The 57,487-nt window shown below is 61.5% G+C and carries 49 protein-coding genes (1 of these 49 cut by a window edge); 32 read left to right on the plus strand and 17 right to left on the minus strand.

Translation table 11 applies throughout. The annotated features are described in order from the left end of the window. The first annotated feature begins 499 nt into the window (after positions 1-499). Complete coding sequence (locus EI291_RS21010) at positions 500-1,144, plus strand: cysteine hydrolase (protein ID WP_125424254.1); 645 nt, start codon at positions 500-502, stop codon at positions 1,142-1,144. A gap of 114 nt (positions 1,145-1,258) precedes the next feature. On the opposite strand, the gene EI291_RS21015 is transcribed toward EI291_RS21010, so the two are convergent. The 4 genes from EI291_RS21015 to EI291_RS21030 form a co-directional block, all read right to left on the minus strand. Next, a complete protein-coding gene (locus EI291_RS21015) occupies positions 1,259-3,703 on the minus strand; it encodes an outer membrane beta-barrel protein (protein ID WP_125424255.1) in 2,445 nt (814 codons plus the stop codon). A 172-nt stretch (positions 3,704-3,875) separates the two neighbouring features. After that, entirely contained in the window at positions 3,876-4,310 is a 435-nt protein-coding gene (locus EI291_RS21020) for a MarR family winged helix-turn-helix transcriptional regulator (protein WP_125424256.1), read from the minus strand. A 163-nt stretch (positions 4,311-4,473) separates the two neighbouring features. Next, positions 4,474-6,921: a TonB-dependent receptor gene (locus EI291_RS21025; RefSeq protein WP_125424257.1), complete on the minus strand. Its 2,448-nt coding sequence runs from the start codon at positions 6,919-6,921 to the stop codon at positions 4,474-4,476. A gap of 370 nt (positions 6,922-7,291) precedes the next feature. Beyond that, complete coding sequence (locus EI291_RS21030; RefSeq protein ID WP_125424258.1) at positions 7,292-8,548, minus strand: pyridoxal phosphate-dependent aminotransferase; 1,257 nt, start codon at positions 8,546-8,548, stop codon at positions 7,292-7,294. Positions 8,549-8,712: 164 nt separating this feature from the next. Between EI291_RS21030 and tsaE the strand changes: the two genes are divergently transcribed. After that, positions 8,713-9,138 carry a tRNA (adenosine(37)-N6)-threonylcarbamoyltransferase complex ATPase subunit type 1 TsaE gene (gene tsaE, locus EI291_RS21035; protein ID WP_125424259.1) on the plus strand — a complete coding sequence of 142 codons (426 nt, stop codon included), beginning with the start codon at positions 8,713-8,715 and terminating at the stop codon, positions 9,136-9,138. Between the two features lie 87 nt (positions 9,139-9,225). Continuing rightward, positions 9,226-10,455: an alanine dehydrogenase gene (locus EI291_RS21040; RefSeq protein WP_125424260.1), complete on the plus strand. Its 1,230-nt coding sequence runs from the start codon at positions 9,226-9,228 to the stop codon at positions 10,453-10,455. Positions 10,456-11,041: 586 nt separating this feature from the next. Here EI291_RS21040 and EI291_RS21045 read toward each other — a convergent pair. Continuing rightward, positions 11,042-11,656 (minus strand): DUF6134 family protein, encoded by a 615-nt coding sequence (locus EI291_RS21045; protein WP_240635624.1) that lies wholly within the window; start codon positions 11,654-11,656, stop codon positions 11,042-11,044. Between the two features lie 110 nt (positions 11,657-11,766). Then, entirely contained in the window at positions 11,767-12,561 is a 795-nt protein-coding gene (locus EI291_RS21050) for a DUF547 domain-containing protein (RefSeq protein WP_125424261.1), read from the minus strand. A 98-nt stretch (positions 12,562-12,659) separates the two neighbouring features. Between EI291_RS21050 and EI291_RS21055 the strand changes: the two genes are divergently transcribed. The 10 genes from EI291_RS21055 (at position 12,660) to EI291_RS21100 (ending at position 22,078) form a co-directional block, all read left to right on the plus strand. Then, positions 12,660-13,757 (plus strand): BamA/TamA family outer membrane protein, encoded by a 1,098-nt coding sequence (locus EI291_RS21055; RefSeq protein WP_125424262.1) that lies wholly within the window; start codon positions 12,660-12,662, stop codon positions 13,755-13,757. A 115-nt stretch (positions 13,758-13,872) separates the two neighbouring features. Then, a complete protein-coding gene (locus EI291_RS21060) occupies positions 13,873-14,562 on the plus strand; it encodes a TIGR04283 family arsenosugar biosynthesis glycosyltransferase (RefSeq protein WP_125424263.1) in 690 nt (229 codons plus the stop codon). After that, the gene (locus EI291_RS21065; protein WP_125424264.1) at positions 14,562-15,593 is read left to right on the plus strand and encodes an NAD-dependent epimerase/dehydratase family protein; all 1,032 of its coding nucleotides are present in this window, start codon (positions 14,562-14,564) and stop codon (positions 15,591-15,593) included. The genes EI291_RS21060 and EI291_RS21065 overlap by 1 nt, the downstream gene beginning before the upstream one ends. Beyond that, on the plus strand, positions 15,583-16,413 hold the full coding sequence (locus EI291_RS21070; RefSeq protein WP_240635625.1) for an SDR family oxidoreductase: 831 nt from the start codon (positions 15,583-15,585) through the stop codon (positions 16,411-16,413). Before EI291_RS21065 ends, EI291_RS21070 begins: the two co-directional genes overlap by 11 nt. Before the next feature lie 59 nt (positions 16,414-16,472). Then, a complete protein-coding gene (locus EI291_RS21075; protein WP_044001916.1) occupies positions 16,473-16,805 on the plus strand; it encodes an arsenosugar biosynthesis-associated peroxidase-like protein in 333 nt (110 codons plus the stop codon). A 146-nt stretch (positions 16,806-16,951) separates the two neighbouring features. Further along, the gene (gene arsS, locus EI291_RS21080) at positions 16,952-18,001 is read left to right on the plus strand and encodes an arsenosugar biosynthesis radical SAM (seleno)protein ArsS (RefSeq protein ID WP_125424266.1); all 1,050 of its coding nucleotides are present in this window, start codon (positions 16,952-16,954) and stop codon (positions 17,999-18,001) included. A gap of 224 nt (positions 18,002-18,225) precedes the next feature. Then, entirely contained in the window at positions 18,226-18,681 is a 456-nt protein-coding gene (locus EI291_RS21085) for a BLUF domain-containing protein (RefSeq protein WP_125424267.1), read from the plus strand. A 99-nt stretch (positions 18,682-18,780) separates the two neighbouring features. Beyond that, entirely contained in the window at positions 18,781-20,625 is a 1,845-nt protein-coding gene (locus EI291_RS21090) for a PAS domain-containing sensor histidine kinase (RefSeq protein ID WP_125424268.1), read from the plus strand. Between the two features lie 152 nt (positions 20,626-20,777). Then, positions 20,778-21,455, plus strand: a complete 678-nt coding sequence (locus EI291_RS21095; RefSeq protein WP_125424269.1) for an MIP/aquaporin family protein — start codon at positions 20,778-20,780, stop codon at positions 21,453-21,455. Positions 21,456-21,610: 155 nt separating this feature from the next. Continuing rightward, a complete protein-coding gene (locus EI291_RS21100; protein WP_125424270.1) occupies positions 21,611-22,078 on the plus strand; it encodes a hypothetical protein in 468 nt (155 codons plus the stop codon). Positions 22,079-22,094: 16 nt separating this feature from the next. Here the strand turns inward: EI291_RS21100 and EI291_RS21105 are convergent, their stop codons facing one another. Then, positions 22,095-23,009 (minus strand): flavin reductase family protein, encoded by a 915-nt coding sequence (locus EI291_RS21105; RefSeq protein WP_125424271.1) that lies wholly within the window; start codon positions 23,007-23,009, stop codon positions 22,095-22,097. A gap of 166 nt (positions 23,010-23,175) precedes the next feature. On the opposite strand from EI291_RS21105, the gene EI291_RS21110 reads away from it, so the two are divergent. The 3 genes from EI291_RS21110 to EI291_RS21120 all read left to right on the plus strand — a co-directional run bounded on the left by EI291_RS21110 (position 23,176) and on the right by EI291_RS21120 (position 25,483). Continuing rightward, positions 23,176-23,727, plus strand: a complete 552-nt coding sequence (locus tag EI291_RS21110) for an RNA 2'-phosphotransferase (RefSeq protein WP_125424272.1) — start codon at positions 23,176-23,178, stop codon at positions 23,725-23,727. Beyond that, positions 23,724-24,638: a M28 family peptidase gene (locus EI291_RS21115; protein WP_125424273.1), complete on the plus strand. Its 915-nt coding sequence runs from the start codon at positions 23,724-23,726 to the stop codon at positions 24,636-24,638. Before EI291_RS21110 ends, EI291_RS21115 begins: the two co-directional genes overlap by 4 nt. 77 nt (positions 24,639-24,715) lie before the next feature. Continuing rightward, positions 24,716-25,483, plus strand: coding sequence for a DUF2490 domain-containing protein (locus tag EI291_RS21120; protein ID WP_125424274.1), 768 nt, complete (start codon positions 24,716-24,718; stop codon positions 25,481-25,483). On the opposite strand, the gene EI291_RS21125 is transcribed toward EI291_RS21120, so the two are convergent. Then, positions 25,470-25,955: a hypothetical protein gene (locus EI291_RS21125; protein WP_125424275.1), complete on the minus strand. Its 486-nt coding sequence runs from the start codon at positions 25,953-25,955 to the stop codon at positions 25,470-25,472. The genes EI291_RS21120 and EI291_RS21125 overlap by 14 nt on opposite strands. Before the next feature lie 237 nt (positions 25,956-26,192). On the opposite strand from EI291_RS21125, the gene EI291_RS21130 reads away from it, so the two are divergent. From EI291_RS21130 to acs, 8 genes are all read left to right on the plus strand, one after another. Continuing rightward, positions 26,193-26,615, plus strand: a complete 423-nt coding sequence (locus EI291_RS21130; protein WP_125424276.1) for an IS1/IS1595 family N-terminal zinc-binding domain-containing protein — start codon at positions 26,193-26,195, stop codon at positions 26,613-26,615. A 130-nt stretch (positions 26,616-26,745) separates the two neighbouring features. Continuing rightward, positions 26,746-28,272 (plus strand): hypothetical protein, encoded by a 1,527-nt coding sequence (locus EI291_RS21135; RefSeq protein WP_125424277.1) that lies wholly within the window; start codon positions 26,746-26,748, stop codon positions 28,270-28,272. A 109-nt stretch (positions 28,273-28,381) separates the two neighbouring features. Then, positions 28,382-29,887, plus strand: a complete 1,506-nt coding sequence (locus EI291_RS21140) for an MFS transporter (protein ID WP_125424278.1) — start codon at positions 28,382-28,384, stop codon at positions 29,885-29,887. Between the two features lie 163 nt (positions 29,888-30,050). Beyond that, the gene (locus tag EI291_RS21145; RefSeq protein WP_125424279.1) at positions 30,051-30,266 is read left to right on the plus strand and encodes a hypothetical protein; all 216 of its coding nucleotides are present in this window, start codon (positions 30,051-30,053) and stop codon (positions 30,264-30,266) included. Positions 30,267-30,377: 111 nt separating this feature from the next. Further along, a complete protein-coding gene (locus tag EI291_RS21150; protein ID WP_125424280.1) occupies positions 30,378-33,140 on the plus strand; it encodes a sensor histidine kinase in 2,763 nt (920 codons plus the stop codon). Positions 33,141-33,242: 102 nt separating this feature from the next. After that, positions 33,243-33,623 carry a response regulator transcription factor gene (locus EI291_RS21155; RefSeq protein WP_125424281.1) on the plus strand — a complete coding sequence of 127 codons (381 nt, stop codon included), beginning with the start codon at positions 33,243-33,245 and terminating at the stop codon, positions 33,621-33,623. A gap of 39 nt (positions 33,624-33,662) precedes the next feature. Next, a complete protein-coding gene (locus tag EI291_RS21160) occupies positions 33,663-35,594 on the plus strand; it encodes an AMP-binding protein (protein ID WP_125424282.1) in 1,932 nt (643 codons plus the stop codon). 72 nt (positions 35,595-35,666) lie between these two features. After that, positions 35,667-37,595, plus strand: coding sequence for an acetate--CoA ligase (acs, locus tag EI291_RS21165; RefSeq protein ID WP_240635626.1), 1,929 nt, complete (start codon positions 35,667-35,669; stop codon positions 37,593-37,595). 121 nt (positions 37,596-37,716) lie between these two features. Here the strand turns inward: acs and EI291_RS21170 are convergent, their stop codons facing one another. The 3 genes from EI291_RS21170 to fahA form a co-directional block, all read right to left on the minus strand. Further along, positions 37,717-38,259 carry a hypothetical protein gene (locus EI291_RS21170; RefSeq protein WP_125424283.1) on the minus strand — a complete coding sequence of 181 codons (543 nt, stop codon included), beginning with the start codon at positions 38,257-38,259 and terminating at the stop codon, positions 37,717-37,719. A 12-nt stretch (positions 38,260-38,271) separates the two neighbouring features. After that, on the minus strand, positions 38,272-39,426 hold the full coding sequence (locus EI291_RS21175) for a zinc-dependent alcohol dehydrogenase (protein ID WP_125424284.1): 1,155 nt from the start codon (positions 39,424-39,426) through the stop codon (positions 38,272-38,274). Between the two features lie 291 nt (positions 39,427-39,717). Continuing rightward, positions 39,718-41,001, minus strand: a complete 1,284-nt coding sequence (gene fahA / locus EI291_RS21180) for a fumarylacetoacetase (RefSeq protein ID WP_125424285.1) — start codon at positions 40,999-41,001, stop codon at positions 39,718-39,720. A gap of 328 nt (positions 41,002-41,329) precedes the next feature. Between fahA and EI291_RS21185 the strand changes: the two genes are divergently transcribed. Next, positions 41,330-41,707, plus strand: a complete 378-nt coding sequence (locus EI291_RS21185; protein WP_240635627.1) for a glycosyl-4,4'-diaponeurosporenoate acyltransferase CrtO family protein — start codon at positions 41,330-41,332, stop codon at positions 41,705-41,707. Positions 41,708-41,931: 224 nt separating this feature from the next. Here the strand turns inward: EI291_RS21185 and EI291_RS21190 are convergent, their stop codons facing one another. The 5 genes from EI291_RS21190 to EI291_RS21210 all read right to left on the minus strand — a co-directional run bounded on the left by EI291_RS21190 (position 41,932) and on the right by EI291_RS21210 (position 46,941). Beyond that, positions 41,932-42,228: a NifU family protein gene (locus EI291_RS21190; protein ID WP_125424287.1), complete on the minus strand. Its 297-nt coding sequence runs from the start codon at positions 42,226-42,228 to the stop codon at positions 41,932-41,934. Positions 42,229-42,491: 263 nt separating this feature from the next. Further along, positions 42,492-43,595, minus strand: a complete 1,104-nt coding sequence (locus EI291_RS21195; RefSeq protein ID WP_044017834.1) for an Mrp/NBP35 family ATP-binding protein — start codon at positions 43,593-43,595, stop codon at positions 42,492-42,494. A 373-nt stretch (positions 43,596-43,968) separates the two neighbouring features. Next, complete coding sequence (locus EI291_RS21200) at positions 43,969-44,667, minus strand: LytR/AlgR family response regulator transcription factor (protein WP_125424288.1); 699 nt, start codon at positions 44,665-44,667, stop codon at positions 43,969-43,971. Next, positions 44,664-45,836 carry a sensor histidine kinase gene (locus EI291_RS21205; protein WP_125424289.1) on the minus strand — a complete coding sequence of 391 codons (1,173 nt, stop codon included), beginning with the start codon at positions 45,834-45,836 and terminating at the stop codon, positions 44,664-44,666. Before EI291_RS21205 ends, EI291_RS21200 begins: the two co-directional genes overlap by 4 nt. Next, positions 45,817-46,941 (minus strand): sensor histidine kinase, encoded by a 1,125-nt coding sequence (locus EI291_RS21210; protein WP_125424290.1) that lies wholly within the window; start codon positions 46,939-46,941, stop codon positions 45,817-45,819. Before EI291_RS21210 ends, EI291_RS21205 begins: the two co-directional genes overlap by 20 nt. 130 nt (positions 46,942-47,071) lie before the next feature. Between EI291_RS21210 and EI291_RS21215 the strand changes: the two genes are divergently transcribed. The 5 genes from EI291_RS21215 (at position 47,072) to EI291_RS21235 (ending at position 54,326) form a co-directional block, all read left to right on the plus strand. Beyond that, positions 47,072-48,346 carry a hypothetical protein gene (locus tag EI291_RS21215; protein WP_125424291.1) on the plus strand — a complete coding sequence of 425 codons (1,275 nt, stop codon included), beginning with the start codon at positions 47,072-47,074 and terminating at the stop codon, positions 48,344-48,346. Between the two features lie 156 nt (positions 48,347-48,502). After that, on the plus strand, positions 48,503-50,593 hold the full coding sequence (gene dnaG / locus EI291_RS21220) for a DNA primase (RefSeq protein ID WP_125424292.1): 2,091 nt from the start codon (positions 48,503-48,505) through the stop codon (positions 50,591-50,593). Positions 50,594-50,701: 108 nt separating this feature from the next. After that, positions 50,702-51,772, plus strand: coding sequence for a potassium channel family protein (locus tag EI291_RS21225; protein ID WP_240635628.1), 1,071 nt, complete (start codon positions 50,702-50,704; stop codon positions 51,770-51,772). A 111-nt stretch (positions 51,773-51,883) separates the two neighbouring features. After that, complete coding sequence (locus EI291_RS21230) at positions 51,884-53,137, plus strand: glycosyltransferase family 4 protein (RefSeq protein ID WP_125424293.1); 1,254 nt, start codon at positions 51,884-51,886, stop codon at positions 53,135-53,137. Next, positions 53,121-54,326 carry a glycosyltransferase gene (locus EI291_RS21235; RefSeq protein ID WP_125424294.1) on the plus strand — a complete coding sequence of 402 codons (1,206 nt, stop codon included), beginning with the start codon at positions 53,121-53,123 and terminating at the stop codon, positions 54,324-54,326. Before EI291_RS21230 ends, EI291_RS21235 begins: the two co-directional genes overlap by 17 nt. 165 nt (positions 54,327-54,491) lie before the next feature. On the opposite strand, the gene EI291_RS21240 is transcribed toward EI291_RS21235, so the two are convergent. Beyond that, positions 54,492-55,118 carry a hypothetical protein gene (locus tag EI291_RS21240; protein WP_125424295.1) on the minus strand — a complete coding sequence of 209 codons (627 nt, stop codon included), beginning with the start codon at positions 55,116-55,118 and terminating at the stop codon, positions 54,492-54,494. Positions 55,119-55,327: 209 nt separating this feature from the next. Between EI291_RS21240 and proC the strand changes: the two genes are divergently transcribed. Both proC and EI291_RS21250 read left to right on the plus strand, forming a co-directional pair. After that, complete coding sequence (proC, locus tag EI291_RS21245) at positions 55,328-56,131, plus strand: pyrroline-5-carboxylate reductase (RefSeq protein WP_125424305.1); 804 nt, start codon at positions 55,328-55,330, stop codon at positions 56,129-56,131. Between the two features lie 249 nt (positions 56,132-56,380). Beyond that, positions 56,381-57,487, plus strand: partial view of a bifunctional 3,4-dihydroxy-2-butanone-4-phosphate synthase/GTP cyclohydrolase II gene (locus EI291_RS21250; protein WP_125424296.1) — the 5' portion only. Its footprint extends 138 nt past the window's final position; 1,107 of the gene's 1,245 nt are visible here — the first part of the coding sequence; it begins with the start codon at positions 56,381-56,383; its stop codon lies off the right edge, out of view.

Raw genomic sequence — 57,487 nt, forward strand, 5'->3', positions numbered from 1 at the left:
GCCCGTACCCGTGAAGCAGTGGAGGCGGCTATCCAAACGGCCGTGGACTGGATTTCCAGCAAGGACGCCAAAGCCTGGTTCAACCATTGCGGCTATCATGTATACCGTTCATGAATCCGCTATATATATAGAGGGCCAATTTTTAGTGGAGGCGTACCCGGGGTGCTGAGTTGGCTAAGGATGCGAGAGACTGTTGTGTCAGAAAGCATCTGCAAGTGGGGTACGTGTGGCTGCAGTGTCTGTGCGTGTGCAGCGGTGAACGGCAGGAGCAGGGCACTCAATGCAACCAATCGGGAAAGAATCATCAGTAGCGTAGATCAGGTTATCGGCTAATTGATGCCAAGCGCGGCCACATTCCATAAAATCCTGCAGCAAATCAAGATTCAATCCGGTAGTTGAATTGTAATTTTTTCATAACATGGTAACAATCAGTGTGCTATTGCGGAAGCGACAGCTGTTCAGTAACTTGAAGTTCCCGCAACCCTAACGCCCCGCTACTATGAAACCAGCCTCCACTGCCGTTATACTCATTGAGTTTCAGAACGATTTCACTACCCCCGGCGGCTCCCTGCATGATGCGGTGAAAACGGTGATGAAAAAAACGGATATGCTGGCCAATACCGAGGAACTGGTGCGGCAGGCCCGCAATGCCGGAGCCCTGATCCTGCACGTGCCCATCAGTTTCACTGAGAATTATCGGGAGCTGGGCCCGCGCCCCTACGGCATCCTGAAAGGCGTAGTGGATAGCAACTCGTTCCGGCAGGGCTCCTGGGGGGCTGATATTGTGGACGTGCTGAAGCCTCAGCCCGATGACATCGTCATTGAAGGCAAGCGGGGCCTGGATGGCTTTGCGACTACCAACCTGGATTTTGTGCTGCGGCAGCGCGGCATCACGCACGTAGCCCTGGCCGGGTTCCTTACCAACTGCTGCGTTGAATCCACGATGCGCACGGCCTACGAACTGGGCTATCAGGTGTATACCCTTACTGACTGCACTGCCACCATGAGTGAGGAAGAACAGCGCATGGCCTGCGAGAAAAACTACCCCATGTTTTCTAGGCCCGTTACGCACCGGGAGTTTCTGGAACAACTCTCCGCCCTCGAGCAACCTGAACCAGTGGGTGAGGGGCGGGGCTATTATTAAGAATAGTTGTTGATGCACAACGTGTCATTCCGAACGAAGTGAGGAATCTGGGTTAAAGCTTCTTGAGGTCGACTCAGATTCCTCACTTCGTTCGGAATGACACGTTATAGCCGGTTACTGGCCACCGGCGCGGCGCTTTTCGTCCTCGGCCCCGCCACCCCTGCGCTTGGCGGGAGCCAGCTTGTCGTTGCCGAAGCGGTAGGTGAAGGCCAGCGTGCCCTGCCGGGAATCCTGGCGCTGGTAGAACCGCTCCACGTAGGTATCATACTCCGATATGGCGTGGATGGGGCTGGTGAAGAAGATATCGGCCATGTTCAGCTTGAGGGTGGCTTTGCGGTTCCAGAAGGTCTTCTGCACGCCGGCGTTTACTTCTCCGTTGGGCTGTACCCGCAGGAAACCGTACAAGTCGCGGGCCTGGTAGTTGCCGTTCAATTCGGCGCTCCAGCCTTTGCCCAGCGTGAAGGTGTGGTTGGAGGTAAAGTTGAAGGAGCCCCGGCCCCGGTTCAGGTTGGTGCCGGCCAGGCTGCCCTCGAAGCGGCTGTAGTAGAACACGGCGTTATTGTACATCGTCCACCACTTGGCCACTTCTACGGGCACCGTGAGAGTAAGGGCGTAGTAGTGCTGGCGGCTCAGGTTTTGGGTGGTAGATAGTACTGTGCTGTCCGTTTCGGGCTGCACCACGCTGATGAGCGGCAGGTTGGTGAGGCTGTAACTCAGGCCCAGGTTGTACTTCTGCCGGAAGGTGTGCGTGAGCTCCAGGTTGTAGCTGGTTTGAGGCCGCAAATTCGGGTTGCCCCCGCCGGAAGTTGTCTTATCGATAATCACCCGGAACGGGTTCAGCTGCCCGTACGAAGGCCGGTCGATGCGGCGACTCAGGGAGAGGCTGGTTTCGTGCTGCTCGGAAAACACACGCTTCAGGGCCGCACTCGGAAACAGCTGGAAATAGTGCCGGCTGAAGTTAGGCCGCTGGCCCCCCTGCACCATGTCCTGCCGGCCCTCGGCATTGGTTTGCTCCCCGCGTAGGCCCGCCTGCAGCGTGTACTTGGGCTGGGTATAGTTCAGGTTCACGTAGCCCGCGTTGATGTTTTCATCATACCGAAACCGGTTGGAGCGGTTCCGGTCCAGCTCCCCATCCGTAAGAAACTGCACGTCGTTATCGGCTGTGACTAAACTGGCTTTGGCCCCGGCATCCACGCGCAGCTGCTTGGTCAGGAACTGGGTGTAGTCCACCTTCGCCGACTGAATGGTGAGCGTGCCCTGCTGGTCGCCGGTGATGACCTCGCCTACCTGCTCGGCCCCGTTGAAGCGGGTTTCCAGGCGCTGGTCGCGGCTGGTGCGGTAGCGGGCGTAGTCGGCATCTGCCGTCAGCTCCCGTGTGCCCATCGTATCCTGAAAAGTGTGGCGCAGACTGAGGTTACCGGCCACGTTGGGCGTGCGGCCCACGCGGTAGTTGTCGGAGTTATACTGCTGGGTCTGGTTGCGCAGTACATCGTTGATGATGGTGCTGTTGCGGCCCTGCTGCACGTTGCGGTTGGTCAACCCGCTCACTGCCCCGCCCAGCACCGTGCGCTCCATCAGGTTATAATCAATACCCGCCTTCCAGGTATGGGCGCGCAGTTGGAAAGGCGAGCTGTTGGCCTGGTCCGTCACCTGTACTAGCTGACGGTTGGCCTCCCCGGTGGTGCCCAGCCGGTAAAAGTCCCGGTGAATGGTCAGGCGGGGCTCCCCGGACCGGTCAGTGTAGTTATACGAGCCGAAGAGGTTGTACTTCTGCTGGCGGTGGTTCAGGCTGAGGCCCGCATTGTACTTGTTGTACTGCGTGCGGCCGTAGCTGGTGTTCAGGCTCCCGTTGGTGCCCACCCGCTGGTCTTTCTTCAGGTTGATGGCAATAATACCGGCCCCACCCTGGGCATCGTACTTGGCGGGCGGATTGGTAATCAGCTCAATACTCTTGAGCTGCTCGGCTGGCAAGGCCCTGAGATAATCGGCCAGCTCAGTGCCCGTCATGGGCTGACGCTTGCCATCAATGAGCACCAGCAAGCCTTGTTTACCGCGCAGAGCCAGGTTGTCGTTGCCATCAATGGTAACGCCGGGGGAGCGGCGCAGCACATCCAAAGAGGTGTTGCCGGCGGCCAGCGCCGAGCCCTCCACGTTCACAATGGTGCGGTCGGCTTCCCGCTCGAAGGTGGGGCGCTGGCCGGTAATGGTTACTTCCTTCAGCGCCGTGGCGGCATTGGCCTGCAGCGTCAGCACTACCGGAGCCGCCGCGCCCTGTGCTTGCAGCGGAAACGGCCCCGCCCAGGCCCGGGTGTAGCCCACCTGCGCCGCCGATACCAGGTACTGCCCGCCGGCCGCCGACTCAAAGCGAAACTCGCCTTTCTCGTCGCTGAACTCGGTTTTAACCGCCACCGAATCGGTAGCGCGGTGCAGCACCACCGTGGCAAACTCAATGGGGGCTCCGGCCGCTGTTTTTACCTGTCCGGTCAGGCTTTGGGCCCAGGCACCGGAGCAGAGCAGCAGTGCTGGCAGTATCAACCAGCTACCATACGTTGATTTCATAGTGAGCAGAGGAGAAGTGGAAAGTGAGGGCAACGCTCCGCCAGCTACCACGGGCAAGCCTTTTTTTGCCGGGAGCGAGGAGCAGAAGAAGTAATACGAATGATTTCGTAGTAAACGTACGAAGTATTTCGTATATTAAAACAGTGCTATGCTGATTTTTTCCGGGCTCCGCTTATTCGGGCTGCTTTGAGCAGTTGGTGGCTATCTGCTCCAGCAGAAATCGGAGAGTGTTCAGATCATTCTCGCTCAGGCCCTGCAGGGCAACTGCCCGGTTATTGAGCACCACCGGCTCCACGGCCGCCAGCGTGCGGTGTCCTTCGGCCGATACCCGCAGCCGGGTCCGACGGCCATCCTGGGGGAGGGGCTCCGCCTGCAGCATCCCCCGGTCCAGCAACAGCCGGATCATGCGCGCCACCGATGCCTGGTCTTTAAAGACCCGCTCGGCAATGTCGCTTTGGGTTAGGTCGTCGGTTTCTTCAATCACGCGCAGTACCAGCCACTGGTCGATGGTGATGGCCACGCCGGCCTGATCGATGTTGGCCTGGGCCATGCGCCGATACTGCCGGATGGCCTTATCGAGCGAGTAAAAAAGAATGGATGACAGCATAAGTGTATGATATGTTATAAAGATTCATGATATATCATTAAGGTTGCCCGGCCGTCAAAAAATTTGTGCAATCAGCTTTGTAGTAACTTATACCACTAGGCTTTTGCCGCTCAAGCCGCCGTAGCTAGTAGTGCTGACTACGGCGGCCTGAGTGCCATGTGCTCTACTGAACGCCCGAAGCGCGCCGTTTTTCCTCTTCTGCACTACCGGTCCGGCGGCGGGCTGCCGTTACCTTATCGTTGCCAAACCGGTAGGTCACCGAGGCCGTGACTACCCGGGAATCCTGGGCCGAGCGGAACGACTCAGACAGGGGCTGGTAGCGGGACGTAGCCCGGAGCGGGAGGGTGTATAGCGCATCGGCCGCGTTGAGCTTCAGGGTGGCCCGCCCCAGGGTTTTCTGCACACCCATCCCGAGTTGCCCGTAGGAGCGCACCAACTGGTACCCGTAGCGCTCCAGTGAGTTGTAGCTGCCGCTCAGCTCAGCGCTCCAGCCCTTGGACAAAATGAACGTGGAGTTCAGGCTGAGGATGGCTCCCGGTTGGCTGGGCGGCAGCGGGGAGCCTTGCAACCGGCCCCGAAACCGGATGTAGAACAGCTCCGCGTTGGCATATAGCTTCCACCAGGCCGTAGGCGTAAAGGGCGAGGAAACCGTCAGGCCCCAATAGTCCTGGCTGGCCAGGTTCACGTCAGTAGCGGCAATCAGCCCGTCCGGGTCCAGCAAGTACACGCTCAGAATGGGCCGGCGGGTGTAGGTGTAGCGCAGCGCGGTGGTGGTTTGGTGCCGGTAGGTGTGGCTCACTTCGGCCTGGGTACTGATTTGGGGCCACAGGCCGGGGTTGCCCACGCGGTAAGAGGTGGGGTCAACGTAAGAGCGGAAGGGATTAAGCTGATTATACGTGGGTCGGTCGAGGCGGCGGCTGAGTGAGAAGGCCAGCTGATGCACCTCGCTGATGGGCCGCTGCAGGCTGAGTGAAGGAAAGAGCTGGAAATACCGGCGGCTGAACTCCTGATTTCCCACGGCCTGTTGGCCCAGCGTGTTGGTCTGCTCCGCCCGCAGCCCCGCCGATATACTCAGGCGGGGGCCACTACGGCTCAAGGTGAAATATCCCGCCCGAATGGTTTCCTCATACCGAAACTGGTTGCTGAGGTTGGTATCAGGCTGCCGGCTCCCGCCGTTTTGTTCCCGCTCAAACAGTACGTCGTTGCGGGAGGTAACGCGGCTGACTTTTAGGCCGGTTTCCAGCCGTAGGCCGTGCCGCAGGTTGCGCAGATAATCGGTTTTGGCACTGAGCAGCGTGAGGGTGCCCTGCTGGTCGCCCAGCAGCCGGTTGGGCAGCGCGCCGGGCCGCAGTGCGGAAGCCGAGGCCAGGTCCAGGGTGCGGGTGAGGCGGTACCGGCCCGCATCGGCGTCCATGGTCAGCTCCGGGGTACCCAGCGAGTCCTTCTGGAACAGGTGGCGCAGCAACACGTTGGCCGTGGTATTGGGCGTGAGCAGGTTGCGCTGGTTCTGGGCCAGCACCACATCCGTAAGCTGGTGCTGCGCATCATACAGGCGCGATTCGTTGGGCCCGATGGAAGGCAGCTGGCTTTCCAGTCCGCTTACGGCCAGGCCCAGGCTGGTGCGGGAACTGAGCGTAACATCGGCCCCGGCCCGCCACGTGTGCGACTGCAGGTGCCCGCGTGGAATATTCGTCTGCTCCAGAAACCGCGCGGGCTGGCCGTCCTGCAGATACATGCGGTCAATGGTCAGCTGCTGCCAGGTTTGGCGGTCGGCGTAGGCGTAGGAGCCGAACAGGTTGAGGTTTTTGCGGCGGTAGTTCAGCGTCAGGCCGCTGGTGAACTTACCGTACCGGCCCCGACCGTAAGCCGCATTGGTGCTGCCATTGAAGCCGAGCCGCTGGTCTTTCTTGAGGTTGATGACAATAACGCCGGCTCCGCCCTGGGCATCGTACTTGGCGGGCGGGTTGGTAATCAGCTCCATGGTGGCGACCTGCTCGGCCGGGAGGGCCCGGAGCATGGCGGCCAACTCGGAACCAGTGAGGGGAACCCGCTTGCCGTCCAGCACCACCAACAGCCCCTGGCGGCCCCGCAGACCCAGGTTGTCGTTGGCGTCCAGGGTTACGCCGGGAGCCCGGGCCAGCACGTCCAGGCTGGTGTTGCCGGCGCTCAGCACGCTGCCTTCCACGTTCACCACCGTGCGGTCTGGCAGGCGCTCAAACAGGGGGCGCTGGCCGGTTACAGTTACGTTCTGCAGTTGGGTGGCTATAGGTTTCAGCTGGCATTCCAGTGCCGCACATGGCTGACTACCAACCACCACCGGGCCATGCCAGTATCGGCCGTAGCCAAGCTGATTCACCGATACCAGATACCGCCCTTCGGTGGGTACCGCCAACGTAAAGTGACCAGCCTGGTCGCTGAATTCAGTTTTAATAACGGCCGAATCGGTGGCTTGGTGCAGGGTAACGGTGGCAAATTCCAACGGCCCGGCCGTACTCAGTACCGTGCCGGAAATCGGAATCAGCCGCGCCTGGGCCTTGGTTTCGGAGCAGGCCAGGATACTGCCCGCAGCAGCTAAACAACCGGCGGCAAGCCGGTTAGGGATAAAAAGCATAGATACACGTTCCGGTTGGTTGTGGAAATCGGAAAGTGCAATAGGGGAAGTAAGGTAGAATGGCAGGCAGGTACCATTCAATAAGGGCAGAAACCGTTCAGCACCGCTTTACAGCGCTGAACAATCAGCGAAATATAGTAAAGAATACCGGAGAGTTGGACAAAGCCAGCAGCACTAAAAAGCAGGGAAGCCCTAGGGACAGGTATGATTAGTAATAGAAAAGAACGTCATGCTTCGACTCCGCTTAGCATGACGCCTACGAGGTTTTCCAAAATTTCCAATCTGCTTCGGGTAGCCGCAAAAAAGACTGGCTGACCGGGACATTGCGCCCCGGCCAGCCAGTAATACTGCCACAATCAAGTATTAGGCGTTACCGCAACGCTTCCAGCGCAGCCTGCAACCGGGGCAGCGCGGCCTCAATGGATTCCAGCGAAGCACCGCCTACCGACATGCGGAACCAGGGGGCTGAGCCATCGGTGCCGAATGCGCTGAAGGGCACCAGCGCCAGCCGCGCCTCGCTGATGAGGTAGGAGGTCAGCTCCTTGGTTGACGTAAGCACCTGGCCGCCGGGGGTGGTGCGGCCCAGTACGTCCAGCTTGGCCGTGAGGTAGATAGCACCCATCGGTACCATGGAATCGACGGGCAGGCCGGCCGCTTTCATAGCCTGCAAGCCTTGGTGCAGGGCCTCCAGGCTGCGCTGCACTTTCTGTTTGAATGAACCCAGGAACCCATCCACGGCGGCGGTTTCGGGCAGGTACTTAGCCGTGGCCACCTGCTCGGCCTTGGGGGCCCAGGCACCTACGTGGCCCAGAATGGCCTTCATTTTATCAATTACCGTGGCCGGCCCGAAGGCGTAACCTACTCGCACGCCGGTAGCCGCCAGGCACTTGGAAATCCCGTCAATGTAAATGGTATAGTCGCGGAGCTCGGGGCGCAGGTTCACGGGGTCGTAGTGCTCGGTGTTGCCGAAGGTCAGCAGCCAGTAAATCTGGTCGTAGAGCAGGTAGAGCGGTTTTTCCTCGGGGCCGCGACGCTTGTTTTCGGCCAGCACCAGGTCGCAGATGGCTTCCAGATCCTCGCGGCTGAATACAGTGCCGGTGGGGTTGAGCGGGGAGCACAGGGCCAGCAAAGTGGCTCCGGCCAGGTGCGGAGCCAGTTCGGCGGCCGTGGGCATGAAGTTATTTTCGGGGCGCGTTTCTACCATCACGGCCTCGGCTGAGGAAAGGTGGCAGTAGTGGTTGTTGTTCCAGCTGGGCACCGGAAACACCACTTTGTCGCCGGGGTCTACCAAGGCCAGGTAGGTGGCGTAGATGAGCGGACGGGAGCCCCCGGCCACCAGAAAATCGTTGGGGGAGTAGGAGAGGCCCAGCCGGGTTTCGGTGAAAGCGGCGGCGGCTTCGCGCAGGGCGGCCATACCGTTGGCAGGCGGGTAGTTGGTGTGTCCGGCTTGGTAGGCCTTGGTAATTTCGGCCTCCAGTTCCGCCGGAATGGGGAAGATGGACGGGTCAAAGTCGCCGATGGTGAGGTTGCAGATTTGCTCCCCCTTGCGAATCATATCGTTTACTTCGTTCCCGATTTTGATGATTTCGGAGCCAATCAGGCTGCCGGCCATTCTCGAAACTTGCATGGGCTGTCGTGGTTTGGATCGGCCAAATATAGAAGGCTGCGGCTGCCGGGCCCGGTGTCGCCGGCAAAAACCACGAAAATCAGGCCTGGGCCCACAATTCTGAGGCAGATTAACCAAATTTGCGGGCTCAGGTTATTTAGGCGTACTCACCCGGCCTTTTTCAGATGACGACCCAGACCATCGACATTCCTTCCCTCGAAGCATTGCCCGCAGCGGCCGCGCAGGTAAGCGCCGCCCTGCAGGGACACACCATTATCTGCTTTGAAGGCGAAATGGGGGCCGGCAAAACCACGTTTATCAAAGCCTTGTGCCGCAGCCTGGGCGTGCAGGAAGACGTGAGCAGCCCCACTTTCTCGCTGGTGAACGAATACCGGACGGCCCAGGATGAGCCCATCTACCACTTCGATTTCTACCGCCTCGACCATCCCCGCGAAGCCGAGGGCATCGGGGCCCTTGAGTACTTTGATTCTGGCTATCTTTGCCTGATTGAGTGGCCCAGCCGTATTGAAGCGTTGCTGCCCCCGGATCGGCTACTCATTACCCTCACCGTCACCGGACCCTCCTCCAGGGAATTAAGAATTGAGAATTAAAAATTAAAAATGGTTGGTTCTGCTTTCTGCGACATTAGCCATGTGCTCAATTTTTAATTTTTAATTCATAATTTTTAATTCAAGAAAATGCCCGACGCAGTGCCCTCCGGATTCGAGTCGCTGGCCACCAGCCGCGCCTACTTCACCCAGGAATCCATGCTGGCCGTGGAAACCCGGAAGCGGAAGCTGTTCATCGGGCTGCCCCGGGAAACGTCCTTGCAGGAAAACCGCATCTGCCTTACGCCCGAGGCCGTGAAGCACCTGGTGGAGGCGGGCCACGAGATTCTGCTGGAAAGCGGGGCGGGGGAGCCCAGCAAATACTCCGACCACGAGTATTCCGAAGCCGGAGCCACGGTGGCGTATTCCCAAAAGGAGGTCTTCGAGGCCGACATCATTCTGAAAGTGGCCCCGCCCACTTACGACGAAATGGAGTACCTGCGGGCCGGCCAGACGCTGATTTCGGCCCTGCAGTTCGGCTCCCTCACCGGTGAGTACATCACGGCTCTGCTGCGCAAGAAGGTCAACGCCATCAGCTTCGAGCTGATCAAGGACCCCTCGGGGGCCCGACCAGTGGTGCGGGCCATGTCGGAAATTGCCGGCTCCACCGTCATGCTGATTGCCGCCGAGTACCTAGCCCGCTCCAACGAGGGCAAGGGGATTATTCTGGGTGGTATCACGGGCGTGCCGCCGTCGCAGGTAGTTATCCTGGGGGCCGGTACGGTAGCGGAATATGCTACGCGGGCGGCCATTGGACTGGGGGCTGAGGTAAAAGTATTTGATAATCACCTGTATAAGCTGCGTAGGCTGAAGCAGAACTTAGGACAGCCTCAGCTTTACACCAGCACCTTCGATACTTTCGCGCTAAACCAGCAGATCCGCCGCGCCGACGTGGTGATTGGGGCACTGAACGCCGAGGAAGGCCGCATTCCGTTTATGGTGTCGGAGGATGCCGTGTCGATGATGGCGCCGGGCTCCGTGATTATTGACGTGAGCATCGACCAGGGTGGCTGCTTCGTGACCAGCGAGATGACCAGCCACAGCAAGCCCGTCTTCCGCAAATACGACGTCATTCACTACTGTGTGCCCAACATTGCGTCCCGGGTGCCGCGCACCGCTACCAACGCCCTGAGCAACATCTTCACGCCCATTCTGCAGGAAATAAGCCAGCACGGCGGCATCAATGAGGTGCTGTTCACCAACGAGCATTTCCGCTCGGGTGTGTACGTGTACAAAGGCTCCCTCACCAACGCCAGCATTGCCCGCAAGTTCAACATGCGCTATAAGGAGCTGGCCCTGATGATTGCCGTCCGGAATTAGTAGATGGTTTAGTATGTACAGGTCGGCCATTATTACCGCTTCCCTGTTGTCATTTGTCTTACTATTACTACTCTGTGGAGTATTCAGTAAAATTGGTTTTGCAATCCTCCTCTTGCCAATATACCTGATTGGTTGGGCTGCAATGAGTTTGCTCGCCCTTCTGAACCGATACACCGTTTGGGTGAAATTCAGCAAGGGATTTATGGTATTTACGGCCGCCGCAATGCTCGTAATGCTCCGGGCGCATAGTTGGCTTCAGGACGACAGTATGGCGCTACTGTTCCAGGTGGGCTGGCCTGTATACGGCGTGTTTTTTGTTGCCCATGCCGGGGCGTACCTATTGGCCTTATATAAAAACCAGACACTGTAGCTTCATCAGCAGCAATACTCCGTTGTTGGTGACTTGCAGATGTTGATTTGCTCTATTAGCTAACTCGGTGTGATTATTTCGCGGATTTTAGATACGCTGATAACTTTTTCCCGCAATATCCCTACCATCCGACTTCTATTACCGCTGACGTTGAACTGGCCGCAGAGGGCAGTATAACGTTTTGGTTGCAACTGCTCTTACTAGCACTGCCTTAGCTCAGCTTTCCGGTGGCAGGAGGCGGATGATGAAGTTTTTGAGCGGGTTCTTTTTGATGAGAGTGACCAACTGGCCGTTGGTATACTGGTACTCATCCTCGCGGCCGTCGCGGGTGGCGAGCCAACGGCCGGGGCGGCCCGGGCGCAGCGTGAAGTAGTCGCCGAAGTATTCGGCAAAGGCCCGCGCCTGACCGGCGGGCGGCTCGGCAAAGAACAGGTTCGTGACGGCGTAGCGGATGGTCTGGGTTTCGGTGGCCTGGTAGTCGTGCTTGTACTGATGGGCCACAATGTCGTAATGGTCGCCCTTCCACTCGGTGCGGGTGCTGAAGTTGCCCTGGTTGGTGCGCGCCTCCACCGTGGACAGCACCAGCTGGCCGTTGCGGAAGCGGTTGACAACGTGGTAATAGATGATAACGTGGTAGAACAGAAAATTCACCCGTACGTCGCTTACCAGTGAGTACGTCACCTCGGGGCCCACCGGCGGCTGGCGGGTGGCCGTCATGGTGCCAACCCGCAGGCCTGCTACCTCAATGGCGTAACGCCGCACCTCTGCCACGGGCGGCGGGCCAGGGGGAGGCAGTGCCGGAACAAACAGAACGAATGCCGCTAAGAGCATATACCAACGAAAGGGAAGCGTGAGGTGATGAGCCACCCTGCTTGGGTAGCCGGGAGCTCAAAATAGCCCACCCAGGCCAGAAAGGGTCAGAAAACTGTGAGCAGAGCCGGCTACTGCTTGTTCAGATTCCAGTTATAGTCGAGGTAGTCAATCTTGGTGCTGCCGTCGATTTTGGTGGTGGCGTAGCGGTTCACCCACTTCACCACCGACTGCCCGTTCTGCTCCCAGTCGCCCTTGTACCAGTCGAAGTACTTGGAGAGTTGGGCCTGGTCCTTGGCCAGCTTGTTTTTGGCCGGGTTATTCAGGAAGTCGCGGCCCTGGTCGTCGAGCTGGGCGTTGAGCTTGTCGGCGGTGTAGGCTTCGTTGCGCAGGCGGGGGCAGGAAATGGACGCGCACACCAGCGCAAAGTGAATGCGCGGGTCGTTATACTGCTTGCGCAGAATGCCGTGCTCGATGTTGTCGAGGCTCATTTTCTCGCCTCCGATGCTGAAGAACTTGGCCGCCCAAGGCGTGGTCACGAACGGAATCTTGATTTTGGATCCGATGTCCTTGATGCTCTGCACGGGGTAGTGGTCCAGAATCAGGCGGATGGTGTAGGCGTTGTAGGCATTTATCCAGAAGGCCATCTGGTCGTTTTTGGGCCAGCTGCTGGTGGGACGGTTCTTGCTGAGCTGGGCCAGGTACTGGTTGAACGCCGCCTCATCGGCCTTGAAGCCTTTGTAATCGACGAGACCCTGAGCATTCACGTGCTTTTTGAGCAGCTTATCGAAGGCCGCGTGGTCAAGCGGAGTGGCAACGGGCCGGACGGCGGCTGCCGGGTGGGCAGGAGGGGTTCCGAGGGCAGGGGCGAGGCCGGCCAGCGCCAGTGCGCCGCCGAGGAAGGAAAAGGTCAGGAGCTGCTTCATTGAAAGCAGTATACGACAACTAGCCCCAAAAAAGATTGCCCTTCGGCAAACTCTGGGCCGGCGCAACTTCGTAGAATCTGCTACACCACCTTGCCCGTATGCTTTTGTCCCTTGTGCTGCTAGGCAGTTTTGTCCTGGCCCCGCCCGATACGCTACGGCCCAAACGCCTGGCTCTCATTCCGGTGCCGCTGGTGTACTACACGCCCGAAACCCGGCTGGCCGTGGGAGCCGCCGCCACCGCCACCCTGCGCTTCCGCCGCGACGACGGCTTTGCCGCCGCCCGGCCCTCGCAGGCCACCCTGGCCGTGGCCTACACCCAGAACCGCCAGCTGCTGCTGTACCTGCCGTTTCAGGTGTTCTACGACCACAACACCTACTATGCCTACGGTGAGGCCGGCTACTACCGCTACACCTATTACTTCTACGGGCTGGGCCGGCAGGAAGTCCCACGCGAGCTGTACAGCGTCAACTTTCCGCGGGTGCGGGTGAATGCCTTCCGGCGAGTGGGCCGCCTGCTGGGCGAGCGGGGCCAGCTCTACGCCGGCCTGCGCTACCAGTACGAGGACTACCAAGTGACGCGCGTGGCCCCCGGTGGGCTGTTGGCCGGTGGCACGGTGCCGGGTGGGCAAGGCAGCCGCCTCACGGGGGGCGGGCTGGGCCTGTTCTTCGACTCCCGCGACAACGTGTTCTACCCCCGCAAAGGCGTGGTGGCCGACGTGGGCGCCTTCCTGCGCAACCGGGCCGCCGGGGCCGGGCCGGCTGGTGAAACCACCCACTTCAGCCGCTACGTGGCCGACGTGGCCGAGTACCACGCGCTGGGCCGCCGCGCCGTGCTGGCCCTCAACTACGCCGGCAGCCTGATAGTGGGCACGGCCCCGTTCAACGCCCTGTCGCAGCTGGGCGGCTCGCGGCGGCTGCGGGGCTACTACGAAGCCCGCTACCGCGACCAAAACTCGGCCCTGGTGCAGTCGGAACTGCGCCTGGAAGTGTACAAGCGGCTGGGCGCAGTGGTGTTCGGGGGCGTGGGCGCGCTGGGCGACCAGCAGACGCTGCTGCGGCTCCGCGACCCGAAAGCGGCCTACGGGGCCGGCCTGCGCTTCATCGCCAACCGCCGGGACCACCTCAACGTCCGCCTCGACTACGGTCTGGGCCGGCAATCCACCGGCTTCTACCTAACCGTGGGTGAAGCATTCTGACCCCCGGCCGCTTGCTTATCCGAAAACTGTGCGGAAGTTGCCGCCGCTTTCCCGCTATTGTACCCCTACAACCGTTCTGTAGTTCGCGCCCTCTTTCCTTTCCTGCTTCTGCCCAATGATTAGCGTTATCATTCCTACTTATAACGAAGCCGACAACATTGCCCGGCTGGTGGCGGAGCTCTGCCGCTACGCCCCACCCGGAACCGTGGAGGTGCTGGTGGTGGATGCCCACAGCCCCGATGGCACCGCCGCCGCCGCCCGGGCGGCCGGGGCTACCGTGCTGCTAGCCCCGCGGGCCGGCCGCGCCGCCCAGATGAACCACGGGGCCCGCCACGCCCGCGGCTCGCTGCTCTACTTCGTGCACGCCGACGTGAGCATCCACCCCGACTACGTGGCCACGCTGCCGGCCGCCGTGGCGCAGGGCTACCCGGCGGGGTGCTACCGGTTCCGGTTCAACTCCCGCCACCCGCTGTTGCGCCTCAACAGCTACGGCACCCGCTTCAAGGGCATCATGAGCCGGGGCGGCGACCAGACGCTGTTCATCACCCGGGCTCTGTTTGAGGAGCTGGGCGGTTTCGATGAGCGGTTTGTGATTATGGAGGACTTCGAGCTGATCCAGCGCATCCGGCGGGTGGCGCGCTTCCATATTGTGCCTCAGGAAGTGGTGGTATCGGCCCGCAAGTACGAAACCAACAGCTGGCTGCGGGTGCAGCTGGCCAACCTCACGGCCTTCTCCCTGTTCTTCCTGCGCGTGTCGCCGCCCCGCATTGCGCGCACCTACAAGGCCCTGCTCAACTACCGCTGATGGAGGCTGCCAAGCTGCCGCGTGTACTCCTGACCGGGGCCAACGGATTTCTGGGCCGCCACGTGCTGGCCGAGCTGCTGCGGCGTGGCTACCCCGTGCGGGCCCTGGTGCGGCCCGGTCAGGCCGTTGGGGCGGCTCCCGGTCTGCCGCCGCTGGCCACCCTACCAATTGAAATAGCAGAGGCTGACCTGAGTCGGCCGCTGGAGCTGGCGGCCCTGGCCGAACTGGGGCGCGGGTGTGGTGCTATTGTGCACACGGCGGCGCAGGCCCAGGTGAACCCGGCCCGTAACCAGGCCGTGTGGGCCGCTAACGAGGGCGGTACCCGGCAGGTGCTGGCCCTGTCCCGCCTGCTAGGCTGGCCCCGATTGGTGTATGTGGGCACGGCCAACGTGTTCGGCTTCGGCTCTCGCACGCATCCCGGCGACGAGACTCGGCCCTACGCCGGCCGCCGCTACGGCCTCGATTACATGGACAGCAAGCGCGCCGCCACCGATTTAGTATTGCAGGCCGTAGCCCGCGAGCAGCTGCCGGCCGTGCTGGTGCACCCCACCTTTATGCTGGGGCCCGGGGATGCCAAGCCCACCTCCAACGCCCTCGTGCTGGAGCTGCGGGCCGGCCGCCTGCCCGGCTACCCGCCCGGCGGCAAAAACTACGTGCATGTGCACGACGTGGCCGTGGCCACCGTCAACGCCCTGACGCGGGGGCGGGTGGGGGAGTCCTACATCCTCGGCCACGAAAACCTGAGCTACCGCGAGGCCTTTGCCTTGATTGCCGAAACCGTGGGTGCGGCCCCGCCCCGCTGGCCGCTGCCGGCCGCCGCCGCCCGCCTCTACGGTGCTCTTTGCGACGTGCAGGCCCGCCTCACGGGCCGTCCGGCGACGCTCAACTCGGCCATGGCCGCCGTGGCCAACGATGGTCATTACTTCACCGCCCAGAAAGCCCGCACCGAGTTGCTGCTGCCCCAAACGCCCATCCGGCAGGCCGTTGCGGAGTCTTTTGCCTGGTTTACCGCCCACGGCTATGTTCAGTAACGCAACCCCGCAACCGCTGGCCGGCAAGGTGGCCCTGATAACCGGCTCCGAGTCGGGCATTGGGCGCGAAACGGCCCGGGCTTTTTGCCGGCAGGGGGCGGCCGTGGTGCTCAATGGCCGCCAGCCCGAGCGGCTGGAAAACACCCGCCAGGCCCTGGCCGCCGAGGGCTACCGGGTAGCCGCCTGCGTGGCCGACGTGACCGACTACGCCGCCTGTGAGCAACTGGTGGCCGTGGCCATCCGGGAGTTTGGCCGGCTCGATATTTTGGTGGCCAACGCCAGTATTTCCATGCGAGCCTACTTCCTGAACATGACGCCCGACGTATTCCGGCAGGTGCTGGATAGTAACGTGTACGGGGCCGTGTTTCCGCTGAAGGCCGCCCTGCCGCACCTGATCCGGAGCCGGGGCAGCGTCACGTTCATTTCCTCGATTTCGGCCCTGAATGGGATGCCCAGCGGCTCGGCCTACTGCGCCGGCAAGGCGGCCCTCAGCAACTTGGCCCACACCCTGCGCCTGGAGCTGGCCGATACCGGCGTCCATTTCGGGGTGGTGCACATCGGCTTCACCCAGAACGACCCCGAGAAGCGCGTGCTCGATGCCGCCGGCCTGCCCGTGCCCATTGCCCACCGCCCGCCCCGCTGGCAGAAGTCGCAGGCCCAGGTGGCGGCTATTATTTTACGTCACGTGCAGCGGCGGCGGCAGCGCACCGTCATTTCGGCCTTGGGCCTGCTGATTCTAGTGGTCCATTCGGTGCTGCCCCGCTTCGGCGACTGGGTAGTGCGCACTTCGCAGCGGCGGTTGCGCAACTTTTACGAGTAGCCGCCGCTTATCAATCTGTTTTTCCTGCTTTCCTCGTATTTCCTCCCAAACCCTCCCTCATGGAAACCTACTATAACCCCGCTGACCTCAAGAAATTCGGCAACATCGGCGAGTTTCAGAAAGAGTTTGCCGATAAGTTCTTCTCCTACTACGGGGCCGTATTCGCCGAAGGTGCCCTCACCGCCCGCGAAAAATCCCTGATTGCTTTGGCCGTGGCCCACGCCGTGCAGTGCCCGTACTGCATTGATGCCTACTCGGCTGATACGCTGGAGAAAGGCTGCACCGAGCCCGAAATGATGGAAGCTGTGCACGTGGCCGCTGCCATCCGGGGTGGGGCCACGCTGGTGCACGGCGTGCAGATGATGAATAAGGTGAAGGAACTTTCCATGTAGCCGGTTTGAGTTAATCGTTTTTTGTGGTTGGTTTTTCGTTGTTCGGGCTTCGTCGCTTGAGGCGCGGAATGCTCAGCCGGCCGGGTCCGCCCGGGTGTCAGGAAACGAACAACAAGAACCAACCACGAAAAACGAATAACTAACCCGTGACGAAATCCCTCAAAGCCACTGGCAACCAGCTCGCCGATTCGGCTTTTCAACTAACCGTGCTGCGCCAGGAAGTGGTGGACGTGCTGCACCTGCCGCCTTTTCATCAGAAGATGGGGGAGGCCGGGCTATTTCCGCTCCGGCCCGTAGCTCCGGCGGTGCTGCAGATCAACGTGGGCAAAATGTGCAACCAGGTGTGCAAGCACTGCCACGTGGACGCCGGCCCCGACCGGAAGGAAATCATGACCCGCGAAACGATGCAGCTCTGCCTCGATGCGCTGGCTCAGACCGACATTCCGACGGTGGACCTGACCGGTGGTGCGCCCGAAATGAACCCCGATTTCCGGTGGTTTGTGGAGGAAATCAGCAAGCTGGGGCGCAAGGTTATCGTGCGCTGCAACCTCACCATTATCGTGGCTAACAAGAAATACCACGATTTGCCCGAGTTTTTCCGCCTGCACGGGGTAGAGGTGGTGAGTTCTCTGCCGTTCTACAGCGCCGATAAAACCGACCGTCAGCGCGGCGACGGGGTGTTTGCCGATTCCATCCGGGCCCTGCAGATGCTTAACGCCGTGGGCTACGGTCAGCCCGGCAGCGGCCTTACGCTAAACCTGGTGTACAACCCGGCCGGGGCCTTCATGCCCGGCCCGCAGGCGGGGCTGGAGCTGCAGTTCAAGCGCGCGTTGCAGAAGGATTTCGGCATCGTATTCAACAGTCTGTTTGCTATTACTAACATTCCGGTGAGCCGGTTCCTGGACTACCTCATCGAATCGGGCAACTACGCGGGCTATATGGAGAAGCTGGTGAATGCCTTCAACCCCACCGCTGCCGCCGGCGTGATGTGCCGCGACACCATCTCGGTGGGCTGGGACGGGGGCCTCTACGACTGCGACTTCAACCAGATGCTCGACCTGCACGTGGCCAGCCCCAGCCAGCACATCCGCGACTTCGACGCGGCGGCTCTGGCCCAGCGGACGGTGGTGGTAAATCAGCACTGCTACGGCTGTACGGCCGGCGCCGGCTCCAGCTGCGGCGGCACCGTGGCGTAGGCTGGGAATTGAGCAGCCTGTATTGGTTTGGCTGGCTGGCAAGTAAATGCGTATGTGTGTGCTACAGGGACAGTAGCATACATCGCCGCATTCATTTGGCGGCGGCAGTCTGCTTGCCTGACTCCAGGCTGAGGCCCAAGACCTCAGGGGGGTAAAACCTTATTCCTTCTTACCCGATGCAGTCCGGTAGAAAGCGTTAGTAAAATGCGTTGTAAATTAGCATCATGAAGCATATTGTGTACCTGAGTCGGGCCGTACATCCATTAACCGACTTTGATTTACAAACGCTACTGGATCAGAGTCGGAAAGACAATGCCCGGAATGGAATTACCGGTATTTTGTTCTACAGTCACGGCAACATCGCCCAGTTATTCGAAGGCGAAGCTGAGGTAGCGGATAAACTATTTGGACGCATCAGCCAGGATGGCCGGCATTCACATGTCCGTAAGCTGATAGATCGGCCCATTGCTGCCCGCAGTTTTTCGGAGTGGTCAATGGCCTTTCATCCGCTGGCCGCCGAAAGCTTTGAAGCACTGCAAGGGTTCCTGCTGCCCCACCACGTGCCGCCCACTCCTGCTACGCTGCCCACGGCTGATGCCTTACTGGTGGAACTGGTGCGGCTGGCCGTGTTCGGCCCCGATCCGTCGCAACCCTACCAGACCACGGTTCCTACATTTTGACAGTTAGCGGCAGTGGTCCGCTGTTGATGCTACTGCGCCTTATCTCTTACTGGCCAGCCTTTGCCAAGCACAGCAGGGTAGGTCATTTTACGCCTGCTTTTGATACCTACTCTTCCTTTTGAGCAGATGTTGCGCCAGTTGCCGGCCGGCGTTGCTACGCTGGAAGGCCCTGAGCTTCGCTACAGCTTCGTGAACGACCAGATGCTGGAGTTGGTGGGTAAGGAGCCACTGGGGCAGCGGGTTGCCGATCAGCCCGGTCAGTTACCAGCGTACTTCCTGGAGGTACTGCCGCGTCTGTACGCTGCCGGGGAGGACTATACGGCCCAAGCGTGTACCTGTGGCTCAAAGCACTGCTATGATTTATCGGTGCAGCCATATCACGACGAGCAAGGCGTAGTAGCCGGGCTGCTGCTGCTGGCCGTGGATGTGAGCGAGCAGGAAGCTGCCCGCCAACGGGCCCACGAGCTGGCCCTCACTACCCGCCACCTGGATGCCCGCTTGCGGGTGCTGACGGAAACGGCCCCCTTGATAACCTATACCACTGATGCCGGTGGGAAGGTTATTTATGTTAGTCCGCAGTGGTACCGCTTTACGGGGCAACCGCCCACGGCCGATCTGACGGCTATCTGGCCTTTGCTGGTGCACCCCGAAGACCGTTTGCGTGTGCTGTTCGAATCCGAAGCCGGCCGGCGAACTGGAACCGGTTGGAACTTCGAGTACCGTTTGCGGCGCTATGATGGTGCGTACCGCTGGATGCTGAGTCGCTCTTTGCCTGAAACGCACCCACCCGAGGCGCCGGTTTTCTGGCACGGTGCCCTGACGGAAGTACATCAGGAACGAGAACTGAGCGAAGCCCGTCGGCGCGGAGAGGCTGAGCTCCGGTTTCTGGCCGATAGTATCCCCGAGCTGGTCTGGACGGCCTCGGCTGAAGGGTTGGTGGACTACTACAATCATTACACGCTTGAATATACCGGCCTGACCAAGGAAGAACTGGGCCCAACCGGCTGGGTAGGCCTGCTGCAGGCTGATGAGCAGGCCGCCGCGGCCCGTCGCTGGGTTCAGAGCGTGGCCAGCGGTACCGAGTTTGAAGGCGAATACCGCATGCGTCGCCACGATGGGGTATACCGTTGGCACACCATCCGGGCCAGGCAGCTGAGCGACGGTAGCGGCCCGCGCTGGTTTGGCACCTGCTCCGATATTGAGGAACAATACCGCCTACGCCAGGTATTGCAAACTCAATACGACGAGTTGTCCAGGGCTCACCACAACCTCGATACGTTTGTGTACGCGGCCTCCCACGATTTGCGCCAGCCTACCAACAACCTTCGCGGGTTATTCGAGGAACTGCGCCGTTCCGTCACGTTTGCTGATGCCGAGCAGGCCCTGATGCTGCAGATGGTGGATACGGCCCTCTCGCAGTTGGATGCCACGCTGGTTGACCTGGCGACCACCGTGCGTACGCAGCGGCAGCTGCAGGAACCGGTGGAGGTCCTGGATCTGGCCCTGGTGCTGGAGGAAATTCTGCTGGGTCTGCGCCCCGAAATCATGCAGCGAGGAGCCCGGATGGAAGTGCTGGTGAGTGAAGCTCCCGGGCTGCGCTACAGCCGTGCCAACCTGCGCTCTGTAGTGCATAATCTGGTTAGTAACGCTCTCAAGTTCAGTCATCCGGTGCGTCCGCCCCATATTGTTCTGCGCAGCTACCTCACGGCCGACGACCAGCCTGTGCTGGAAGTGCGCGACAATGGCCTGGGTATGCACATCGACAATCCGGCGCACCCGGTATTTCAGCTTTTCGCCCGGCAGCACACGCACGTTGATGGCACGGGTGTAGGGCTGTACCTGGTACAGCGCATCGTAACCAGCCAGGGCGGACACGTAACGGTAAATAGTACATTAAGCGAAGGAACTACCTTCACCGTCTACTGGACAATTCCTGCTATATAACCGATTCAGGAGTAACTATCTGGATAGTATAACTTGCTGGCATGGTGGCTGGGAGTCATCTGGCCGATGTACGGCGCATGAATTGGCTCAATCCGCCCACACCAGGCTGATTAGTTGATCTATGCGTTTCTTCATGCACCCACCCCGCATTCATGACTGCTACGCTACGACAATGCCTGTTGGCCGAAATGCTCGGTACAGCCTTTCTGCTGATTTTCGGGACCGGGGCAGTAGTGGTAGATGAGCAAACCCACGCCATTGGTCACGGTGGGGTGGCGGCAGCCTTCGGACTGATTGTGCTCATCCTTATTCAAGGCCTGGGGCACATCAGTGGTGCGCACGTCAATCCGGCGGTTACCATTGGATTCTGGGTAGCGGGCCGGTTTCCGGGGCGGCGGGTGGTGCCGTACGTGCTGGCCCAGTTGGCAGGAGCTTGCCTTGGTAGCGGGGCAGTGTGGCTGCTGGCTGAGCCGTGCTCCTCGCTGGGGGCCACGCTGCCGGCGCATAGTGCCTGGCAGGCCTTTGGGGTGGAATTGGGCCTTACTTTCTGGCTCATGCTGATTATTCTGCGCGTCACCTGCAGCTACTACGAGCAGGGACTGCTGGTGGGCATCACCATCAGTAGTACCGTGGCCTTGGAGGCGCTGGTGGGTGGCCCCCTGAGCGGAGCATCCATGAACCCGGCCCGCTCACTTAGCCCGGCATTATTGAGCGGTAATTTCACGGCCGTCTGGATCTATGTAGCTGCTCCGGTGGCCGGCGTCCTACTGGCCGTACTGGCTGACCGAGTGCTGGACCTGAAAGCCTCTGCAAACGACCAGGCTCCGTAATAAACCACCGGAAATTGGGGGATGGAGTGGCCCCGCTCGTTGCGCAGGCCTGCTGGTATGCGGCGTCCGGCACTGGCGGCAGGTGAAAATCCTAATGACTGGCCTGAATATTGCGCCCGATAAGCTGGTTTTATCTGGCTACTTACTGCTGTTCTATGTCGATACCCTCTACTGTACTGGCTGCCTTCTTCTTACTGGGACTAGCTACTTCAAGCGTGGCCCAGACCGTGCCGCAGCATTCGGACCTTAGCACCGCCCGCTACGACCGTTCCGACACGCTTCGGGCCGTGCGCTACCTGTTTATGCGGCGCAGCCAAGCTACCCGGGGGTGGTTGCAGGCGGGTACAGGCTTGGCCGCTACGGCCGTTGTGGAAAAAGGAATGCTGGCCACTACCAGCCTTCGGAAGCAGGATAAACAATACTACCAAAGCCGGCAGCAGAATGCCAACGGCGACATTCTGTTGGGTAGCCTGATAACGGGCTACGGCCTATTGCGGCTCAGCCGGTTCGGGCCGCAGCAATACCAGCGAGTGCTCAATATCTACCTTCAGGGTGGCCCGCTACCGCAGTACCTCACGCGGCGTTTGAGACCGAAGTATTTCCGGATGATGCCGCCGGTATAAACGAGCTTAACAGGAACTACTCAGCCAGCAGCAGCACTTTCCAGGCGTCCAGCAGGCGGCCTTCTTCTAGGAGCTGCTTGCCCAGCTGCATGAGGGCGGCTTTCTTTTCCTTGGCTTCAGGATGCTTGCTGAGGGTGTAGCTCACGATGGGCTCCTGGCGGAAGGCCTGCACCTCGGCGGCCGAAGGAATCGACTGCACCTCGATGTTGGCGAGGCGGCCCAGGTTGTTACCGGTCAGGATATCGGAGGTGCGGATGTGCGCCGGGAGTTGGTCGATGCCGATGCCGAGGTTCCGGTTAGGTTTGGGTACTTCGAACAGGGTGGTGGCCGAGCGGCTGTACCAGTCGCCGCCGAGGCGGGCCACGGCGTCGAGCTTCACGGGGTCGATGCCGATGCCGGAGGGCAGGATGATGTCTTCGCGGAAGTGGGCCAGCACCACCCGGCACAGCACTAGGTTGCCGGCCCCGTTGTTCTGTCCCAGCTCAATTACCTGCTCTACCACGCACTCAAAGGCGGCTGGCGCTTCCAGCACCCGGGGCGGCCGCACCTGCTGGCTGGGCACGGCGGTGAAGCCGGCTTTCACGAACTCGTCCACGCCCTTAGCATACTCGGTGCTGGCCAGTGACATCTGCTCCACCATGTCGTAGCTGCAGATGTGCACCACGCACTCGGCCACTTCGCGCACGTTCTGCAGGGTGTGCTTCTGGGAGTTGTCGCGCACCCGGTTGGCGGGCGAGAAAGCCAGGATGGGCGGGTTGGAGCCGAAGCAGTTGAAGAAGCTGTAGGGGCTCAGGTTCACGCTGCCATCGGCGGCCACAGTGCTCACGAAGGCTACCGGGCGCGGGGCAATGGCTCCCACCATAAACGGGTGCCAGTCGGAGGGCGAGAGGTCGGACGGAATGATGCTGCGGAACGGGGTGGGAGAAGTCATGGGGGCGAAGTTCGGCGTTGGCAGGCAATTATCCGTGGCCGGATTTTCCGCAGGGTTTCGCAGTGACCGTTCAGCATTGGTTACGGGCCCGGAGCTGGTTTTCAGAACTGCTTACCAGCGCGTTTCTTTGGGGTGATTTTCCCGTTGTTATACTGCCATTATCCTGATGCAGAATACCCAATTGAGCAAGCTCCTGAGCTACACGTTGCGCCACCGCCCCGATGAGCTGGGGCTCACCCTCGATGCCCAGGGCTGGGTGTCGGTAGCGGATCTGCTGGTGGCGCTGCAGGCCCGTGACGCCGGCATTACCCGGGCGCAGGTGGAGGAGGTGGTAGCTTCCAACGATAAAAAGCGGTTTGCCTTCTCGGAGGATGGGCAACAGATTCGGGCCAGCCAGGGGCACTCGGTAGCCGTGGAGTTGGGCCTGGAGCCCCAAGCACCGCCCGAAACTTTGTACCATGGTACGGCCACCCGGTTTCTGGCCAGCATTATGGCTGAGGGGCTGCGGCCCGGCAGCCGGCAGCATGTGCATCTCTCGCCCGACCCCGTCACGGCCGAAACAGTGGGCCGCCGCCACGGTAAGCCGGCCATTCTGCGGGTGGCCGCCGGGGCCATGCACGCGGCCGGAACGGAATTCTACCAGTCGGCCAACGGGGTGTGGCTGACGGCCGCCGTGCCGCCCCGCTACCTGACGCCCGATACGCCCGCCACCGTATGAAGCGGCTGTTACTGGCGGGCGCGCTGCTGACGGCCGGACTAAGTGCCGTGGCCCAATCGGCGGATACCACCCGGCTGCGCGGCCACATTGTAGCCCTCACCAGCACGCCCGAGCCCCGCAACTACCTCCACGAGGCCAGCCTCAACCAGGCTGCCGACTACATTCGGGCGGAGCTGGGGGCGGCCGGAGCCCGGCCCACCGAGCAGCCCTATGAAGTGAAGGGGCGTACCTACCGCAATATCCTGGGGCATTTCGGGCCGGAAGACGGGCCCCGCCTCATCATCGGAGCGCACTACGACGTGTGCGGCGAGCAGCCCGGGGCCGACGACAACGGCAGCGGCGTGGCGGCTCTGCTGGAGCTGGCGCGGCTGCTGGGTCGGCAAAAGGGCCTGCTGTATCGGATTGATATGGTGGCCTATACGTTGGAAGAACCGCCGTTTTTCCGGACCCCGCACATGGGCAGCTACGTGCACGCCCAATCGTTGCGGCAGGCCGGCGTGCCGGTGCGGGGCATGGTGGCGCTGGAAACCCTAGGCTACTTCGACGACCGGAAGCACACCCAGCGCTATCCGGTGGGGCTGCTGAAGTGGGTGTACGGTACGCGGGGCAACTACCTGACGGTGGCCCAGAAATTCGGCAACGGGCGCTTCGGCCGGCAGTTTGCGCGCCGCTACCGGGCCGCGGCAGCGCTGCCGGTGAAGCGCTTCAAAGCTCCGGCCTGGCTGCCCGGCATCGACTTTTCCGACCACCTCAACTACTGGCACTTCGGCTTCCCGGCCGTGCTCCTCACCGACACCGCCTTCTACCGCAACCAGCACTACCACGAGCCTACCGATACGCTGGCCCGCCTGGATATGCGCCGGCTAGGGCTGGCCGTGGATGCCCTGCTGGCTGTGGTGGCGGGGCCGTAATTCGGGGTTGGCACCAACTCTAGCCAGTAGGCGGCGTACTTCCTGGCATCTGGCCTTATTGTTCCGGGCCGCAACGGATGAAGAACTACGTACTAATTGGGGCCGGCTGCCTGCTGACTACCGCCGGATTCGGCCAGCAGGCCCGGCTGACGGACCCCAACACGCTGGTCTGGGCAGTATACGCCGGCGACCATCAGCTCACGCCCAAGTGGGCGGTGCACACCGAGTACCAGTGGCGGCGCATCAACGGGGCCCCGCAGCAGCAGCTGGCCCGGCTGGGGCTGGTGCGCCGGCTGTCGGAACGGGTAACGGTGTCGGGGGGCTACACCTACTTCCAGACGCACCGCTACGGCCGCTACCCCACCGTGGCCAACCGCCCCGAGCCGGAAAACCGCCTCTACGAAGACGTGACCCTGCACGACCAGCTGGGTCGTCTCGCCCTCAACCACCGCCTGCGCCTGGAGCAGCGCTGGCTGGGCAGCCGGGCCGATGAGGGGCGGGGGCCAGTGAATGCGTGGGAGTACCAGAACCGCATCCGTTACCAGCTGGCCGCCGAGTGGCCGCTGCAGGGCCCCACGGTGGAAGACGGGGAGTGGTACCTCAATGCCTTCGATGAGCTGTTCATCGGTTTCGGGCGCAACGTGCAAAACAACGTGTTCAACCAAAACCGGCTGTCGGGCGGTGTGGGCTACCAGTTCACGGAGAATGCCAAAATCGAGCTGAACTACCTGTACCAGATCAGCCAGCACGCCACGCCGGAGCCGGTGTCGGGCCGGCCCGTGTTCGAGTTCAACCAGGGCGTGCGGCTCAACGTGCTGTATAACCTGGATTTTAGCGGGCAGTAGTATCGGCCAGCTGTCCCACCCACACCCAGCCGGTTTGCACCAACAGGTAGTCGTCGTTGTCTTCGGGCTGACACAGGAAATGCGGTTTTTCGAGCGCCCACGCCGGCCAGCCGTCGGGATAGTCAAACGAGTCAACCAGGATGTGCCAGGGATGCGTCTGCCACGTCAGCTTATCCGCGCCGGGTAGTTCCCGGTATTCCGCTGGCAGGAGTGGGCCTTCGGGAGCCGGTTGCCCGAACATGTTTTGATGGCGCTCAATGCTTTGTCGAATCCCTACGGTTACTTCAGAGCTATGTGCAAACTCCGGCCCCACCAGCCATACGGCGGCATACACCGGCTCGGATAATGCCATTAGGGCTGGCTGCCACGCGAAGAAGGTTTTAAGCAGATGCTGCGCCGCCAGTTGCCGCACCCGCTTCGGGGGCTGCCGGTGGTGCCAGTGCCAGGGGTGCAGCCCAAGCTTCTTATCCATGTACTGGTACTCTTCTAGTAAATAGATGCTTAATGGTGAAGGTGTTATGCTTTCGATTTGTAGCCGCCGCAGATGCCGTTTGCCGCCGCGTATCTTTTTGCTTTCCTGATGGTAAGTGCCGCGTCTATGTTTGTTGGCTCGCATGGGATAGGTAGGCAGTAGTAACCTTTTGTTGCTAAATTAGTATATGTTTACTAAATAAGTATAGTTTGTAAGTAAGTCTTTACTCATGCGTGTATGTCCCAACTGCGTTGCCCCAAGTGTGAATCGATGGAAGCTACCAAGAGCGGGGTAGTAGGAGGGCGGCAGCGCTTCAAGTGCAAGAACTGCGGCTACCACTACTCGGTGGCTAAAACAGGCAAGGAAACCAGTCCTTACTACGTAATTAAGGCGTTGCAGCTGTACGTGGAAGGGGTGAGCTACCGCGAAATTGAGCGGCTGCTGGGCGTGAGCCACGTCTCGGTGATGAACTGGGTGAAAAAGTACGGCGTGAAGGCCCCGCGCCAGACCGACTACCACCCGACCTACAAAATCCTCAATCAAAAGGAACTAGCCGAGTTCTTCCAAAAACCTGAAAACCTGAAGGAAGCCGGCCTGATTGTAACGGAGCTGGGAGATAAGTACATGATGATAAGGTGGGAGCGGTTTAAGCAGGCCTGAGGCTATAGTAGGTTAGCGGAAGTATAGCCGGGATATGGCCGGTCGGCAGGGATTCAGCTACTTGGTAACAGTAGTCCGCCACCTGGGCTACGTCACCACCTGACTTCCCTCACCTCAAGCCCCACCCACTATGCACAATGCTCGTTACGCGCTGGCACTAAGTGCGCTGTTAGCCGCTGCTTCTGCTTCAGCTCAGGTGCAGCCTGCGCCGGCCAACCCGCAGCCGGCCCCGCCACCCGCTGCCCCCACTCCGCCGCCCGCGCCGCCAGCACCCGCCAAATCAGTGCCTTATGGAGCGGGTATGAAGGTGAATATTTCACCTGATGGCTCCAAGTATCTGCGCTTTATGACGTGGCATCAGGTGTATGCCCGCTACACGGAAAACAACAACGGTACCCTGCGGGCTCCGGCCAAACCACAGAATAGCCAGCTCGATTTTGGCCTGCGCCGCTCCCGCCTGGTAATTCTGGCCCAGCTGAACCCCCGGTTCCTGGTGTACACTCACCTGGGTATCAACAACCAAAACGCCGTGAGTGGCGGGGTGGCCCCTACTACCGACGGGAAAAAGCCGCAGTTCTTCATTCACGAAGCCGTGACGGAGTACAAGGTGAACAAGTACCTGAGTCTGGGGGCCGGCCTGCATTACTACAACGGCATCTCGCGCCTGTCCAGCGCCAGCACCACCAGCATTCTGCCTATTGACCTGCCGCTGACCAACTTCCCCACCATTGAGCAGACCGACCAGTTTGCGCGTTGGCTGGGCGTGTATGCCAAAGGCCGGATTCAGAAGCTGGACTACCGCTTTTCCGTCAGCGACGCCTTTCTGACCAACCAGACCAGCACGCCGCTGAGCCTGGGCACCAGTAGTACGGTGGCCGGCGTAACCACAAATACCGGTACCGGCATTGCGGCTTATAATCCGCAAAACACCAGCCACGTCTATCAGGGCTACGTCAGCTACAACTTCCTGGAGCCGGAGGCCAACCTGCTGCCCTATTTTCAGGGAACCTACCTGGGAACCAAGCGCGTGTTCAGCGTAGGAGCGGGGTTTCTTTATAACAAGAACGCCATGTACTCGCGTCCCACCTCCAGCGCAGTCACGATTACGCCGGCCGTTACCGCCGACCCCTTCGGGCTGATTCCGACGGAAAAGCACAGCATGAAAATGTTTGGGGTGGATGCGTTTTACGACGTGCCCCTGGACACGGCCGCCCGTACGGCGCTTACGCTGTACGGTGTGTACTATAACTACAACATGGGCCCCAACCACGTCCGCTTTATCGGGCCCGAAAACCCGGGCTACGGCACTTCGCCGGTACGCGGTAATGCCGTGCCGCAGTCGGGTACCGGTGGGTCGTTCTACGGGCAGGCGGGCTTTCTGCTGCCCCAGCGGGTGCTGGGTCCCAAAGCCCGGCTGCAGCCCTATGTGGCCTATCTGCACAGCAACTACGAGGGGCTGCACAACAGCAGCGGTGATACCAAGGGCGTGAACGTGTACGATGCCGGGGTAAACGTGCTGCTGGACGGGCACAACGCCAAAGTGACTCTTAACTACCGCGCCCGCCCCGACTTTTCCGGTTTGAACCTGACGACCGGCGTGGTCAACAGCGTGAGTTATAAGCCGGAAATCACGCTCCAGACGCAGATTTTCCTGTAAGCACCCGGTTGGCCGCGGCCGGAGCCAGCACGGCATGTCGTCCTCCCACAACTGGCAACACTCAACTGGCAACCCGCAACTCATCTTCCCACTTTACTTCTCACCCATCATGCACCAGAACCTACCCCAGCGCGACGCCTACGCCGGCGCCGCGCCCCTGGGCGGCGCGCCCGTCGTCGCCGATGACACCCTGGCCCACGACAACAACACGGTGTCGTCCAGTAAAATCTGGCAGGTGATTACCGCTTCATCGGTGGGCACCGTCATTGAGTGGTACGACTTCTACATCTTCGGCTCACTGGCGGCCATTATCGGGCCGGTGCTGTTCGGGCACGCCGGTAAGCTGGAAGATTCGTTGCTGGGGGCGCTGGCCGTGTTTGGGGCCGGGTTTGTGGTGCGGCCGTTTGGGGCGCTGTTCTTCGGCCGCCTCGGCGACATGATCGGGCGCAAGTACACCTTCCTGGTCACGCTGCTGATTATGGGCGGGGCCACCTTCGTCACGGGCCTGATTCCGAGCTACGATACTATTGGCATTGCCGCGCCCCTGATTGTGGTGGTGCTGCGCCTGCTGCAAGGGCTGGCGCTGGGCGGCGAGTACGGTGGGGCCGCCACTTACGTGGCCGAGCACGCCCCCGATAAAAAGCGGGGCTACTTCACCAGCTTCATCCAGATTACCGCCACCGGCGGCCTCATCCTCAGCATTTCGGTCATTGTAATTACCCGCAAGATCATGGGCGAGGATGCGTTTAAGGAGTGGGGCTGGCGCGTGCCGTTCCTGCTGTCGGGCCTGCTGGTTATTGCCTCGTATTACATCCGTCGGAAGCTGCATGAGTCGCCGCTGTTTGCCAAGGCCAAGGCCACTGGCACCACCAGCACCAACCCCCTCCGCGACTCCTTCGTGAACCCCGTGAACCGCCGGCTGGTACTCATTGCCCTGTTCGGTGTGACGATGGGCCAGGGCGTGATCTTCTACACCAGCCAGTTCCAGGCCTATTCCTTCATGAATAATACCCTAAAGCTGGACCTGGTGGACTCCAGCACCATTCTGGTAGTATCCATGCTGCTGGCCACGCCCTTGTTCGTGTACTTCGGCTCCCTCTCAGACCGTATAGGCCGGAAGCGCATCATCATGACGGGTATGATCTGCGGGGCGCTGTTTACCATTCCGCTATTTCATGGACTAAAGGCATTTGCGGGTCCACTTTCAGTTGTAACCCCTGCTGCCATTGATGCTGCTGGTAAGGCAATTCCAGAAGTACAGAAGGCCCTCACGCCCAACGTGCCCGCCATGATTGCCCTCACGTTCATCCTGGTGCTGTTCGTGACGATGGTGTACGGACCTATTGCAGCTTACCTGGTGGAGTTGTTCCCCACCAAAGTGCGCTATACCAGCCTCTCGGTGCCGTATCACATCGGCAACGGCGTATTCGGGGGCTTCGTGCCGCTGGTGGCTACCTGGATTGGGGTATGGGCTGCCACCCAGCCCGAGGGCACCTTCGCCAAAGACCACAGCAGCCTTATCGGGCTGGCTTATCCGTGCATCATCGCGCTGATCTGCTTCTTTATCGGGGTGGCCTACATGCGCGACGTGCGCAACGTGCGCATCATGGATTAGCGGCACCGCGGCAGTTTAGTAAGTCAGTAAAATCCGCCGTGCCGTTGGTTCGGCGGATTTTGCGCGCCGGAGGGGCCGAATTCCCCGGCTGATTCTCCTACATTTCTGCCCGGCATCCCAACTCCGCACGTGCCTTCTGTCAGACTGATTTCCCATCCCGCCAATGGCTACTTCCCCGCCCGAACGCCACGAACAGCGCCGCGGGCAGCGCCTGCTGTTTGTGGGCCTGCTGTTTGCCGTGCTGCTCAATTTCCCCTTTCTGGCCGTGTTCAACCACGACGGCCGCGTGGCCGGCATCCCGGTGCTCTACCTCTACGTGCTGCTGACTTGGTGCCTGCTGGTGCTGATAACCGGGCGGCTGGTAAAGGTGAAATTGTGAAGTTGTGAATGGCCATTCTGCCCGCGCAATTCGCGTCTACAGGCTACCATTTCAGCACCCCACTTCACCACCTCACAAATTCACCACTTCACTATTTCACCACCTCCCCGCATGCCCACCCTGCTTGTCATTGGCTTTTCCTGCGGCTACCTCGCTCTGTTGTTCGGGGTGGCGTATGCGGCGGAGCGTCGGTCGGCGGCACGGCGGAGCCTCGTGAGCAACCCCTACGTGTACGCCCTGAGCATGGCCGTGTACTGCACCGCCTGGACGTACTACGGCTCGGTGGGGCGGGCGGCGCACTTCGGGCTGGAGTTCATCGGGATTTACCTGGGGCCCACGCTCATGGCCCCGGCCTCGTGGCTGGTGCTGCGCAAAATCATCCGCATCTGCCGCGGGCAGCGCCTCACCTCTATTGCCGACTTCATTTCGGCCCGCTACGGCAAAAGCGCCGGGCTGGGGGCTCTGGTGACGGTGGTGTGCGTGCTGGGCGTGGTGCCTTACATTTCGTTGCAGATCAAGGCCATTGCGGCCTCCTTCGACATTCTCACCCGCGGGGTGGCTACCCTCAGCCAGCCGGTGCAGGATGCTTCGGCGGCGGCGGGCTCGGCCTTCTACACCACCGTGGCGCTGGCGTTTTTTACCATCGTGTTTGGGGTGCGCTCTATTGAGGCCACCGAGCGGCACGAAGGCATGGTGCTGGCCGTGGCCGTGGAAAGCCTGGTGAAGCTGGTGGCCTTTCTGGCGGCCGGCCTGTTCGTCACCTACGGCCTGTTCAACGGCTTTGCCGATGTGTTTGAGCGGGCCGCCGCTTTGCCCGAGTTGCGCCGTCTGTTTACGCTGGATGGGGCCGGCACCACGCCGGGGCAGTGGTTTACGCTGCTGCTGCTGAGCATGGCCGCCATTCTGTTGCTGCCCCGGCAGTTTCAGGTGGCCGTGGTGGAAAACGTGAACGAGGACCACCTGCGCAAGGCCATGTGGCTGTTTCCGCTCTACCTCATCATCATCAATCTGCTGGTGCTGCCCCTGGCCTTCGGGGGGCGTCTGCTGGACCCCACCGGCCGCTTCGACGCCGATACGTTTGTGCTGGCCCTGCCGCTGCAGGCCGGCCACCCCTGGCTGGCGCTGCTCATTTACGTGGGCGGCCTCTCGGCGGCCAGCAGCATGATTATAGTGGAAACCATTGCCCTGAGCGTGATGATGAGCAACCACCTGCTCATGCCTTTGCTGGTGCGCATTCCGGCGGCCCGGGGACAGGCGGCCCATTGGTTTGAGCGCCTGGGGCAGGTGGCCCTTAATAGCCGCCGCATGGCCGTGGTGCTGGTGCTGCTGCTGGCTTTTGGCTACTACGCCGCCGTGGGCCACCTGCTGCCGCTGGTGAACATCGGGCTGGTGTCGTTTGCGGCGGTGGCGCAGTTTGTGCCGGTGGTGCTGGGCGGGCTGTACTGGAAGGGCGGCACCCGGCAGGGAGCCACGGCCGGTATTCTGGCGGGCTTCATGGTGTGGTTTTACACGCTGGTGCTGCCCACCATGGTGGGTCCCGCGCTGCTACCCGATGCCCTGCTCACCGACGGGTTGTTCGAGCAAAGCTGGCTGCGGCCGTTCGCCTTGTTCGGGCTGACTGGGCTCGACTACCTCTCGCATGGCTTGTTCTGGAGCTGGTTTTTCAACCTGGGGCTGTACGTGGGCATTTCCCTGCGCCGGCAGCCCTCGGCTCTGGAGCTGCGCCAGGCCCAGCTGTTCGTGGATGTGTTCCGCCACGGTACCGGCTTCGAGGGGCCGGCCGGCTGGCACAGCGCCGCCCCGCTGCCCGATGTACGCACCCTGCTCACCGGCTTTTTGGGCCGGAAGCGCACCACCCAGGCCCTCAAAACCTTCCAGACGCGCTTCCCCGACGCCCACGCCACCGACTCCGTGACCCCGCCCCAGGCCGACCCGCGTCTGCTGGCCTACGCCGAAAAGCTGCTGGCCGGCTCCATCGGGCCGGCCTCGGCCCGGCTGCTGCTGCGCTCCTCGGTGGGGGTGGAGGATATCAGCTTCGACAACGTGGTGGGCATCCTGCGCGAAAGTCAACAGTTGCTGGAAGCCAACCGCCAGCTCCAGAAGCAGCAGCGCCAGCTCCAGCGCCTCACCCAGCAGCTGCAGCAGGCCTACGACCAGCTCCAGGAGCTCGACCAGCACAAGGACGAGTTCCTGTACACCGTCACGCACGAGCTGCGCACCCCGCTCACCAGCATCCGGGCCTTGGCCGAAATCCTGAGCGATACGCCCGACATTGAGGAGGAGGAACGCCAACGGTTTCTGCTCACCATCACCCGGGAGTCGGAGCGGCTGAGCCGGCTGATTACGCTGGTGCTGGACCTGGAGAAGTACGAATCGGGCAAAGCCACGCTGGAGCTGGCCCCGGTGGATGTGGCCGACGTGGTAACCGACGCCTTGGAGGCCGTGGGCCAGCTGCTGCGCGACAAGCAGATCCGGCTGGACCTGGCCGTGCCGCCCGGCCTGCCCGCCCTCCCCGCCGACCGGGACCGGCTGATGCAGGTGCTGGTGAATCTGCTCAGCAACGCCGTGAAATCGTGTCGGGCCGATGGCACGGGCCGCATGGCGGTGGGGGTGGAGGTGGTGCCCGGGGGCCTGCGGCTGGTAGTGCAGGACAACGGCAAGGGCATCGACCCGGAGTTTCACCAGCTCATCTTCGATAAGTTTTTCCAGGCCCGCCACCAAACCATGCGCAAACCGGAGGGCTCGGGGCTGGGCCTGGCCATTACGCGCCGCATTGTGGAGCTGCACGCCGGCCGCATCTGGGTGGAAAGCCAGGTAGGGCAGGGCGCGCGCTTCGCCGTGGAGCTGCCCCTGGATGAGAGTTCTGTTTTGTAAAATGAGAGGATATTTGACCCGAATCGGCCTCCGCGCCCGGCATCTTGCCGGCGGCTTTGCCGCGGCCCCGTTTGTTTCCCGCTACCACTTCACCCCTTAGTCATGGCCACGGTTCCGCACATTCTTATCGTGGATGACGAGCCCAACATCGTCATGTCCCTGGAATTTCTGATGCGCAAAAACGGCTACCAGGTCAGCATTGCCCGCAACGGCACCGAGGCCTTGGCTGCCATTGATGAAACGGCCTTCGGGGTAATCCTGCTCGATATTATGATGCCCGACGTGGATGGCTACCAGGTGTGCCGCCACCTGCGCCAGCGCCCCGACCGGGCCGGTACCCGCGTCATCATGCTCTCGGCCAAAAGCAAGGAGGCCGACGTACAAAAAGGCTACGAAGCCGGGGCCGACCTCTATCTGCCCAAGCCCTTCAGCACCCGCCAGCTCATGGAAAAAGTAAAAGAGCTGCTGGCTACTCCCGCCTGATACTTCCCGCCCGTTCTTTCCTCATTCCCACCCACCCGCATGAAAACGCCCACTTACGCCGCCCAGTACGCCGCCAGCCTCCACGACCCCGAAGCCTTCTGGGCCGGGCTGGCCGGGCAGCTCCACTGGTTTCAGGAGCCGCCCCGGCCCGTACTCAGTCAAGACCCCGATTCCGGCCTGGACCGCTGGTTCCGGGGCGGCAAGCTCAACACCAGCTGGCTCTGCCTCGATTTCCACGTGCAGCACGGCCGCGCCGACCAGGTGGCCCTGGTGTACGATTCGCCCGTGACCGGGCAGGTACGCCGCTACACCTACCGCGAGCTGCTGGACCTCACCAGCCGCTTTGCCGGTGGCCTGCGCCAGCTGGGTGTGGGTCCGGGCGAGCGGGTGATTGTGTACATGCCCAACCTGCCCGAGGCCGTGGTAACCATGCTGGCCTGCGCCCGGCTGGGGGCGGTGCACTCGGTGGTATTCGGCGGCTTTGCGCCCCATGAGCTGGCCGTGCGCCTCAACGATGCCGAGCCCTGCGTGCTGGTGTGCGCCTCCGCCGGCCTGGAGTTTGATAAGGTGATTCCCTACAAGCCGTTGGTGGAAGCCGCCCTGGCCCTGGCCAACCACCGCCCCGACCATGTGGTGGTGCTGCAGCGGGACTTCTGCCCGGCCGAGCTGGTGCCGGAGCGCGACGTGGATTTCCGCTACCTGCTGCAGGCCGCCCCCGTAGACGCCGTGCCGCTGGATGCCACCGACCCGCTCTACATCCTGTACACCAGCGGCACCACCGGCCGGCCCAAGGGCGTGGTGCGCGACAACGGCGGCCACGCCGTGGCCCTCAAATACAGCATGGCCGCCATCTTCGGCATGCAGCCCGGCGAAACCTTCTGGGCCGCTTCCGATATTGGCTGGGCTGTGGGCCACAGCTACAGCGTGTATGGGCCATTGCTGCACGGCTGCACCACGGTGCTATTCGAGGGCAAGCCCGTGCGCACACCCGACGCCGGCACGTTCTGGCGCGTTATCCAAGACCATCAGGTGCGGGTGCTGTTCACGGCGCCTACCGCCATCCGGGCCATCAAGAAGGAAGACCCCACCGCCCAGCTGGCCCGGCAGTACGACCTCAGCAGCCTGCGCCACCTGTTTGTGGCCGGCGAGCGGTGCGACCCCGCCACCTACGCCTGGGCCGGCACCACGCTGGGCGTGCCCGTGGTGGACCACTGGTGGCAGACGGAATCAGGATGGCCGATGCTGGCTACTCCGGTGGGGCTGGCCGATGCCCCCGCGCCCCGGGCCGGCTCGGCGGGCCATCCCGTGCCAGGCTACAATGTGCAGATTGTGGACGAAAGCGGCCGGCCCGTGCCGGCTGGCACCACCGGGCTGGTAGCCGTGCGCCTGCCGCTGCCCCCCGGCTGCCTGCCCACCCTCTGGCGCGACGATGCCCGCTTCCGCAGCTCCTACCTGGACGCGCTGCCCGGCTACTACGCCAGCGGCGACGGGGGCTACCAGGACGCCGAGGGCTACTTCTACATTATGGGTCGGGTGGATGACGTGATAAACGTGGCCGGCCACCGCCTCAGCACCGGCGAGATAGAGGAGCTGCTGGCTGCCCACCCCGCCGTGGCCGAGTGCGCCGTGCTGGGCATTGCCTGCGAGCTGCGCGGGCAGGTGCCGGTGGGCCTGGTCGTGCTCAAGGACGGCTACAATCTGCCCGAAGAGCAGCTGCAGCAGGAGCTGGTGGCCCGCATTCGGGAGCGAATTGGGGCCGTGGCCTGCTTCCGGCAGGCGGCCGTGGTGCAGCGGCTGCCCAAAACCCGCTCGGGCAAAATTCTGCGCAAAACCCTGCGCCAGCTGGCCGATGGTGAGCCGTTTGTCTTACCTTCCACCATCGACGACCCCGCCATCCTCGACGAAATCCGGGCGGTACTGGCTGCCCGCGGTATCGGGCAGGCGTTTGCGCCCCGGGTGCCGCTCGGGTAGTCGCCCGGTATTCCTGTTCACGGCTCCAGCCGTTTTTCCTCCGTTACAACTTCTTCATCTCACTTTTTCGCAATGATGCCCGAAACTCCCTCCCGGCATGCCCGCATCCGTAGCATCGAAGGCTACCACGAAGCGTATCACCTCAGCATCAACCACCCCGAAGAGTTCTGGGCCTCCGTAGCCGCCCCCTTCACCTGGCGGCGCAAGTGGGATAAAGTGCTCAGCTCCGATATGCCCGCCGGCCGCAACGAGTGGTTCCAGGGCGCCCGCCTCAACATCACCGAAAACTGCCTCGACCGCCACCTGGCTACCCGCGGCAACAAGCTGGCCCTCATCTGGGAGCCCAACGACCCCAAGCAGCGCCACCTGCGCCTGACCTACCGTGAGCTGCACCAGCAGGTGTGCCAGTTTGCCAACGTGCTGCACAACAACGGCGTGGAGAAGGGCGACCGGGTGTGCATCTACATGCCCATGATTCCGCAGCTGGCCATTGCTGTGCTGGCTTGTGCCCGTATCGGGGCCATTCACTCCGTGATTTTTGCCGGTTTCTCGGCCACCGCCATTGCCGACCGTGTGAACGACGCCCAGGCCAGCGTGGTCCTCACCTCCGACGGCCTCAACCGTGGCCCCAAGCAGATTCCGGTGAAGCGCGTGGTGGATGAGGCCCTGGAAACCTGCCCCTCGGTGCGCCGCGTAATTGTGGTGGAGCACCTAGGCTGGCCCGTGCAGATGGAAGAAGGCCGCGACGTGTGGTACCACGAGGAAGTGGAAGGCGTGGCCAAAACCTGCCCCGCCGAGGAAATGGACGCCGAAGACCCGCTGTTCATCCTCTACACTTCGGGCAGCACCGGCAAGCCCAAGGGCGTGGTGCACAGCACCGCCGGCTACATGGTGTGGGCCGATTACACGTTCCGCAACGTGTTTCAGGTAGAAGAAAACGACATCTACTGGTGCACCGCCGATATTGGTTGGGTAACGGGCCACTCGTACCTGCTCTACGGCCCGCTGCTGGCCGGCAGCACCTCGCTCATGTTTGAGGGCGTGCCCACGTACCCCGATGCCGGCCGCTTCTGGGAGGTGATTGATAAGCACTCGGTGAGCATCTTCTACACCGCGCCCACGGCCATCCGCAGCCTCATGGCCGCCCCGCTGGATAACGTACTCAGCTACTCGCTCGATTCGTTGCGGGTGCTGGGCTCGGTGGGGGAGCCCATCAACGAGGAAGCCTGGCACTGGTATCACACCCACGTGGGCAAGGAGCGCTGCCCCATCGTGGATACGTGGTGGCAAACGGAAACCGGCGGCATCATGATTTCGGCGCTGGCCGGCATTACCCCCAGCGTACCGGCCCGGGCCGGGCTGCCGCTGCCTGGCGTGCTGCCCGTACTGCTCACCCAGGAAGGCCAGGAAATCCAGGGCAACGACCAGGAGGGCTACCTGGCCATCAAGCAGGCCTGGCCCGGCATCATCCGCACCACCTACGGCGACCATGAGCGGGCCGTGCAGACCTACTTCAGCGCCTACCCCGGCTACTACTTCACCGGCGACGGGGCCCGCCGCGACGAAAACGGCCTCTACCGCATCATTGGCCGGGTGGATGACGTGATTAACGTATCGGGCCACCGCTTCGGCACGGCCGAAATCGAAAATGCCATCAACCAGAACCCCAACGTGGTGGAATCGGCCGTGGTGGGCTACCCGCACGACGTGAAGGGCCAGGGCATCTACGCCTACGTCATCTGCCGCGACGGAGCCTGCGAACGGGACGCCGACAAAGCCCACGTAGAAGCCAGTATCATCGAAACCGTGGTGGCCGAAATCGGCAAAATTGCCAAGCCCGACAAGATTCAGCTGGTATCGGGCCTGCCCAAAACCCGCTCGGGCAAAATCATGCGCCGCATCCTGCGCAAAGTGGCTGAAGGCGAAACCGGTTCCCTCGGCGACACCACCACCCTGCTCGACCCGGCCGTGGTGGATGAGATTATCAAAGGCAAGAAGTAGCGGGGCGGCAGGCTGACCCCTGCGAGTACTCCGGCAACAAGGCTGGTCAATAAAAAAACACCTCAGCTTTCGGGCTGAGGTGTTTTTTTGTTTTCGGAACAGGCAAAAGAGTACCGAGCCGTTAAAACCGGCCCAAATAGTCCTTTTTCACGGGGCGTTTTTTCTCTTTTTTGCCCGAAGACAGCCATACCACCACGCCGGCCGTTACCGCGCCGATGGTGGCCAGCTTCGTGATAAAGGCGGTGCGGTTGTACTTCCACTCCATGTCGTAGCCTTTCTCGGCCCAGATGTTGGGCAGCTTGCCGTGGGCCAGGTCGCTCAAGATACCTTCCACCACGCCCACCCGGTCGGCCACAATCAGCGGAAGCCAGTGTTTGTACTCATTCTCGCTGTACTTGAAGGCCGCCCGCCGAATCAGGCCGCTCAGGCCAACGGGCGGGGCCGGCGTCCCGAATACGGCCGATACATCGGGCCGCTCGATGGAGCGTAGCACTTCCGTATTTTCGGGCTGCAGGTGGTCGGGGCGGTGCTTGCTGTCGGGGTCCTGACCTACGTTCATGCGCTGACGCATGGGGTAGGTGGGGTCGTTCTTGGGGTCGGCGTCAATGCCCCAGCCTTTGATCTGCTTGGGGTCGATGGGCCGGTTGTTCTGTTTGGTTTCCATGAGGAGGGGGCGTTACTGGTTGGCGGTAGGGGGCATCAGCACGGTTTTGATGCAGTTGTCCAGCTTGGCGGAGAACATGCGGTAGCCGTCGGCTACTTCTTCCAGTGGCAGGCGGTGCGTAATCAGCCCTTTGGGGTTCAGTATGCCGTTTTGCACATGCTCAATCAGGCGGGGCAGTAGGCGCTTCACCGAGGTCTGGTTGCCCCGGATGGTGAGGCCCTTGTTCATCATGTTGCCGATGGGCACGAGGTTATCGGTGGGGCCATATACACCCACAATGCTCACCACGCCGCCTTTTTTCACGGAGTTGATGGCCCAGTGCAGCGCCGTGGCCGAGCCGGCCTGCAGCAGCAGCTTGCGGCCCGTAACGGTCTGCATGGTGTTGCCGGCCGCCTCGGCGCCTACGGCGTCAATCACGCAGTCGGCCCCCATCCAGTCGGTTATCTTCTTGATGAACACCACCGGGTCGTTCATTTCCTTGAAGTTGTAGGCCTCGCAGTACGAGTAGTTGCGGGCAAACTCCAGGCGGTAGTCTTCCTGATCAATAATGATGACACGGCCGGCCCCGAACAGCCAGGCGCAGCGGGCGGCCATGATGCCAATGGGCCCGGCCCCGAACACCACCACCGTGTCGCCGGTCTGGATGCCGGCCATTTCGGCGGCCTGGTAGCCGGTGGGCACCACGTCGGTGAGCAGCACGGCATCATCCAGGTCCATATCCGGCGGGATGATGGTGGGCCCGACGTTGGCGTAGGGCACCCGGGCGTATTCGGCCTGGCCGCCGTTGTAGCCGCCAGCCGTGTGCGAGTAGCCAAAAATGGCCCCTACGGCCGTCGATTCGGTGTTCGACTCGTTGCAGTTGCCGAACATGCCCTGGCGGCAGAAGTGGCACTCGCCGCAGGCAATGTTGAAGGGCACCAGCACCCGGTCGCCCACTTTTACTTTGGTAACATCGGCTCCGATTTCCACGATTTCGCCCACAAACTCGTGGCCAAAAGTGGAGCCCACGCGGGTGTCGGGCACGTTACCGTTATAAAGGTGCAGGTCGGAGCCGCAGATGCAGGTGCGCAGCACGCGCACAATGGCGTCCTGCGGGTGCTTAATTTCCGGCATGGGTTTCTGCACGGCGCGGACCCGTTTGGGGCCCCGGTAGTCCATGGCTAGCATAGTGGTCTGGCGTTAGAAGTGAGATGCACGCCAGCACGCAAATGGTGTGGGCCGCCTGTTGCGGCACTGGTCCCCGCAATACCGGGGGCGTGATGCAAGGCTATACCCCGGCTACCGGGTAAGGTTGTTAGGGTTGAGCTTGAAAATCAGGCAATTTCGTGCCAAATGCGGCCCGCCGTTCGCCGCCGCTCCGGCCCAATTGAGGGCGGAGGATACCAAAAACCGGACTTCGGGCCAGCCGCTGCCAACCCGAAGCCCGGTCCAGACTTTTCCGAAAATAAAACGGCCGCCCTACAATGCCGGGGCCGGCAGCACCCGGCCCGTCACCTCCCCAAACCCGATGCGCAGGCCATCCTTCTCGCAGTAGCCGCGCATGGTTACCCGGTCGCCGTCCTGCAGAAACTTGCGCTCCGAGCCATCGGCCAGCGGCACGGGGCGGGTGCCGCGCCAGGCCAGCTCCAGCATCGAGCCCAGCGAGTCGGGGGTGGGGCCGGAGATGGTGCCCGAGGCGTACAGGTCGCCCACCTGCAGGTTGCAGCCGTTGGAGGCGTGGTGGGTGAGCTGCTGGGCCATGCTCCAGTACATGAGCCCGAAGTTGGAGCGGGAAATGGTGGTTTCGGGGCCGTTTTCGGGCTGCAAAGCCACTTCCAGGTTTACATCGAAGTTGTGCTGGCCGGGCTGGCGCAGGTACAGTAGCGGCTCGGGCTCCTGCACAGGGCCGGCCACCCGGAAGGGCTCCAGGGCATCCAGCGTCACCACCCACGGCGACACGCTGCTGCCGAAGCTCTTGCCCAGAAACGGCCCCAGCGGCACGTACTCCCAGCTCTGAATGTCGCGCGCGCTCCAGTCGTTGAACAGCACCAGCCCGAAGATGTGCTCCTCGGCGTACTGAATCGGAACCGTGTCGCCCAGGTGCGTGCCCTTACCCACGATGAAGCCCACTTCCAGCTCGAAATCCAGCTGCTGCGACGGCCCGAAGGTGGGCGCAGCGGCATCGGGAGCCTTGCGCTGGCCGTTGGGCCGGCGGATATCGGTGCCGCTCACCACAATGCTGCTGGCCCGGCCGTGGTAGCCGATGGGAATGTGGCGCCAGTTGGGCAGCAAAGCGTTGGCCGGGTCGCGAAACATCATGCCCACGTTGGTGGCGTGCTCGATGCTGCTGTAGAAATCGGTGTAGTTGTGCGACTTCACGGGGCGCAGCATCCGCACCTCATGCTGGCGCAGCAGGCACTCGCGCATCGCCTCATCCGAGCGCAGGGCGGCGTTGTCGTGGCGCAGCAGCTCCGATACGCGCTGGCGCACGGCCCGCCACGCCGGCCGGCCCAGGGCAATAAACTGGTTGAGGGAGCGACGCCGGAACACCTTGGGCAGCGCCTTGCCCAGGTCCAGGTTATCAAAGAAGCCGAACTGGGCCACGGCGTACAGATCCAGCACGTACTCGCCGATGGCTACGCCCAGCCGCGGGCCCCGCTCCTCCGTCTCAAACACGCCAAACGGCAGGTTCTGAATGGGAAAGTCGCTGCCGGGGACAATATCAATCCAAGAGTGCAGGGCGGGGTCGTTGGGGTTAGCCATTCGGGGTGGAAAGTTGATGGTAGGAGCGGCAAAGGTAGCGGGCCGGGCGGAATGCGGCCGGTGGGTGGAATCCTGCGAAGCCGCTATATTGTGCCGCAGCTCCCGCCACGTATTACCGCAATTGTTGCGGGAGTGTTTGTTTCTGTTATAGAGTACCCGCTGGAGCTATAACCGAAACTGGGAGCAGATGTGGTTTCGGTAATAATGATGTTGGCTGCAATTTGATCAAAAAATTATGATAATGAAACACTTAATACAGGGATTTGTATTTGGAATATCAATGTCATTCATATCTTGGATAGTGGGAATGATAGTTAACAGTCTTCTTATGAAAACAGAATTACATTATAAGCTCTCGAATCTGAATTTTATTAAGAGTAAAGATTTTAACAAAAAAATCGGAATGAAACCTTTTAAGTGGATTGTTAAAAATACATTTTTCAAATACTTTAATCAAAAAATTAAGGTGGAAAGCCAAAATGATGATTTGATTGAAATACGTAAGGAAATGGTCATTTCTGAAATAAGTCATTTAATCGGATTCGTTTTTGTGGTAATTTTCGCATCTTATAAAATTTTTAGTGCAGGAATAATTTTTGGAGCGACAATGATGATTCCAAATTCTTTAATGAATTTGTATCCTTCTCTGTTGCAACAAGAGAACAAGAGACGAATTGATAATTTGCTAAAAAGAAAAAATAGATAACGGCATGTATAACAAATAGCAGATTTAGTGATAAATCAAAATTCAGTGTTTTTAATGAATCTCTGTGTCAAACTGAAGGTGAAGTGACTTCTAATCTGCTACTTCTCATACACGCAAAACGTTAGTCGAATGCTGCTCAAACGCAAAGCAATAGACCCACAGCGCCCCGCCCCAACCGGAAACCGGCAGGAGCGGGGCGCTGCTATGTTACTCAGGAAACGAACCTACCGGACCTGGCCGGCGGGCTGCTCGCTCATGGGCGTGACGTTGATGGCCTCCACGGCGCGGATTTCGGGCACGGCCTTCTTCACCGATTCCTCCACGCCGGCTTTCAGCGTCATCGGCGACATGGGGCAGGTGCCGCAGGCACCGAGCAGCTCCAGGCGCAGCACCATGTCATCGGTGATTTCCAGCACGCGCACGTTGCCTCCGTCGGCGGCCAGGTAGGGCCGGATGGTATCCAGGGCCTGTTCGATGCGGGGCAGGAGCGGATGGGTTTCCACGGCGGGCGATACGGTCATAATGGGAATTTCACTGGGTTTCACGCTGGTCGGGCGGCAATGAGCCCACCAGCGTCGGCAATACGAAGGCAAAGGTAGAACATTCGCCCGACGCTACGGTAAACCGGCCGGAGCGGGGAGAAGTTTAGGGGAAGCGTAGCTACGGAGAACGTCATGCAGAGCGCAGCGAAGCATCTCGCGTACTGAGGTTGGATTACTTTGGCAACGTCAGCACGCGAGATTCCTCGCGCTGCCCGGAATGACGTTCTGGTTCGTTCCGCCAGTTACGACTTCATCTCCACGATGTTGGTTTTCGGGGCTACGGCGTTGCGGATGCTCACCTGGCGAGCCAGCTCCTCGGCCAGCTGGGCGAAGACCTCAGCGGCCGGCGTCCCGTCCTGCAGGATGGCGGGCGTGCCCTGGTCGCCGTTTTCGCGGATGCTCTGCACCAGCGGAATCTGGCCCAGCAGCGGCACCTCGTGCTTGGCCGCCAGTCCTACGCCGCCGCCTTCACCGAAGATGAAGTACTTGTTGTCGGGCAGCTCGGCGGGTGTAAACCAGGCCATGTTCTCCACGATGCCCAGCACCGGCACGTTGATTTGCGGCAGGCGGAACATCTGCAAGCCCTTTTCGGCGTCGGCAAGAGCTACTTTCTGGGGTGTGGTCACGATGAGCGAGCCGGTGACGGGCACCGTCTGCACCATGGTCAGGTGGATGTCGGAGGTTCCGGGGGGCATGTCGAGCAGCAGGTAATCCAGCTCGCCCCAGTCCACCTCCGTGATGAACTGCTTGAGGGCCGAGGAGGCCATCGGGCCGCGCCACACAATGGCCGATTCGGCCGGGGCCAGGAAGCCGATGCTCATCAGCTTCACGCCATGGGCTACCACCGGCTGGATGAGGTTTTTGCCGTCGGGGCCCTGGAATACGTGGGGCCGCTCGTCCATCACGCCGAACATCAGCGGCATGCTGGGGCCGCTGATATCGGCATCCACGAGGCCTACTTTGGCGCCGGTTTTGGCCAGCGCAATAGCCAGGTTGGCCGTGACGGTGCTTTTGCCCACGCCGCCCTTGCCCGAGGCAATGGCAATGATGTTTTTCACGCCGGGCAGCAGGTCGCGGTTCTGGCGCATGGTGGTCACGCGCGAGGTCATCACAATTACCACCTCGGCGTCCTTGTCCACCATCGTGTGGATGGCCCGCTCGCAGGCGTCGTGGATGAGCTGTTTGAGGGGGCAGGCGGGCGTGGTGAGCACCACCGTGAACGACACGCGGCGGCCGTCAATCTGCACGTCCTCAATCATATTGAGCGTCACGAGGTCTTTGCCCAGGTCGGGCTCCTCCACGTAGCTCAGGGCCTTGAGGACGGCTTCTTTGGTAATGGGTTCCATTATAGTCAGCGAAGAAAGTGCGGATGCAAAGCACAAAGATAACCCGGAAACCGGGGCGGCGGTTGCGCGGCATGGTTTCCATAGAATGTCATTCCGAGCGGAGAGAGGAATCTCGCGTGCTGACGTTGTGGCCGTGGGAACGATGTAGAGACGCAATATTTTGCGTCTCGTCGTTGCTGACGTTGTTTAAGTGACGCGGTTTCGGTCGTTCAACGACGAGACGCGAAGTGTCGCGTCTCTACATCGTTCCTGCGAACCCAAAGTCAGCAACGACGAGACGCAAAATATTGCGTCTCTACATCGTTCCTGTGAACCCGTCATCAGCACGCGAGATTCCTCACGCTGCTCGGAATGACGTTCTTTTTGGGGCAGACTACAGCCCGAACTGCGCCAGCAGGGATTCTTTGTGCTGCTTGCCGATGGGCAGCTTTTCGGGCAGGTCGTAGAGCTCGACTTCGTTGCCGCTGATGGCCCGGATGGCGTCGAGGCGCACGATATAGGACTTCTGGATGCGGATGAAGCGGCTGGGCGGGAGCTGGTCCTCCACGCGGCTCATGCGCAGGTAGGTGATGATCATCTGGTTTTTGAGCACGATGCGGATGTAGTCCTTCATGCCCTCGATGTAGTAGATTTCCTCGAACAGCACCCGGCGCAGGGAGTGGCCCTCCTTCACGAACAGAAACTGCGGCGCGGCAGCTACCGGGGCGGCCGGGCGGCTGCCCACCACGGCCAGGGCCTTGTTCACGGCCTTCATGAAGCGCGGAAACGACACGGGCTTCACCACGTAATCGAGGGCGTCGAGCTCGTAGCCTTCCAGCGCGTGGTGGGGCGAGGCCGTGACGAAGATGACGTAGGGCGGATTGTGCAGGGACCGAATGAACTCCAACCCGTTCACCTGCGGCATGTTGATGTCGGAAAACAGCAGGTCGATGCGCTGCTGCTGGAGCACCTCCAGGGCCTCGAAGACATGCTCGCAGCTGGCTACCAGGTGCAGGCCGGGCATCTGGGCAATGTAGCCCTGCAGCAGCTCGCGGGCAAAGGGCTCGTCGTCGATAATCAGGCAGTTAATCATAGTATCGGGGAGATGGGCAGGAGGGAAGCCGCAGCGGGAACAGCGGCGGCGGCCGGGGCCAGGCGCAGGGCCAGGGTTACGCGGTAGGTGTAGGCGTCGGGGTCGTGGGTGAGGTGGAGCTGGTAGTCCTGCGGGGCGTAGTGCAGGGCCAGGCGCTTCTGCACGTTGGCAATGCCCACGCCGCCTACCTCGCGGCGGGGCGCATCGGGGCTGAAGCTGTTGCTGACCTCGAACTGCAGCCAGCCATCAGCCGCCGTGAGGGAAATGGCCACCCAGGAAGCGTCGAGGCTGCTATCCACGCCGTGCTTGAAGGCATTTTCCACGAAGGGGAAGAACAGCAGAGGAGTGACGCGGTAGGCGTCCAGCGGGCCGGTTTGCTGGTAGTCGATGCGAACCTTCTGGCCGTAGCGCAGCCTCTCCAGCTGCAGGTAGGCCGCCAGAAACTCCACCTCCCGCGCCAGCGGCACCAGCGCCGCATCCGACTCGAACACCGTGTAGTGCAGCAGCCGGGTGAGGTGCTGCACCATGTCGGGGGCGCGCTCGTCCTGCTTCACTACCATCATATACAGGTTGTTGAGGGTGTTGAACAGGAAGTGCGGGTTCACCTGGGCTTTCAGGAAATTCACTTCCAGATGCAGGTTTTCGCGCTCCAGGCGCAGGCTGTGGTTGCTGCTGCGGAGCAGAAACCGGATGAAGCGCAGCAGAATGGGCGGCACCACCGTCACGGCGAAGTCGTTGAGGCCCATGCTCACGCTACGCCACGAAAACACCCCGGCCCACAGGCTGCCGTCGAGGAAGCGGTGCGCGTAGCTGTAGAGGTCGGCGGAAATCAGGCCGTAGCGGTCCAGCAGGGCGTAGCAGGCGTAGGAGCACAGCGCCCAGAAGTAGTAGATGGCCACCAGCCCCAGGGCCGTAAGCAGCCAGCGCCGCCGCAGCAACACGCGCGGCAGCAGCACTTCCGAGAAGAAATAGTAGCTGCCGATGGTGGCCACCGCGTCCTTCAGCACGAAGCCCCAGGTTACCACTGGCGTCTGGCCGAAGCCGCGGAACACGTAGTATTCAAACCCCACAAACAGCAGCCACCAGGCCACGTGCCGCAGCCCCCGACCGCCCGGCGTGGCGAAAAACCGGCTGGCGCCGGCGCGGGTATCAGCGAGCCAGCGGCGCATCGGGCGGGAGTTGAAGGTGGAGGTGCAGGTGCACGTGGTGGGCGTCTTCGGTGAGGGCCACGGTGTGCCGGCCGGGGTAGAGCAGGGTCAGGCGGCGCAGGGCGGCGTCCACGGCCGCGTCGGGGCGGTAGGTGAGGGGTGCGGCGCTGGTGCGGGTCAGGGTGAACGTCACGGCGTCGGGCTGCACCGCCACGGTGCTGTGCAGGGTGGCGGCGGTGCCGGGCGGGGCGGCGTCGAGGCCGGCGCAGAGGCGCTCCAGAAACGGGTGCAGCAGCAGCGGCGCGAGCTGCTGGTGGGCGGGCGTGCCGGTGGTTTCGTGGGTGATGCGCACGGTATCGGGGCGGCGCAGGCGTTCCAGGGCCAGGTAGTCTTCCAGGAACTCCAGCTCCCGGCTGAGCAGCACCCGCTCGGTATCGGTTTCGTAGAGCGTATAGCGCATCAGGTCGGCCAGGTGCAGCACCACGTCACCGGCGCGGGCGTCGCGGGTGCGGGTGAGCTGGTGCAGGCTGCCGAGGGTGTGGAACAGAAACTGCGGGTTGATTTGCGACTTGAGGTAGCCCAGCTCCAGGCGCAGGTGGTTGCGCTCCAGCTGCAGCCGGCGGCGGTCTACCACCAGCGCGTAGGCCAGAAAGCTGATCAGCACCGGAAACAGACAGATGGCCAGCAGCCCGAAAAACACGCTCAGCTGCTGACCAGGGCTGAAGAGCCCGGCCCAGAAGCCTTCCACGTAAAATCCGTGCAGGGTGCGCCGCAGCACCCCCGACAGCGGCACGTACGCTTCGGCCAGCCGGGTGCCGGCGTACATCCAGAACTGAAAGGCATAGAGCAGGGCCACCCCGCCCAGCAGGGCCCGGCCGTAGTGCCCGCGCAGCAGCCAGCGCGGAATAATCAGGTACACCAGGGCATTGAACAGCAGCACCGCGTAGCCCATATGCAGCCCTACCAGCGGCCAGATGGGCCCTTCGAAGCGGAAGTTGGGGCGGTTGTTCCAGGCGAAGTAGAACCCGGCCAGCACCAGCCACAGCAGCACCTGCAGCAGCAGCGTGGTGGTGCGGGCACTTAGGGCCGGCCAGCGCCCGGCGGCCCGCAAAACAGATTCTGGCATAGCAAAACAGCAGACCAAGTTGGGCTTTGGTGGTGTGGGGCCCGCGCTTGGTCGAAGAAACTTCGGAAGCCTAAAGCTCTGCAATTTCTTTGTTCCAGTTCTCTTCCACTCGCCAACTAACTATTTCCTGATGTACGCTTCCTTCCGCCTCCCGCTCTGCTTCTCTACCGCCACTGCCGCCCACCGTTTGCGCTTGGCCGCTGGCGTTGCGCTGGCCGGCCTGCTCAGCCTGCCCGCCCAGGCCCAAGACAGCACGCTCACCCGCCTCACCCACAAATACCAGTTTGCGCTGGAGCAGAAGGGCACCCAGTTTTCCGGCGCGGGCTGGGACAAGCTTCGCCAGGACATCGAGAAGAGCCAGGTGGTGCTGGTGGGCGAAGACCACGGCATGGCTCAGATTCCGCAGTTCACCCAGGCCGTGGCCCAGGTGTTGAAGCCGAAGGTGTACGTGGCCGAAATCGACAAGTACCAGGCCCGCGACCTGCACCGCTTGGCCGCGCAGCCCGGCCTGCCCACGGCGTTCAGCCGGCAGTACCCAATGGCGCTTTCCTTCTATAGCTGGGCCGAGGAGTTTGAGCTGGCCCGGACGCTGCGGGCCCAGAACGCCGCTTTCGTGGGGGTGGAGCAGGTGGGCGGCGCCACGCCCGGTCGGCTGTTCGGCCTCATGGCGGAGCAGGTGAAAAGCAAGGCGACCAAAGCCTATCTGCTCCGGATGGCCGCCAAGTTCCAGGCCCAGGACCGCGCCGACATGGTGCGGGCTTCCTTCGAGCACACCACCGTCAATTCCATCCGTCCCGCCACCCTCGACAGCCTGCGCGCCTTCACCCGGACCGAAAGCCCGGCGGTGCGCCAGATGCTGCAGGACTTCGAGGCCAGTTCGGCCATCTTCAAAACCAACGCGGCGGGCCAGCCCGGCGGCCACCGGGCCCGCATCAACCTGATGAAGCGCAACCTGCTGCAAGAGCTGCAGCCCTATACCGCCAGCGGGCAGCCGCTGCCGCCCATGCTGTTTAAGTTCGGGGCCTACCACGCCGGCCGCGGCCGCAGCATCTGGGGCGACATGTACGACGTGGGTAACCTGGCCATGAATCTGGCCGACGTACACGACCAGAAGAGCCTGCACATCTTCGTCATCGGCAAGCAGGGAATCCAGAACGGCGGCAATAATCCCGACGACTTCAGCAAAAATGTGGCGAAATACTCCATGGCGGAGGCCGATATGATTAAGCCATTTGCCGCAGCTACCCCCGCCGGTACGGCCTGGCAGGTGTTCGATGTGCGCCCCCTGCGCCGGGCCCTGCTGCAGGGTAAGCTGGCCGCCGGCAGCCCCGAACTCGAAGCCACCATCCTGGGCTACGATTACGTCGTCATCATTCCCGAAACCACCGCTAGCCGCAACTTCTAGCATCAATAGCGCGGACCGTGCGGTTCGCGCTATTACTGTTTTCGTCGTAGAGAGGCTCATTGCGAAACCTCTATCGACTTAAGGTGTGCCACTTCGCGGCCGATCCTGCCTACCTTTGGGGTTCCGTTCCGCTGCTACCCTATTGCCCGCACCGCCTTGGCCCGTATCCCGAAAGAAACCGTTGATCAGATCATCCACCACGCCGACATAGTGGAGGTGGTGGGCGACTTCGTGAGCCTGAAGCGCAAGGGGCAGAATATGTGGGCCTGCTGCCCGTTTCACCACGAAAAGTCGCCGAGTTTCTCGGTGGCCCCGGCCAAGGGGCTGTACAAGTGCTTCGGGTGCGGCAAGGCCGGCGGGGTGGTGCAGTTCATCATGGACATCGAGGGCACCAGCTACGTGGAGGCCCTGAAATACCTGGCCAAAAAGTACGGCATCGACGTTCAGGAGGAGGAAAAGACGCCCGAGCAGCAACTGGCCCAGAACGAAAAGGATTCCCAGTTCATCGTTTCGAACTGGGCCAAGGACCACTACCACAAGCTGCTGCAGGACAACGAGGAGGGGCAGAGCATCGGCTGGAGCTACCTCCGGCAGCGCGGCCTCAACCAGGCCACCATCAAAACCTTTGAGCTGGGCTACTCCCTGGATCAGTGGGACGACCTGCTGAAATCGGCCACGGCGGCGGGTTTCGAGCTGAAGTACCTGGAAAAAACCGGCCTCGTCATCCGCCGCGAAGACGACAACGGCCAGGACACCGGCCGGCGCTACGACCGGTTCCGGGGCCGGGTGATGTTTCCGATTCACAACGTGTCGGGTCGCGTTATCGGCTTCGGTGCGCGCACGCTCAAGCCCAACGACAAAACGGCCAAGTACCTCAACTCGCCCGAGTCGGAGATTTATCACAAGTCGGACGTGCTCTACGGGCTGTACCAGGCCCGGCAGCCCATCCGCTCGGAGGAGCTGTGCTACCTGGTGGAAGGCTACCTCGATGTGCTGAGCCTGCACCAGGGCGGTATCAAGAACGTGGTGGCCTCATCGGGTACCTCGCTCACCGACGGCCAGATCCGCCTCATTAAGCGCTACACCGACAATGTAACGGTGCTCTACGACGGCGACGCGGCCGGCATCCGGGCCTCGCTGCGCGGTATTGATATGCTGCTGGAAGGCGGCCTGAACGTGCGCGTGGTGCTGTTCCCCGACGGCGACGACCCCGACAGCTACATCCGCAAAGTCGGCGACCAGCGCTTCAAGGAGCATCTGGAAGGAGCCAGTCAGGACTTCATCCAGTTCAAAACCGACCTGGTGAGCCGCGAAGCCGCCCAGGATCCGGTGAAGAAGGCCGAAGCCATCCGCGACGTGCTGCAAAGCATCAGCAAAGTACCCGACCCGATTAAGCGGCAGGTGTTTTTGCAGCAGACTTCGCAGGCTTTCGGCATTGATGAGCAGGTGCTCATTACGGAGTACAACAAGCTGGTGCGCAACGCTTCCCAGAAAGCCGCCGGCGGCCAGAATAGCAGTGGGAGCGGGGCGGCGGGCAGTGCCAGTGGCTACAGCGGGAATCAACAAGTGTCGGGCGGCGGCGGCGGACAACGCCCGGCTCCGCGACCCATGAGCCCCGAAGAGGAAGCCGAAGCCCTGATGTACGGGGCCTCGCCCGAGGACCTGATGGGCGGCGGCGGCGACCTGCAGAACCTCACCCGCGAAGAGCTGGAGCCCGTGCCCGATGTGCTGGAGCAGTGCGAGCGGGAAGTGGTGCGGCTGCTGCTGCTGTACTCGCCCCAGCCCCTGGCCCCGGAAGTATCGGTGGCGCAGTACCTGCTGGAGCAACTGGAAGGTACCGGCTTCAAAACCGGGATTTACGCCGATTTGCTGCACCTGTGCCGGCAGGAGCTGGAGCAGGGCCGCTGGCCCGAAGTGCGCACCCTCATCCAGCACGGCCGCTCCGATATCCGGGCGCTGGTGGCCGAGCTGGCTACCGAGAAGTACGAGCTCAGCCCCAACTGGACCACCCACCAGATTCACGTGCCCCGGGAGCTGGACCTGCTGCAAACCGCCTGCGACAACGCCATTTTGCGCCTTAATAAAGTGAACGTGGAGCGGGAGCTGGCCGTGCGCCTGGAAGCCCTGCGCCACCCCACCGACGAGGCCACCATGATGGAAAACCTGCAAACCATTCACCTGCTCAAACAGATGGACAACCAGCTGGCTGGTATGCTGGGTACAGTTATTCCGCGAGCGGCTATGTAACGACTGCCGTACTGTGCTCTGGAAGCCGGTAGCTACCGTTGAGTTGCGGCTTTGCAGCATCCTCGCGTACTTGCTGCTGCAAGAGTTCTGCCGCCTCAACTCCCCTCCATGCCCGCGCCCCCGCCCGTTCAAGCTGCCGCTTTGCGCTACCTGCGCGACATCTGGCACCGGTTCAACCTGAGCCGGTTTGTGGGCGCGCTTATCCTCACGGCCATCAGCTTTGCCGTGGGGGTGGTGGGGTTCATGTGGTTGGAGAAGTTCACCTTCGTGGACGCCTTTTACATGACGATGATAACCGTTTCAACGGTGGGCTTCGGGGAGTTGCACCCGTTGTCGCCGGCCGGGCGGTTGTTTGTGTCATTCTATATTTTCTTCAACCTGTTAATGCTGGCCTACCTGTTGTCGGTGCTTACCACCTACATCTTCGACGGGGGCCTGCGCAGTATGTTCGCCATGCTCAAAAACGACCAGGAAATCCGCCGCTACTCCGACCACGTGATTGTGTGCGGTTTCGGGCGCAATGGCCGCAAAGCCTACCATGAGCTGCGCAGCAGCGGGGCCGATGTGGTAGTGGTGGAGCAGAACGAAGCACTGTTGAAGGAAGCCCTGGAAGGCACCGGTGAGGCCGTGGCTGCCGTATTCGGGGATGCCACCCTCGACGACACCCTGCGTGCGGCCGGCGTGGATCGGGCCCGGGCCCTCATCACTGCCCTGCCCAAGGACGCCGATAACGTGTTTGTGACGCTTACGGCCCGCGAGTTGTCGCCCGATATTACCATCGTGGCCCGGGCCAGCCTCAAAAGCTCCGAAACCAAGCTGCTGCGCGCCGGGGCCGACTCCGTGGTGATGCCCGATGAAATTGGCGGCTCGCACATGGCCAACCTGATTATGCGGCCCGAGGTAATCCGGTTTCTGGATATGATTTCGGGGCTGGGGCCGCATAAGCTACGGCTGGAAGAGCTGCGCTCCGATGAGCTACGGCCCGAGTGGCGCGGCCTGAGCATCCGGGACCTGAATATCCGGAGCCGCACCGGGGCTACCGTTATCGGCCTGAAGCACTTGAACGGCGAATTCACGGTGAGCCCCTCGGCCGACATCATTCCCAGCCCCGGTGACATTTTCCTGTTCCTGGGTACCGAGGCTCAGATCATCACGCTGCTGGAGCAGTTCCGCCAGTAGCGCGCAGCTCCGCTTCGCGCATGAGCCAAGCGAGTAACAGGCATATGTACCCTCTACTCCAAAACGCACTTTACTTGTGCGCGAAGCGGGGCTGCGCGTTACTGCGTAGTTTTGCAGTCTGACCAGCCGTTTTCCTTCGTGCATATTCTGCAGCTTTGTCCGCGCGTTCCGTACCCGCCCCATGATGGCGGCGCTATTGCTATGTACGACGTAGCCGCCGGCCTGGCCCGCGCCGGGCACCGTGTTACGGTGCTGGCCATTAACACGCCCAAACACCACCAGCCCGCTACTGCCTTCCACCATCTGGGTCCCAATGTGCGGCTGCTGACGGTGGATGTGGACACGCGTCTTTCGCCGATGCGGGCGCTGCGCAACCTGCTGCTCGGCAAGCTGCCCTACAACGTAGAGCGGTTTGTGAGCCCCGCCGTGGAAGCCCGGCTGGCGGAGCTGCTGGGTACTGAGCAGTTTGATGCCGTGCAGATAGAAGGCACATTCATGGCCTGGTACGTGGATACGATTAAGCGTTTGGCTCCCGCACTGCCGGTAGTGCTGCGGGCACACAACGTAGAATACACTATCTGGCAGATGCTGGCCGAGCGGGAACACAACGTGCTCAAGCGCGCGTACCTGCAGCATCTGGCCCGGCGGCTGCAGCAGTTTGAGCATAGCGTACTGCCGCGCTTCAATGCCGTGGCGGCCATTACCGAGCCCGACCAGAAACGGCTGCGCCGCCTGGGCTGCCAGGAGCCCGTGGTATTCGTGCCCGCTGGCGTCGACCTGGACCGGTTTCAGCGCGACCCAACCATTCGGCCCCGGCCTCGCACGCTGTTCATGATTGGCTCGCTGAACTGGCTGCCCAATCTGGAGGGCCTCGACTGGTTTCTGCAGCAGGTGTGGCCCCAGGCCAGGGCGCAATACCCCGAGCTGGAGCTGCACATTGCCGGCAAAGACACCCCGGAGCGTATCAAAAACCTGCAGCTGCCCGGTGTAACAATTCATGGCTTTGTGGAGTCGGCCGCGCGGTTCATGCAGGAGTATGAGCTGATGCTGGTGCCGCTACTGAGTGGCGGCGGCATGCGCATCAAAATCATTGAAGGCATGGCGCTGGGCAAATGCATCATGAGTACCGGGCTGGGTTCCGAAGGCATTCATGTGCGCGACGGGTTTGATATTGTGCTCTGTGATGAACCCTCGGAGTGGGTGGAGCGCTTGGGCCGCTACTACCGCGGCGAGCTGGGCCAGCAGGCCATTGGCGAGGAAGCTGCCCACACTATTGCCCGCCTCTACGATAACCGCCGGGTAGTGGAAAGCTTCCTGGACCTGTACACCATTCTGACGCCCGCGCCCCGTGCCGCCGCTCGTTGAGGCCCTGGCAACGGCTGGCCTGTGGGGCGGCTTGGCCCTGGTGGCACATACCTACGTGGGGTTTCCGGTGCTGCTAAGCCGCCTGGCCCGGGGCCGCCACCAGAACGCCAACGTATATGCCCCCGACAGCGCGGAACTGCCGGCGGTGGATATTCTGCTGGCCGTATACAATGAGGAGCAGGTAATTGAGGAGAAAATCTGCTCCACTTTTGCCACCTCGTACCCGCCGGAAAAGCTTACCTTCTACATCGGCTCCGATAACTCCCAGGACGGCACCAACGCCCTAGTGGAGCAACTGGCCCGCGAGTATCCGCGGCTGCGGTTTCGGCCGTTTGGGCAGCGCACCGGCAAGCCCGGCATAATGGAGGCCCTGTCCCTGGAAGCCACGGCCCCGGTGCTGGTGCTCACCGATGCCAACGTATTTTTTACGCCCGATACACTCTACCACCTCGTCAAGCACTTCCGCAACCCCGCCATCGGACAGGTGGGCGGCAACATCCTTAACCCCGACCACCGCCAGGACGGTATTTCGGGTCAGGAGAAGGCCTATCTGGAGCGGGAAAACATGATTAAGTACCAAGAAGGCGTGGTATGGGGCAGCATGATTGGAGCCTTTGGGGGCTGCTTTGCCGTGCGCCGCAGCTGCTACCATCCGGCCCCGGCTTCCTTCATCGTCGATGATTTCTTCATTTCGATGGCCGTGCTGCAGGACGGTTACCAGGCCATTAACGAGCTGGCGGCCGTGTGCCACGAGGATGTGTCGGACAAGCTACCGGAGGAGTTCCGGCGCAAAGCCCGCATTTCGGCCGGCAATTTCCAGAACCTGGTGGCGTTCCGGCGGCTGTTGTGGCCGCCTTGGCGCGGTGTAAGCTTCGCGTACTGGTCGCACAAGGTGCTGCGCTGGCTTACGCCGCTGCTGCTGCTGCTTATGCTACTCTGCAATGTGGTACTGGTGCTGCGGGGTGGGAGCTGGTTTTACCAGCTCATGCTGGCCGGCCAGGTAGCCGCCCCCGCGCTGCTGCTGCTCGATGGAGCTTTGCACCGGCTGGGTGTACACCTGCGGTTGCTACGCTTTATCACGCACTTCTATAGTATGAACGGGGCCCTGCTGCTGGGGCTGTGGCGTTTTCTGGGGGGCGTAAAAACCACCGTTTGGGAGCCCACGCAACGCTTTCAGCACAAGCGGTAAGGGAAAAAAATAGAGCTTAGATGTGAGAACTCAGAACCGAGAGCTTGACTGTATAAAAGACGAAACGAGTTCGGGAATTAAAAAGCGTGAGCATCGTCTTTCTGCTTCCCAAACTCGTTTCACTTTTTGCTTCTAATTTCTAAGCTCTCACATCTAAGTTCTAAATTACATTTCCGCCAGCTTTTCCAGGTCGATTTGTTTGGCTACGGACTCCACCAGCTGCAAATCGGGCTGCTGGTCGGCGGTGATTTTGACCATGAAGCGGCCGCCCATAGCCAGCATCAGCTCGGCCTGCCGGTCCTTCTTGCGGTAGGTTTCCATGCCGGACACGCCTTTCACGCCTAGGTCGGTTGATTTCACCAGCTCCTCGTCGTTTTCACTTTCCAGGCCCATGCCCAGCAGGCCGGCCGCACCCTGGTACAACTGATGCGCGCCGTTATAGTCCATCAGCTCCACCTTCACCGTGGAGTTGTCCTTGGTAAAGTCGCGGGCGGCGGTGGAGAAGGCAATGCCGCTCATTTTGGTGGATTGGCCGCTGGGATTGGCGGCCGTGTAGCCGCTTATCTCAGCCGGCAGGTAGGCCTGCAGGTCTTTGTAAGGCAAGGAAAGCGTGTCGCCGCGTTTCACCCGATCCTCGCGCTGCGTTTTTACTTCCTCCATAGATGTTTCCAGCTTCTCGCCAGCTTCTTTCAGCTTGGAAATGGCGGAATACGATTCTTTGGCCTTCTGAGCCTGTTCGCAGGCAGTAGTCAGCAGGGCCGTGCCCAGCAAAGCAAAAACGAGGGTTTTCATAGTGGTGTGGTAGGGGAAGAGAAATATTCGGATGGAAATATATATATACAAAATCACAATGGCTGACCTGCCGCACCTGCAGCCAAGCAGGCAAATAGAGGTAGGAAGTGTAACCGGAAGAGGTGCTGGTTGCGGTTTGTGGGCTTTCCTGCTTATGTTGGCCCGGCTGCCGGGGAATTTTCCGGTCGGCCCCTGCCTCCATGAAACCACTGCGTATTGCCATTCTGGGCTGCGGTAATATGGGCATGGCCTTCGCCAAGTCCTTTCTGCACTACAATCTCGTCAGCCGCCCCGATTTGCTCTTGCTGGGCCGCCACCTTGACCACTGCCAGCGCCTCACCGATGCCCACCCCGGCCTGCCCGTGGCCGAAATGACGCCCGCTGTGGGCAATTACGATGTAGTGCTAGTGGCCGTGAAGCCCCAGGATTTCGGTAAAGTGGCCGAGGGGCTGCGGGCCGTGCTGCAGCCCGGGCAGGTAGTGGTGTCCATCATGGCCGGTATTCCCATTGCCCGGCTGCAGCGGGAGCTGAATCACCGGCAAATTATGCGGGCCATGCCCAACACGCCGGCGTTGCTGGGCATGGGCATCACCGGGTTTTCGGCCGCGCCGGAGGTGGAGCGCAGCCGTTTGCACCAGGTAGAAAACCTGCTGAATGCCACCGGCCGCTCCATTTTTCTGGAAGATGAAAGCTTGCTCGACGCCGTGACGGCCGTGAGCGGCAGCGGCCCGGCCTATTTCTACTACATCGTGCAGGCCATGATGCAGGCCGGACAGGAGCTGGGTTTCTCGGAGTCGGTGGCCGGGCTGCTGGTGAAGCAGACCATGCTGGGGGCTTACCATTTGCTCAATACCTCCGATAAAACCCCCGATGAGCTAATTGCCGCCGTGGCCTCCAAAGGCGGCACCACCGAAGCCGCCCTCCGCGAATTCCGGGCCGGCAACCTCGCCGAAACGCTTACTGCCGGCATCAAAGCCGCCCAGCACCGCGCCACCGAGCTGGCCAGGGAGTAACTGCGTAGCGGAGTAACTGAGTAGGTGCTGTTTCGCATCAGGCCCGGACAGCCATGCATGACAGGGTTTTATCATCGTCCTCCAGTGCCGGGCTCGTAGGGTTTTACTCAGTTACTCCGCTACTCCGTTACTCTCTCGTAACTTCGCGGCACCGTTACGGGTTGTAGCGGCGTACCGCGCATGGAAAACGGCTCACCCAGGCCGTAACCGAAATCCGCGAAATCCTTTAATCCGTTTAATCCGCGCTCCATGCTGGATTCCATTGAAGACGCCATTGCCGACATCCGCGCCGGCAAAGTTGTAGTAGTCGTTGACGACGAAGACCGTGAAAACGAAGGCGACTTTATCTGCGCCGCCCGCTGCGCCACCCCTGAGGTTATCAATTTCATGGCCACCCACGGCCGCGGTCTGGTGTGCGCTCCGCTCATTGAGCAGCGCTGCGAGGAGCTGGGCCTGGAGCTGATGGTAGGCCGCAACACGGCCCTGCACGCTACGCCCTTCACCGTGAGCATTGACCTGCTCAAGAACGGCGTGACCACCGGCATTTCGGCTTCCGACCGGAGCAAGACCATCCTGGCCCTCATCGACCCCGATACCAAGCCCGAGGAGCTGGGTAAGCCCGGCCACATCTTCCCACTGAAGGCCCGCAAGGAAGGCGTGCTGCGCCGCGCCGGCCACACCGAAGCCGCCATCGACCTCTCGCGCCTCGCGGGCTTCGAGCCGGCCGGGGTGCTGGTGGAAATTCTGAAGGAAGACGGCGAAATGGCCCGCCTGCCCGAGCTGCGCGAAATTGCCACCAAGTGGAATCTGAAGCTGATTTCGGTGCAGGACCTGATCAAGTACCGCCTCGAAAAGGAAAGCCTCATCACCCGCGAAATTTCGGTGAAGCTGCCCACCGACTACGGCGACTTCGACCTGGTGGCCTACACCCAGCGCACCACCAACGCCCAGCATCTGGCCTTGGTGAAAGGCGATATTTCGGGCCCCGAGCCGGTACTGGTGCGTGTGCACAGCTCCTGCGTAACGGGCGACATCTTCGGCAGCTGCCGCTGCGACTGTGGCCCCCAGTTGCACCGCGCCATGCAGCAGATTGAGCGCGAAGGCCGCGGCGTAATCGTGTACATGAACCAGGAAGGCCGCGGAATCGGTCTGCTCAACAAGCTGCGCGCCTACAAGCTGCAGGAGCAGGGCCGCGACACAGTAGAGGCCAACCTAGAGCTGGGCTTCGGCATGGACGAGCGGGACTACGGCGTGGGTGCTCAAATCCTGCGTGACCTAGGCATCTCGAAGATGCGCCTGCTCTCCAACAATCCCCGCAAGCGCACCGGCCTCATCGGCTACGGCCTGGAAATTGTG

This window comes from Hymenobacter rigui (assembly GCF_003944715.1).
GTDB lineage: Bacteria > Bacteroidota > Bacteroidia > Cytophagales > Hymenobacteraceae > Hymenobacter > Hymenobacter rigui.

Coding starts and splice junctions, on each gene's coding strand:
- EI291_RS21010 (WP_125424254.1), top strand. CDS start 500: ATGAAACCAGCCTCCACTGCCGTTATACTCATTGAGTTTCAGAACGAT.
- EI291_RS21015 (WP_125424255.1), bottom strand. CDS start 3,703: ATGAAATCAACGTATGGTAGCTGGTTGATACTGCCAGCACTGCTGCTC.
- EI291_RS21020 (WP_125424256.1), bottom strand. CDS start 4,310: ATGCTGTCATCCATTCTTTTTTACTCGCTCGATAAGGCCATCCGGCAG.
- EI291_RS21025 (WP_125424257.1), bottom strand. CDS start 6,921: ATGCTTTTTATCCCTAACCGGCTTGCCGCCGGTTGTTTAGCTGCTGCG.
- EI291_RS21030 (WP_125424258.1), bottom strand. CDS start 8,548: ATGCAAGTTTCGAGAATGGCCGGCAGCCTGATTGGCTCCGAAATCATC.
- tsaE (WP_125424259.1), top strand. CDS start 8,713: ATGACGACCCAGACCATCGACATTCCTTCCCTCGAAGCATTGCCCGCA.
- EI291_RS21040 (WP_125424260.1), top strand. CDS start 9,226: ATGCCCGACGCAGTGCCCTCCGGATTCGAGTCGCTGGCCACCAGCCGC.
- EI291_RS21045 (WP_240635624.1), bottom strand. CDS start 11,656: ATGCTCTTAGCGGCATTCGTTCTGTTTGTTCCGGCACTGCCTCCCCCT.
- EI291_RS21050 (WP_125424261.1), bottom strand. CDS start 12,561: ATGAAGCAGCTCCTGACCTTTTCCTTCCTCGGCGGCGCACTGGCGCTG.
- EI291_RS21055 (WP_125424262.1), top strand. CDS start 12,660: ATGCTTTTGTCCCTTGTGCTGCTAGGCAGTTTTGTCCTGGCCCCGCCC.
- EI291_RS21060 (WP_125424263.1), top strand. CDS start 13,873: ATGATTAGCGTTATCATTCCTACTTATAACGAAGCCGACAACATTGCC.
- EI291_RS21065 (WP_125424264.1), top strand. CDS start 14,562: ATGGAGGCTGCCAAGCTGCCGCGTGTACTCCTGACCGGGGCCAACGGA.
- EI291_RS21070 (WP_240635625.1), top strand. CDS start 15,583: ATGTTCAGTAACGCAACCCCGCAACCGCTGGCCGGCAAGGTGGCCCTG.
- EI291_RS21075 (WP_044001916.1), top strand. CDS start 16,473: ATGGAAACCTACTATAACCCCGCTGACCTCAAGAAATTCGGCAACATC.
- EI291_RS21085 (WP_125424267.1), top strand. CDS start 18,226: ATGAAGCATATTGTGTACCTGAGTCGGGCCGTACATCCATTAACCGAC.
- EI291_RS21095 (WP_125424269.1), top strand. CDS start 20,778: ATGACTGCTACGCTACGACAATGCCTGTTGGCCGAAATGCTCGGTACA.
- EI291_RS21100 (WP_125424270.1), top strand. CDS start 21,611: ATGTCGATACCCTCTACTGTACTGGCTGCCTTCTTCTTACTGGGACTA.
- EI291_RS21105 (WP_125424271.1), bottom strand. CDS start 23,009: ATGACTTCTCCCACCCCGTTCCGCAGCATCATTCCGTCCGACCTCTCG.
- EI291_RS21110 (WP_125424272.1), top strand. CDS start 23,176: ATGCAGAATACCCAATTGAGCAAGCTCCTGAGCTACACGTTGCGCCAC.
- EI291_RS21115 (WP_125424273.1), top strand. CDS start 23,724: ATGAAGCGGCTGTTACTGGCGGGCGCGCTGCTGACGGCCGGACTAAGT.
- EI291_RS21120 (WP_125424274.1), top strand. CDS start 24,716: ATGAAGAACTACGTACTAATTGGGGCCGGCTGCCTGCTGACTACCGCC.
- EI291_RS21125 (WP_125424275.1), bottom strand. CDS start 25,955: ATGGATAAGAAGCTTGGGCTGCACCCCTGGCACTGGCACCACCGGCAG.
- EI291_RS21130 (WP_125424276.1), top strand. CDS start 26,193: ATGTCCCAACTGCGTTGCCCCAAGTGTGAATCGATGGAAGCTACCAAG.
- EI291_RS21135 (WP_125424277.1), top strand. CDS start 26,746: ATGCACAATGCTCGTTACGCGCTGGCACTAAGTGCGCTGTTAGCCGCT.
- EI291_RS21140 (WP_125424278.1), top strand. CDS start 28,382: ATGCACCAGAACCTACCCCAGCGCGACGCCTACGCCGGCGCCGCGCCC.
- EI291_RS21145 (WP_125424279.1), top strand. CDS start 30,051: ATGGCTACTTCCCCGCCCGAACGCCACGAACAGCGCCGCGGGCAGCGC.
- EI291_RS21150 (WP_125424280.1), top strand. CDS start 30,378: ATGCCCACCCTGCTTGTCATTGGCTTTTCCTGCGGCTACCTCGCTCTG.
- EI291_RS21155 (WP_125424281.1), top strand. CDS start 33,243: ATGGCCACGGTTCCGCACATTCTTATCGTGGATGACGAGCCCAACATC.
- EI291_RS21160 (WP_125424282.1), top strand. CDS start 33,663: ATGAAAACGCCCACTTACGCCGCCCAGTACGCCGCCAGCCTCCACGAC.
- acs (WP_240635626.1), top strand. CDS start 35,667: ATGATGCCCGAAACTCCCTCCCGGCATGCCCGCATCCGTAGCATCGAA.
- EI291_RS21170 (WP_125424283.1), bottom strand. CDS start 38,259: ATGGAAACCAAACAGAACAACCGGCCCATCGACCCCAAGCAGATCAAA.
- EI291_RS21175 (WP_125424284.1), bottom strand. CDS start 39,426: ATGCTAGCCATGGACTACCGGGGCCCCAAACGGGTCCGCGCCGTGCAG.
- fahA (WP_125424285.1), bottom strand. CDS start 41,001: ATGGCTAACCCCAACGACCCCGCCCTGCACTCTTGGATTGATATTGTC.
- EI291_RS21185 (WP_240635627.1), top strand. CDS start 41,330: ATGAAAACAGAATTACATTATAAGCTCTCGAATCTGAATTTTATTAAG.
- EI291_RS21190 (WP_125424287.1), bottom strand. CDS start 42,228: ATGACCGTATCGCCCGCCGTGGAAACCCATCCGCTCCTGCCCCGCATC.
- EI291_RS21195 (WP_044017834.1), bottom strand. CDS start 43,595: ATGGAACCCATTACCAAAGAAGCCGTCCTCAAGGCCCTGAGCTACGTG.
- EI291_RS21200 (WP_125424288.1), bottom strand. CDS start 44,667: ATGATTAACTGCCTGATTATCGACGACGAGCCCTTTGCCCGCGAGCTG.
- EI291_RS21205 (WP_125424289.1), bottom strand. CDS start 45,836: ATGCGCCGCTGGCTCGCTGATACCCGCGCCGGCGCCAGCCGGTTTTTC.
- EI291_RS21210 (WP_125424290.1), bottom strand. CDS start 46,941: ATGCCAGAATCTGTTTTGCGGGCCGCCGGGCGCTGGCCGGCCCTAAGT.
- EI291_RS21215 (WP_125424291.1), top strand. CDS start 47,072: ATGTACGCTTCCTTCCGCCTCCCGCTCTGCTTCTCTACCGCCACTGCC.
- EI291_RS21225 (WP_240635628.1), top strand. CDS start 50,702: ATGCCCGCGCCCCCGCCCGTTCAAGCTGCCGCTTTGCGCTACCTGCGC.
- EI291_RS21240 (WP_125424295.1), bottom strand. CDS start 55,118: ATGAAAACCCTCGTTTTTGCTTTGCTGGGCACGGCCCTGCTGACTACT.